Below are 57,519 nucleotides of genomic sequence, written 5' to 3'. Positions count from 1 at the left end.
AACGGTGTCTTGAACCATGTGATCATACTCTTGTTTATTTAATACCCCCAGCATCTTCAACCCTTCATAGATGCCAGCCGCTTGCTGATATGCCTGCTTATCCCCTAAAACCAAAAGAACCGCTGATGAGCTGAACACTTTATATTGTCCGTTTGCGGCCTGCTTCAGCTTTTCTTTTACCTCCGGGTCAAGAACCGTCACATATTTTGTATGCTGCAAATTAAAAGCTGATGGAGCCAACGCAACCAATTCAAACATTTCGTTGAGCTCATCTCTTGTGATTGGATGTTCTGGAAGAAAGTTGCTTGCAGATCTTCTTTCATTCACCAGCTGTACAAATTCAGCCATTTCTCTCGCACTCCCCTTTATCTCGAATTCGAGATATTATGGTATAAAAAATCAAATAGCATATGATCAAAAAACGAAACGATCGGCAGGTTCTTATCCTGCACTCTAATTAAATTACCTTGAATTAAAATATCTTGAATTCAAGATAATAATAAATTATAAATATTCAAATGTCAACAGTTCATTTTTAAATTCAGCGCAATTTTGTTTATGTACTATTTAGCCCTGCTCCAACTTTTTTTCTGTCACCTTATTTATTAGTAAACAGGAAACAACCTTGCTATAGACCCACTCGAAACTGAATTGATATGATAAGCAAAGTGATTACACAAGAAAGGATACGGAGAGCGAATCAAAAGCGCTCCTATTTTTTTGTGCAGTTTTATAGGAGGAAAAAATGACAAGTGAAAGAGAACAAATAAGCAAAAAAGTTGCTTTGATTGCATTGATAGCCAATCTGATCTTAATGGCAGGAAAGATCTTTTTTGGACTGATAGGCGATAGTGAAGCAGTTTTTGCCGACGGTATACATTCTGCAGCGGATGTCGTGGCTTCAATTGCTGTCCTGGCCGTCATCGGTATTTCTAATAAGCCGCCCGATCAAGACCATCCTTTCGGGCATGGCAAAGCTGAGGTCATCAGCGAAGCGATTGTAGGAATCATATTAGTGCTCGTTTCCGTGTATATTCTGATAGAAGCGATTTCGTCCTTTGTTGAAGGTCCAAGCATCCCGCAATACAGCGCATTGTTTGCGGCTCTGATATCCTACGTGGCTAAGCAGATCTTATATCGTTATTCGATCAAACAAGGGGAAAAATGGAACAGTAAAGCGATTATAGCGATTGCATACGATCATAAAGGCGATATCGTTGCCTCTCTTGCCGCTTTTATCGGCGTCCTATTGGCGATTATCGGGAACACACGCGGATGGTCCTATCTGTTGTACGCCGATGCGATTGCCAGTGTCATCGTGGCGTACCTCATTTTTAAGATTTCAATGGAATTAATCAGGCCGTCTGTTGATGTTCTCATGGAAAAAAGTGTCGATCCCGAACTGATAGAGGAATATAAAGCGGTTATTTTGCATTGTCCTCAAGTCAAACGGCTCGATAAAATCCGAGCGAGAGAACACGGCCACTATAAATTGCTTGATGTCCGGTTATCTTTGGATCATGATTTGACGATTAAGCAGGGACACGATATAGCCCGGGAAATCCGAAATGAAATCAAAAGACACTTTTCAGATGTTGAAGAAGTGCTCATCCATGTGAATCCTTATTTTGAAGAATGAAAAAGCAGCTTGTAGAGAAAACGATGTTTTTCTACAAGCTTTTTTGTTTTGTGCTGTTTCTTTACATATTCGTTTGATTTCACTGATCCATATGCTTTCTGATAAAATGCAGCAGCGTGTTTCCTTGAGCGGTCAATATGACGCCCTTCGCGCCGCACTTCGGACAGGGCACACCTTCTTTCTCCTCGCCGGTTCCTTCACAATGCGGACACGTGAGCTCAAGATCGTCGGTTGCGATCACCATGAATATCCCTCCTTTTTTGATTGTCTGTCCGTCTCCAGTCACTTTCCATGGCCATCACCTCCTTAACAACGCAAAAAAACCCCGTCCATCAAAGGACGAGGTTTTCGCGGTGCCACCTTTATTAACGGCTGTAAAGCCTTCTCTCAAAAAGTACAGAAACTCAGGGTTTCAATACTCCTTTCTTGATAACGGGGAAAGAATCCCGGCACCGCCTACTGTCATTTCAGCGCAGCAATTCAGAAGCCCATTCGGCACCGGACGGGGATCGGTTCACAGCGGCCACCGACTCTCTGAACCCCGCGCGCTGATGCGTACTTACTCTTCCTCAGCATTGTTCATCCGTTCTATGATTTTAAAATGTATCATACGCTGTCATCCGGCGGAAGTCAATAACCTTTCGGAACGGACAGGCCGAGCATATCCCGCGCCATCTGCATATGCTCCTCTTGCCCCGTCTGAAGCGCGAACTTCGCCGTTTCCACAGGGTAAGCGGCCTGCCATTCTGTCACATGCTCCTGCATTTTCGGCCAGACGCGCCCGCCCTCAGCTTCGTAGCTCTTCATCAGCCGTTTTGTTTCTTTTTCTCCTAATATCACTTGATAAAGGACAAAATCTTTGGCCGGATCGGCAACCTTTGCCTCCGTCCAATCGAGGAGACCCGTCACACGCTGATTTTCGCCGATCAAAATATGCGGAGGATGCAAGTCGCCATGGATCAGCGCGGAAAAATCAGGCCAGTACGAGCTGTCATTTATCCACGTTTGCCATCTTTTCCAAAGCTGTTCTGAAACCCCGATTTCTTTTTTTATATGATCCATTGATTCCGCCGCCCTTTGCCTGACGTCATCCGGTTTTATGATTTCAATTCCGGATCTGGAGGCCGCATCCGGGTCTGCCCCGTGCAGCCCGGCTAATGCTGCGGCAAGCGAGCCGACAAAACCGTCTGAAGGCGGCTCGTGTTCCATATTCCAGACATACTGTTTCTTATCCAGATCAATAGCGGCAGCGGGTATTCCGTCCAGTTTCGGATAAGCGATCAGTTCCGGTGTATGAATCCGCCAATCGGGGACTGATACCGCGGCATGGCTGCGGAGAAACGCGAGAACATCGCTTTCTGCAGCCGCTCTTTCGATAACATCGGGACGGCGCGGCTTTCGGAGCACCCATGTCACGCCGCTGTCATCTTCAGCAAATACGACTTGGAAGTCCATACCCGTTTCATTTATGTCCGCCCCTTCATATTTTAACCGTAAGCCATTTTCCTTTGCGATGTTCAGAACGGATTCTATTTCCCTTTGTTTTGTCATTTCGTTTCCCCATTTCCCTTATTGACTGACACAGAGCTTCGCCTTTAGGCGGAGGAGAAAGAGATGTGTGAAGAGAGGGCGGCATAATCGCCGCCCCCTCACTATTACTGTCAGGTTCCTTATTCAGGCAGACAATCCCGGTTTCCTCCGCGCTCAAGGCAGAGACTTTGACACTATTTCATTAGTGCGAAAACCGGAATTTGATCAGCCATCAGGATCCCTCCGTTCCTTCTTAGTTAACATTATTTTACACAAAAACCTTATATACGTAAACCCTATTAATCAGCTTACCGGCTGCCTCCGCTGACAAATTTTGATCCTTCGCGTAAATCTTTCGCCTCCAAGAAAAAGACGTGAATGAATTTTTTCATATTCACTTTAACCGGAGAAAGCGGCACGGTTTCCTTGGCCTGCATTTCTTTCATTCTCTTGCTGACAGCGGGGAAATCAAAGAATTTCGAGGCGTAATATTCAAATTTCGGGTTTGAAAAATCAGTTGTGCCCAATGAAGCGAAATGGTTTAACGAATGAATGACGGCCCTTCTGATCCGCTGTTCCGAGGCTTTGATTTCTCTGTTAACCTCGGCTTGTGCCGCCGCAGGCCCCAGCTTCCGAATGGCGGCGTTTGTAAACATCTGCTTTAAAGACGGGATGTTTCTTTCCGCCTGTTCATCCTCAAATAAATAGTGAAGGACGGCCATGAGGTCATGCGCCCCGCTTTCTCCCACGATGCCTAATTCCGATAAAAGAAATTTTCCTGTTTCTTTGATTGATTTCTCGCGCATCCCCCCCGGCCCGCTTTTTTTCGGCTCATTCCGCTGAATAAGACGGCTTAATGAATGTTGGATGTCGCCGATCGACGTTTCCAGTTCAATCCGCTCTTTTACTTTTCGCAAAACGGTGACGATCTCGATTTTGTTGATCGGTTTATGGATAAAGTATTCGATGCCGAGAGAATAAGCTTCTCCCACCATTTCCTTTGCCTCTACCTGCGATATCATCACCGCTTTTCCGTTGTACGCCCCCTGAAGATGCCGTATCGTCTCAATCCCGTCCCGGCCCGGCATCAGCAGATCAATTAATAAAATATCGACTTGTTTGAAATGGAGATAATGCCCTTCAATCTGGCTTCCGTCCTCTGCCTCACCGACAACTTCGCCTAAGTCCTCATCCTCGATCATCTGTTTTAAAATGGAACGGATCGCCCGGTCATCATCAGCTATAAAAAAACGCATATTATGAGTTCATCCTTTCTGCAATCAAATGCTTCACCGGCAGCTTAATCGTAAATATGACGCCTTTTGGCTTGTTATGAAAGGAAATGTCTCCGTCAAGTTCGGTTACGATTTCCTTCACGTATGAAAGCCCGATGCCCGTTGAAGGTGTGCCGAATTCATCGTATTTGGACGTAAATCCGGGATCATAGATTACCTCTCCGATTTTTTCCGGGATGCCGGGACCGTCATCTTCCGCCTCAAATTCGGCCATCTCCCCCTCAGCCCTGCGCAGCGCGAGGCGGATCTCACCCCTGTCACCCATGGCTTCGACGGCATTGGCGGTCAGGTTATTTAAGATCGACAGGACGGTAAAGACGTGATAATCGGGGTGTTCTCCTTCAATCACGCTTTTGAATTGAATGTCTTTGCCTAAAGATTCGGCGTATTTTTCATTGATGCGGATAACGAGGCCGACCAGATCGGCGGCATTCATGTAATCCCGGAATCTCTCATTTGAAATCAGCTTCGACAGGCCGGCGAATATTCGCTGATTGTCTTTTTTCACTTCATGAATTTCTCCCGCAAGGCGCAGCATTCGGCTCCCGAGCTCCCGGTCGTTCCCGCTCATTTCCCGATACAGCTGATAGGATTCTTTCGTCACATGCTCCGTCGTTTTTAACGTTTTTTTCAAATGAATCGTTTCTTCATATAAGTTAGATACAATCATCAGCATGTGCTCATGCTGCTTTCTCGTTTGTTTTTCCCTGACCTGAGATTCGTGCAGCTTCATCACGTTGAAAAAACTCAGCACAATAAATGTGTGAGAAACAGCGATAACCGCGATATCCGCCAGCTTGTCCGGCATCATAATCTGCTTGCCGCCGGAAAACTGAACCGTCATTTCAACGGCATCGGACGCCATTTCAATGAGAAAACCGAGAAACCCGATCATGAGCGGCCGATCCCAAAAAAGCCTGACCTTCAGCACATAAAACAAACAGGCATATGTAAAGTAAAAAAAGAAACTGGGATATTGGCTGAAAAAAGCTGCCGTAAATCCGGCATGCTCTCCTCCCCAGCAAGCCAGGCCGATTCGGAATGCCACAACGGCTGCACCTGTCAACAGCCCCGACAATACCGCCGGCACATGCCGCAGCAGCAGCAGAAAAAAGAAAAAAGCCGGGGCGCCGAAGCTGATCCGGTACACCTCATTCAGGGGGTAAAATTTCAGTTCTCCCGCCAGCGGCACGGTGATCAGCATAAGGGCGAAAAGATAGCCGTCTTTTTTCAGTAAATAGTCGAGCCTGATCATAATCACTTCCTTCTTCTGTCTATTTTGAACAAGACCGATACAGTCCGCAAATTTCTTTAGACCCGAATGGCGGGACGCTCCGCCTGATTTATAAATCTATCGGCTTATTTTAAGAATGATTTTGTCGTATTTTGTATGATTCTGTAGATGTCATTATACATTAACATGGAACACGCTATTTTTGAAAACGTTTTCCAAGACCGGGTTCCGCTTCGGACAGGCTTGCAATAGAGGAGGAATGTTATGAAAGATATGGTCAGAGAGCGCCTTGAAAAAGAGGAACTGGCTTCACTTTTACAAGATTGGGTCGAGCATTACCGACCGTTTTCCGTCAATGGAAAAAGCGCAAATTATATACCCGCCCTCGGAGAAATCAACGACTCTCAGCTGGGCATTTGCATATTAGAGCCGGATGGCTCAATGATTCATGCCGGTGAATGGAATGTCCCGTTCACATTGCAGAGCATCTCAAAAGTCATCAGCTTTATTGCCGCCTGCATGAACAGAGGCATTTCTTACGTGCTGGATCGTGTGGACGTGGAACCGACGGGTGATGCGTTTAATTCTATCATCCGGCTTGAAATCCATAAACCCGGGAAGCCCTTCAACCCGATGATCAATGCCGGCGCCATTACCGTCGCCTCGCTGCTTCCGGGTGAAACGGCGCATAATAAATTAGAATATCTCTTTTCCGTTTTTGAAAAATTAATAGGGAAACGGCCTCACATTCACGAGGAGGTCTTCCGTTCTGAATGGCAGACCGCGCATCGGAACCGAGCGCTCGCCTACTATTTAAAAGAAACAAACTTTCTCGAGGCGGATGTGGAAGAAACGCTTGAAGTGTATTTAAAGCAGTGCGCCATGGAGAGTACAACCGAGGACATCGCTTTAATCGGATTGATACTTGCCCATGACGGCTACCATCCGATCCGACGGGAACAGGTCATTCCGAAAGATGTCGCGAAACTCGCCAAAGCCCTGATGCTGACGTGCGGGATGTACAATGCGTCAGGCAAATATGCGGCTTTCGTCGGCGTCCCGGCCAAAAGCGGGGTATCCGGCGGCATCATGGCATTGGTTCCCCCAAGCGCCAGAAGAGAGCAGCCTTTTCATAACGGCTGCGGCATCGGCATTTACGGTCCGGCCATTGATGAATACGGCAACAGCCTGACCGGCGGCATGCTGCTGAAACATATCGCACAGGAGTGGGAGCTCAGTATTTTTTAATCAAACGAACCAAGAGGTGATTGGATGCAGGAATTCCTTGAAAATGTAATCGGCTCGGCAAATGATTTTTTATGGTCAAAACTGTTAATCGTACTGCTTCTTTCTCTGGGACTGTTTTTTACGTTCAGATCAAAGGGTCTGCAAGTCCGCATGCTGAAGGAAATGATCCGGGTTTTGAAGGAAGGCGCGGCCGCCCGGACAAAAAACAGCATTTCCCCGTTTCAGGCATTTTGCATCAGTATGGCGGCGCGTGTCGGAACAGGGAATATTACCGGAATCGCCATTGCGATCGCACTCGGCGGTCCGGGCGCTATTTTCTGGATGTGGATTATCGCAGTCATCGGTTCGGCTTCAAGCTTTGTTGAAAGCACGCTGGCCCAAATTTATAAAGTAAAAGATCAAAACGGATTCCGCGGCGGACCTGCCTATTACATGGAAAAAGGCCTGAAGAAACGCTGGATGGGCGCGCTGTTCGCCGTATTAATCACACTGTCATTCGGGGTTGTTTTTAATTCCGTTCAATCCAATACGATCAGCGTCGCCTTTCAAAACGCATTCGGCACCAGCCGGCTTACATTGGGCATTATTTTAATCTTGGTTTTCGGCGGCGTAATCTTCGGCGGCGTCAAACGAATTGCGAAAATGGCGGAATACATCGTAGTCGTCTTGGCCGTTTTATATATCGGTGTCGCTTTCTTTGTCATTCTGACGAACATCACCCAATTGCCCGGCGTTCTGTCGCTAATCGTAAAAAATGCGTTCGGCATTGATCAGGCAGCGGGCGGCGCTTTAGGTGCGGCCTTGATGCAAGGTGTAAGACGCGGGATTTTCTCAAATGAAGCGGGTATGGGAAGCGCTCCGAACGCGGCGGCGACAGCTACGACGAGCCACCCGGTGAAACAGGGGCTCATTCAGGCATTCGGCGTCCTGACGGATACGCTCGTCATTTGTACAAGCACGGCGCTTATCATTTTATTTTCAGACGCTTATCACCAGCCGGGACTGAGCGGCATCGCGCTTTCTCAGGCTGCCTTGAGCGATCATGTCGGCGCGTGGGCGTCAGGTTTCCTTGCCGTCTTAATGCTTTTGTTCGGCTTCAGCGCTCTGATGGGCAACTATTATTACGGAGAAACCAATATCGGATTTTTAAGCCAGAACAAAAAATGGCTGTTCATTTACCGCATCTGCGTGCTCGGAATGGTACTGTTCGGCTGTATTTCCAAAGTCCAGCTTGTGTGGGATATGGCTGACTTGTTCATGGGCTTAATGGTGGTCGTGAACTTAATCGCGATTTTCCTTCTGTCGAAAAAAGCGTTTGCCGCTTTGAGCGATTATGCCCGGCAAAAGAAAGCCGGAAAGGACCCCGTCTTTTACAGAGATGTGCTCCCTGATGATGACGGGATCGACTGCTGGGAGTATTCAGACATCGCGAAAAGCGCGAAAGGCAAACACATTTCCTAAACAAAAGGTGTTCGGGCAGCGTCCTGAACACCTTTTTTCCGCCGGTTCATTGACAAAGAGAATAGCGTCCATTACCCTTTTTATATATTTTCAGTAAAGTCAGAAAGGAAGGCCTATGAATCCCATTACACAAATATTGAATGAATACCCGGTTATGATCATAGACGGCGCGATGGCAACCGAGCTTGAGCGGATGGGCTGTGATTTACATGACGATCTGTGGTCGGCCAAAATTCTTTTGGAGAGACCCGAACTGATCAAACAGGTGCATGCAGAATATTTTGCCGCCGGCGCTGATTGCGCGATCACCGCCAGTTATCAATCGACAATTGAAGGATTTGCAGCGCGCGGCATCCCGGAAACCGATGCGATACGTCTCATTCAGACATCTGTTGAACTTGCCGCACAAGCACGCGATGAATTTTGGGCGCATGAAGAAAACCGTTTACACCGGCCCAAACCTTTGGTCGCCGCTTCTATCGGACCTTACGGCGCGAGCCTCGCTGACGGCTCTGAATATCGCGGGCATTACGGACTGACGGAAGATGAGCTGATCAGCTTTCACCGCCCCCGGATGAAAGCCCTCATAGAATCCGGTGCCGATCTTTTGGCCTGTGAGACCATTCCGTGCCTGTCAGAAGCAAAAGCGATCACAAGGCTGCTGGAGGAATTCCCCGGCACTTGTGCATGGATCAGCTTCAGCGCTAAAGACGGACGGCATATCAGCGAAGGCACTCCTATTTCCGAATGCGCGTCCCTGCTTGACTCCTGCAGCCAAATCGCAGCGATCGGCATCAACTGCACACCGATCGAACATATTCCGCCGCTGATAGAAGAAATCAAACGGGCAGCATCCAAACCGATTATCGCCTATCCGAACTCCGGTGAACAATATGACCCGGTGACAAAAACCTGGAAAGGCGCAGCGTGCGAAAACCATTTCGGAAAAAGTGCGCAAAGCTGGTACGAAAACGGCGTGAGCCTGATCGGAGGCTGCTGCCGGACGAAACCTGAGGACATCCAAGCCATTGCCGATTGGGCCAAGACCTTAAAAACAACTTGACTAATCGGAATAGTTTGTATATTCTATTCAAAAAGCCGGTTCGCCGGAATCTCGTGCCGTTCGCCGGCATGAGATTTTTTATTAGAACGGCCCTCGCAGAAAGTTGGAAAAAAATGAACAACAAGAACGAGACGAATTTTCAGAGAAGTATGAAAAGCAGACACCTCTTTATGCTATCACTCGGAGGTGTGATCGGAACGGGGCTGTTTTTAAGCTCTGGGTATACCATTCATCAGGCGGGTCCGGCGGGCACCATTTCCGCTTACCTTTTGGGCGCGGGCATCGTCTATCTTGTCATGCTTTGCCTCGGTGAACTGTCAGTGGCCATGCCGGTGACGGGCGCATTCCACACTTATGCGAAGACCTATATCGGGCCCGCGACGGGCTTTACGGTCGCATGGCTGTACTGGCTGACGTGGGCGGTGGCGCTGGGCTCTGAATTCACGGCGGCCGGGCTCTTCATGCAGCGCTGGTTCCCGCATACTTCAGTTTGGATGTGGAGTGCGGTATTCGCTCTTTTCATCTTTTTATTAAACGCCTTCTCCGTGAAATTTTTTGCTGAATCGGAGTTTTGGTTCTCAAGCATTAAAGTCTTAGCCATCTTACTGTTTATTTTATTGGGCGGAGCGGCGATGTTCGGCCTCGTCCCGATGAAAAGCGGTGAGGCCGCACCTATGCTGTCGAACTTTACGGATGGCGGCAGCTTTTTTCCAAATGGCTTTTTCCCGATACTGATGACGATGCTTTCAGTAAACTTCGCCTTTTCAGGGACGGAATTGATCGGAATCGCCGCCGGGGAAAGCGCCGATCCGGAAAAAACCGTTCCGCGCGCCATTAAGACCACAGTCTGGCGGCTGGCGCTTTTCTTTATCGGAACGATTTTTGTGCTGTCAGGGATGATCTCCATCAAGGAAGCCGGTGTGATTGAAAGCCCGTTTGTCACGGTATTTGACAGAGTCGGCGTGCCTTATGCGGCCGATCTGATGAATTTCGTCATTTTAACGGCGCTTCTGTCCGCGGCCAATTCAGGGCTGTACGCGTCATCACGTATGCTGTGGTCCCTGTCTAAAGAAGGGGAGCTTCATCCCGCCTTTGCCAGGCTGACCTCTAAAGGCATTCCTTTTAATGCTCTGATCTTCAGTATGATCGGCGGCATTCTGTCATTGTTGTCAAGCGTATTTGCAGCGGATACAGTCTATCTTGTTCTCGTCTCCGTCTCAGGATTTGCGGTAGTGGCTGTGTGGATGAGCATCGCCGCATCGCAATTTTTGTTCAGAAGACGGTTTCTGAAAGAAGGGCACCAGCTTTCAGACTTGAAATACAGGACGCCGGGATATCCGGCCGTACCGATAGCGGCCTTTCTCCTATGCCTCGCCTCCTGTATCGGCATCGCTTTTGATCCGAACCAGGCCATCGCCCTTTATTGCGGAATTGCATTTATGGCCGTTTGCTACACCGCTTATTACTTGAAAAACCGGAAAAGCAGATCCCGCGTGCAAGCCGTAAAATCCCAATAACCAAAAAAAGAACCCTGCGGCGCAAGGGTTCTTTTTTCATTTATACTTCAACCACCCATCTGAACGAATCCCGCACCTTCCCGACTTGGATGCCGGCAATCGTTTCATAGAGCTTTTCTGACACTTCACCGATCAAACCGTTATTCAGCTCAATCGTTTCGCCGTGAATGTGCAGCGCGCCGACCGGCGAGATGACGGCCGCGGTTCCCGTACCGAATACCTCCGACACCTCGCCTCTCATTGCAGCCTCATAGATGTCATCAATGGCGACCTGTTCTTCCCTGACACGGATGCCCCAGCTTTTTAACAGCTCTATCACAGATGCGCGTGTGATGCCCCCGAGAATGCTTCCGTTTAACGCCGGCGTTACGGCCTCTCCGTTTATGATGAAAAAGATATTCATACTGCCTACCTCTTCGGCATATTTCTTTTCCACTCCGTCGAGCCAAAGCACCTGATCGTACCCCAGTTCTTCGGCTTTCCGCTGAGCCTGTAAGCTGGCCGCATAATTTCCGGACGTTTTGACGTCGCCCACTCCGCCGGTGACGGCACGCACATACTCATCCTCCACATAAATGCGGATCGGTTTCAGCTGATCGCCGTAATACGAACCGACCGGCGTCAGAACAACCATGAACTTGTAACGCTTTGAAGGCCGGACGCCTAAAGAAGGCTCAGTCGCAATCACAAACGGACGGATATATAAAGAGGTTCCTTTTTCTATCGGTATCCATTCCTGCTCCAGCTCCACCAATTGTATCAATGCTTCCAGCGCCAGCTTCTCGTCAAGAGGCGGCATGCTCATCCGCCGTAACGATTTATTCAGCCGTTTTATATTTTGGTCAGGACGGAACATCAACACCCGTCCGTCTTCTGACCTGTAAGCCTTCAGCCCTTCAAATACGGCCTGCCCGTAATGGAAAACCGATGCGGAAGGATCCAGATGGACCGGTTCATAAGGTGTGATTCTCGGATCATGCCACCCTCTCTCCTCTTCGTAATCCATGACAAACATGTAATCTGTGAAGTACTTGCCAAATCCCAATGAAGCGGAATCCGGTTTTTCTTTTCTAGCTGTGACCTTACGTCTTTCAATCAGTTGATTCAACAAAAGCACACCTTTCTTCTAATTGTTTAAATTTTCAGTCTTTTCTGGGCTGCATGTTTTTTCTGTCCCGAATCTTGTATGCACAGATATATGAGAATGCAGTTGACCATATCATATCAAATATACCACTTATAAGAGGATAATTATCAAAATTTTTAATATTTTCAGCAGAAATCTTTCTTTATTTTTATGCTCCTTCTTTTTTTCCAATGCGGACTTTCTGTCATATTCAATGATTGCGCTTACATAATGTAAAGCAATCCTTCCTTTCGCACAGTCAATAATGTGACAAATTTATGGCGGACAGGAAGGTGGTTGCCGCCTGCTTCACGAATTACGTAAGAAATGCGCAAGTAAAAGGGGGATTCGCTTGAAAAAATTTATCGCATTCCAGATTTTGATCGCTTTAGCCATCGGAGCATTGATCGGCCATTTCTTCCCGGATTTCGGGATGGCGCTGCGGCCCGTCGGAGACGGATTTATCCGCCTGATTAAAATGATTGTCGTGCCGATCGTGTTTTCAACCATTGTTATCGGAGCCGCCGGCAGCGGCAGTATGAAAAAAATGGGCAGTCTCGGCATCAAAACGATTATTTGGTTTGAAGTGATTACGACGCTTGTTCTGGCGCTCGGTCTGTTATTGGCAAACGTGCTGAAGCCGGGAGTCGGACTTAACCTCTCTCATCTTGCTAAAAAAGACATTCACGAGCTTTCCGGCTATACGGAAAAAGTAGTCGACCTGAAACAAATGCTTCTTGATATTATCCCCGTTAACATCATTGACGTTATGGCGAAAAATGATCTTCTCGCCGTCATTTTTTTCGCGATCCTATTCGGTGTTGCCGCAGCCGGCATCGGCAAAGCCTCCGCACCTGTCATGAGTTTCTTTGAATCCACGGCAAATATTATGTTCAAGCTGACGCAGATGGTGATGGTCACCGCTCCGATCGGCGTTCTCGCCCTGATGGCAGCCTCAGTCGGACAATTCGGAATCGCGCTTTTGCTCCCGATGCTGAAGCTGATCGGCACTGTGTTTCTCGGGCTGTTCCTGATACTCTTCGTTCTGTTTCCGATCGTGGGGCTTATCTTTAAAATCAAGTACTTTGAAGTGCTGAAAATGATTTGGGATCTGTTTTTGATCGCTTTCTCCACGACAAGCACAGAAACCATTCTGCCTCAGCTGATGGATCGGATGGAGAAATACGGCTGTCCGAAGCGGGTCGTCTCCTTTGTGGTTCCGTCAGGTTTATCGCTGAACTGTGACGGCTCCAGCCTCTATTTATCGGTGTCCTGTATTTTCCTGGCGCAGGCGTTTCATGTGGAGATGCCGCTTTCTCAGCAGCTTCTGATGATGCTTGTGCTCGTCATGACAAGCAAAGGCATTGCCGCCGTCCCGTCAGGCTCACTCGTCGTGCTTCTGGCGACAGCGAATGCGGTCGGTCTCCCCGCGGAAGGCGTCGCCATCATTGCCGGTGTCGACCGCGTCATGGACATGGCGCGAACCGGTGTCAACGTGCCCGGCCATGCGGTCGCCTGCATCGTCGTATCCAAATGGGAAAAAGCTTTCACATATAAAGGACCCGTCACGGCAGACCAGACCGCACGGACAGAAAGTATGTAAACACAAAAAAGACCACCTCATTGGTGGTCTTTTCTATTAATCAATCGCCGCATGATCCTCTTTTTCAATCAAAGCAAGGCGTTCATTGATTTCTTCCTGAGTCATTTCGTGCTCTTTCACATACATGTTGCGTTCGTTCGTACGGCATTCGTGACTGCAGCTGCGCATGTATTTGTATTCATTCTCAGGTGTGCAGATCATTTTTTTATTACATGCCGGATTTGCGCAGTTCACATAACGCTCGCACGGCTCGCCCGTGAAATAATCTTTTCCGATGATAACGTGCTCTACGCGGTTGACCGGTACGCTGATTCTTTCGTCAAACACATAGCACTGTCCGTCCCACAGCTGCCCTTGCACTTCAGGATCTTTACCGTAAGTGACGATACCGCCGTCAAGCTGGGACACGTCTTCAAAGCCCTGCTTCAGCAGCCAGCCGGAAAATTTCTCACAGCGTACGCCGCCTGTGCAGTACGTGAGGATTTTTTTGCCTTCAAGCATGTCTTTGTGTTCTTCAATCCAGTCCGGCAGTTCACGGAACGCCTCAATATCAGGTCTGACCGCTCCGCGGAAATGACCGAGATCATACTCATAGTCGTTTCTGGCGTCGATCACGATCGTGTCAGGATCCTGCATTTGCTCATAAAAGTCTTTCGGTTTCAAATGCTTGCCCGTCGTGACATTCGGATCAACATCATCTTCGAGACGAAGCGTCACCAGCTCTTTTTTATGGCGCACAAACATTTTGCGGAATGCATGGCCGTCAGCCTCGTCAATTTTGATCGGCATGTCGGCAAAACGCGGATCAGCTTTCAGCGCATTCATGTATTGATCCGTCTGTTCAACCGTTCCGGACACCGTGCCGTTAATGCCTTCCTCAGAAATCAAAATACGGCCTAACAGACCGAGCTCCTTACAAAACTTCAAATGCTGAGCCGTGAACTCTTCAGGCTCATCAATCTTTACATATTTATAATAAAGTAAAACTCTATATTGTTTTTCCATGATTTATACACCCTGTTCAATTATATTAATGATCACGCACACTATACTATATCATACAGGAAAACGGGCGAAAGATGAACAATTCCGTCCGTACTCTTTCTTCCAGTCACGCTTCGCCTTTTAAAACCTGCTGAAAATAAAACCGATACGTATTGCGCAAAAAGGTCTCAAGCGAAAGGCCGGCCGCGGTCTGATACTTGCCGATAATAAACGGAAAACGGTCACGGCCTTTTGCCCGCAGAAGATCCGCGCTGTCTTCAGCCAGTTCTGAGATGAGCGCCTCAACAACAGGCCGGCATGCTTCCCGCACCGCTTCAAGAATTTGCTGATCGCCTGTATGCCGGTACTGTTCGATCAGCTTTCCCAAATCCTTTTCTTCCATAAAGTTCACTTCCTTACACCATATAAAAAAGAGGAGCAGCTTTTATAAAGCGGACGCCTCCTCCTGTGACTCCGCATAACCGATGATCTGACCGACCTGTAATTCACGGCCTTCAGTCAGGTTATCCGAAGGGGTAAACATACCTTTCTCGAATACTAAAATAACGGTCGATCCAAATGAAAAATAGCCCAGCTCTTCCCCCGTCTCAAGCCGGTTTCCGGTGTTTGTCTGAACGATCGAGTTAATATTCATCGCACCTACCGGAATCATGAGCATCTGCTGATCAGCACGGGTCAGCTCGTACACATAACGGTAATTTTTTGAGAGCACATCTTTCCCGTACTTTAACCCCATCGTATTAACGGGATAGGAGCGTTTCCCCAGCTCGGCCAGCTTTTGATACGTGCAGCTGACGGGAGAATGGAAGCGGTGGTAATGTCTCGGGCTCAGGTAAAGCACGGCAAAACACCCGCCGTTATACTTGTGATCGGCGCTTTTAAACCCCGTCAGTTCAGCGAACGAATAATCCTTCCCTTTTACCATGAAAGTTTGATTGGGATTAATCATGCCCACCGTCTGAACGACGCCGTCCACCGGGCTGACGATGGCGTTCTTCTCTTTTGCCACGGGGCGGAGATTCAAATTAATATCACGAATGAAAAATGACGCCAGTGAATCAAAGTCAGAAGCCGTGCGTTCCGTTTCATTCCAGTTAATGCGATAGTGTTTGGAAAACAGCGGAATCATCGGCTTGCTCAGTTTCGATTCACAGAAGTTTTTAATGAGATAAGACGTCAATCGATTATTAGTCAGTTCAATCAATGAACGGTAAAGAACTTTAGCGGCAGTATTAAACATTGATTACTCCTATGAATTTTCCTATAGTAATAAAAATAAAACACCATAAAAACGCTCCGATGGCGGCGAAGCATAAGTAGGTTTTGAATTCCATTCTGCCGATTCCGGAAAAGTAGCAGGTCACGTGTCTGATGCCGGGGATAAAATAACCTAAAATAATGGTGTACGGCCCGTACTTCTTCATCCACCTGTCTACTTTCGCCATCCTCTTTTCCTTCAGGCCGACCCATTTCCCGAACTTATTAATAAACGGCCGGCCGGCTTTTCTGCCGATGAAGTAGCTGATAATCATCCCAAGGAGCGCTCCGATAAAGCTGATCAGAATGGAGAGCCCGTAATTCAGCACGTTTATATGAGCGAAGTAGCCCACAAGCGTCATCATGACTTCATCCGGAATAGGCAATCCGATAATACCGAGTGTCAGCATGAGAAAAATCGCGATATATCCGTAATCGGATATTAATTGCTGAACTAATTCCATCTTCTGCTCTCCAGGTTTTCAGGCGCCTGTTTTTTAAAGTGCGGAAATTTAATGTTGCTGACCATTAAATAACCGAGCGCGATCGTTCCCGCCCCCAGAAGAAAAGCGTTATTGATAAAGCTCAAAATGACAAGACACATACCCGCAAACGGAATCGGCATCCCGATAAACGTCGGCAGCTTGCTTTGTTCAATATTAAATCTGGAAAGACGGATCATCCCGCAGATGCTGTAGGAAAGCGCGATTAAAATTCCGATGAACGGAAGCGTATATAGTGAAACACTGTAAGCGAGCATGGACGGCGCTACGCCGAACGTCACGAGATCAGCAAAAGAGTCAAGCTCTCTTCCCATCTCCGATACCGCGTTCAGCTTACGGGCGGCCAAACCGTCAAAAAAATCAAGAAACATCCCGGTGAAAATAAAGATCACCGCAGAGTGTATATTATGATACAAAAGGGAATGAATCGATAAGAGCCCGCAAATGAAATTTCCAATTGTAATCATACTAGGTATATAATTCACAGTTTACACAAACCTCCAATTAAAACCATATCAAATCGGACTGCGTATGCATAAAGAATACATTTTAAGGAAACATAAAATGAAATTCTTTCGATGCTATCATTCAAATTCTTTTATTATACAGCATTTGGTGTTATTTGAACAATCTAATCTGGTGATTTTTGTTTTTTCGCCGTTCATATTAAGGTAAGCAATCATGGTTTCCTCTATTCCGGATTACCCTGCTTAAATATTCCATGCTGCGATCCGGATTGTCCGTTCTTGATGAATGAAAAGCCGTATGATGTATTGTTATTTCCTTCTCCGTCAAATGAGAACATTACATATAACGATTGCGGACATAAAAAGTTTCAAGAATTAAAAAGCCGGCACAAAACGGCCTCATACATTATCTCACAACCCCGTTTTCCAGTATATAGTCTGTCCAAACAAAAAAGGCGCCTTACCATTACGGTAAAACGCCTTTTAAGATCATTTTATGTAATTGATAAATGACTGAGTGCTTCGGCCGCTCTTTCTCTGGCCTCTTCAACGGTCTCGGCTGCAGAAAGCGCAACCGCCATACGGCGTCCGACTTTCGTGACGGGTTTACCGAATACGCGGACCTGAGTGCTTTTTACCGCCAAAGCTTTCTCCAAACCTTCAACCGCATAATCAGCAAGCTCTTTTGGCGCCTTCAGCGGACGGCTTGCCCCCGGCGACAGCTGAGTGATTTCCGGAATCGGGAATCCCAATATCGCGCGGACATGCAGCGCAAACTCTGACAAATTTTGCGTCACAAGCGTAACGAGCCCCGTATCATGCGGACGGGGAGACACCTCGCTGAAATATACTTTATCTTCAGTAAGGAAAAGCTCCACCCCGAACAAACCGTATCCGCCGAGCTCATCCGTTATGCTTTTCGCAATGTGTTTCGCCTCTTCAATCTGCTGTTCCGTCATATGATGAGGCTGCCATGATTCAATATAGTCACCGTCTTTTTGTTCATGTCCGATCGGCGCGCAAAAGGACGTACCGTTCGCCGCGCGCACTGTCAAAAGAGTGATTTCTGACTCAAATGGAATGAATTCCTCAACGATGACCCGGCCGTTTTTCACCCGGCCGCCTTCCATTGCCATGTCCCAGCAGCTTTTCAGCCCGGAAGCCGAGCGGCACACGCTTTGCCCTTTTCCGGAAGAGCTCATCAGCGGCTTTACCACGCACGGAAAGCCGATTGTTTCTGCCGCTTCTTTAAATTCTTCATATGTATTCGCGAATTCATAGCCGGCAGTCGGAAGATGAAGCGTCTCTGCCGCAAGCCGTCTGATGCCTTCACGGTCCATCGTCAGCTTTGCCGCACGCGCATTCGGAATGACGTGAAACCCTTCTTCCTCAAGCTTCAGCAGCTCATCCGTCGCAATGGCTTCCACTTCCGGCACGATCAGGTCCGGTTTTTCTTTCTCAATGACTTCTCTGACCTGCGCTTTATCAAGCATATCAATCACATAGCTTTTGTGCGCGGCCTGCATGGCGGGAGCATGCTCATAGCTGTCAACGGCTACAGTGACAACCCCGAGCCGCTGCGCTTCAATGACGACTTCTTTCCCCAGCTCGCCTGATCCTAATAACAACATCTTCTTCGCCTGATACATGTCCTTTGGCCCCTCCCTTTCTATACCCCACTCATTATAACGGAAATATTCAAAAAATAAAGACAAGACAGATTACAAGCTCTATCCTGTCTTTTGTGCTGATTCGAGCGATTCAATCGCCGCTGACACGTCCTTCTCGCAATATTGCCCCATTAAGCATAACGATTCTTCCGCCCGGCAGGCGTGAGAAGCGATGCGGCGCTTTGCTTCCTCATGGTTGTCAAGGATGCCGAGATCACAGAGACTGACGGGGAAACCGAGCCGGCGGTAAAACGGAAGCAGCTCTTCAATCTCATGTCTCCGATTCTCAAGCGCGAGCTGCACCAATATGCCGTAAGCAACCTTCTGGCCGTGCAGCACCTGATGTGTCTCCTGAAGAAAACTGAGGCCGTTGTGGACCGCATGCGCCCCTGCCATCCTGCACAAACGGCCGCCATACCCGCCGACCGTTCCCGCAAGCATAATGATCGTTTCCGCCGTATGGATGAACGGCACGGACAGCTCGCCTTTCTCCATGCTTACGACGGCGGCTTCACTGTAACGCAATAACAGATGACGGATATATTCCGCCTGTCTCAGCCCCGCCTGCGCCATCAGCGGCGGCGCCTCCTCCGTATTTCTGATGACCGCCTCGGCCTCATACCATTTCGCCAGCGTATCACCGATCCCGCTTTTCATATATTCAATGGGAGAGGAAAGCAAAAACAGCGGATCAACAAGCGTCAAATAGCTTGAACGCTTGTGATAATCAACTCTGATAAAATTGCCGCTCTCATCATATATGACACTCAACGGCGTACTTGCCGCACACGTCCCCGCAATGGAAGGAACCATCACAGCCTCAATATCAAGCCGGTCTGCCGCCGCTTTTGCCAAATCCAAAATCGTGCCGCCTCCGATACCGATGATCACATCCGCGTCTTCCGCCTGCTCACAGACCTTACGCACCGCCTCAGGTGAACAGTATCCTTTGTGCTGAATCACATCCCAGGAAGAACCGCCGCCGTAATCGGAGAACGCCTGATAAGATTTGATTCCGGTCACAATAACGGGTTTTCTGAATGTCTCCAGCAGCCCCGGAAGTTCTTTTGCGATTCCTTCCTTGCATATGTACTGATTCGGGCCGCTTCGCACGATATCTTCAGGCTTCATTCGAATCTCTCCTTTGGCTGGAATTTATATATATTTTCTCACTTGTCAGAAAATACATCAACCGGAGGTGCGTCAGCGCTTCGCTTCTTCCGCCTCCAAAAACAGCTCATCAAGCCGCTCCAAAGCCTCTGCCTTTTCAAAACTGCTGAACCACAGATCATCATAAGAATCAAGGATGCGGTAATGGTGGGAAATCAAATGCTGCTGCAAGCGGAACTCGCCTTTTTTCTCGATGGCTTTCCACCACACCTTGCCGCCCATCGTCTTCCCCTTCGGCCTGTCAATTGTGCGGTGAGCAACCGTTTCAATGACCTCCAGCGGATCATCTCCTAATACAGATTGCAGTGTTTCACTTGATCTGAAAAGCGCGCAAACCGCCACAACGTGCGGCCATTCCGCAAGCGCCCGTCCTTTCTCAATCTGCACCAGCGACTTTTTAGAAAGGCCGATCACATCCGCCATTTTCTCCTGTGTGTAGCCTCTCTCCGACCGGATTTTCTTCAGCTGGACTGAGACAAGCTCAGTCATATAATCTTGATCCATCTCAACCTCCATATTTATCAATATAGCCATTTTACACCGCGGCACGCCTTTTTTATATCAGAACATTTTCAAACGAATCAAAAGGACCCGGGATTGGCTTTTCATTGAAGCGATGTACCTTTCCGCATAATCCAGAATGATGCGGTGAATACAAACGTACGCCCGAAGAGACAGATGCGGTCTCCCTGGCGGTTGAGCTCCGGAGAAAATAAAAAGCTGCCGCAGCTGCGGCAGCTAAAACATTATAAGCTGAAAATCAAAATTATGAAGCGAATACAATCCAACTCGCACTATAATTGACACGTTTTTTCGAACCTTGATTGACCATTTTAAATCTGTATGAATCTCCTTTTTTTAACGAAGGTGTTTCAAAATAAGTCGTTCCATTTTTCTTTGCATTGGCGGTTTTGATTGTTTTCCAGGCACCTTTGCCGTTGACTTGCTTTTGGACGTATATTTTATACGTGCCCTTCCCTTTACTGTTGGATTTAAAAGTCACGGCTCTCAAGCTGTACTTTTTTGTCGTCTTAGTGAATTTAGGGTGATACGTATTGATCACATAGTTAGTGAAATACCCGCTTTTATAAGTATGAAGCCAGTCTTTAGCCTCTGCTTTTTGCGGAGAAGAAAAACCCATAAAACCAATTCCGCTGATTAAAAGAGTAAAAATAATGATGAGCGACTTAAAAATCTTTTTGCTTTTCATCGAGAAAACCCTTCCTTCCTGTAACTATTTACCCTATTTATGTTAATGACAATATAGCTAATCATAAATCCGTCCAACTAACCATTTTGACTGCAGGAAGAGGTATGAACAGCCCTAAAAATGACTATATGACTACTACTTATGATTCTTGTTATTTTTGATTAAGTGATAATGTTACTTTAAACCGCTATCCATTTTGCTGTTTTTATATCAATTGTCATAGAGAGATCTTTTCCTATCAATGCCTCTCTTTCGGCGTTTGTGCTGCGATTGTATGATGGGGCTGTCCCTGCTTGAACAAACTCATAAACCCATGACAAACTGTCATACGTTTGCCACCTATGAATGAACGCACACTACACATAATGGAGGGATTGCAATGGACGAAATGGTCCTGGAAACACAACAATGGCTGAATGAGACGTACAAAGGCAGACACGGGTACAACAAGGTGCCGGAAAACGGAAAAACAGGCTGGGATACCATTTACGGTCTGACACGGGCGCTTCAAATTGAGCTTGGTATTTCAGAACCAGCCGATAACTTCGGACCGACGACACAAAGATTGTTTAAACCGCTGAAAAAGCAGGCTCCCGATTCTAAGCCGACAAACATGAATTACATTCTGCAAGGGGCGCTGTGGTGTAAAGGATTTAACCCGGGCGGATTTTCTGGCGTTTTCTATGAAAATACCGAAAGCGCTGTAAAAGAGTTTCAAAAAGCGGCCGGGCTCACTAAGCAAGACGGCATCGTCACGGCACTCATTATGAAGGCCTTGCTGGATATGAGCGCTTTTCGGTTAGTAGCGGGAGGCGACAAAAGAATCCGCCAAATCCAGCAGAACCTGAACCGGGATTACAATGACTACATCGGCTTGATGCCTTGTGACGGCTTATATGCCCGCGATACAAACAAGGCTCTCATTTATGCTCTGCAAAAAGAAGAAGGCATGAGCACAAGCGTCGCCAATGGATTTTTCGGGAACGGAACGACCAGCTTATGTCCTACCTTGACTCCCGGCGATTCACGGACAGGCTTTGTTTTGATTGTGCAATACGCGCTTTACTGTAATGGGAAATCATTTGACCCCGGTGAATTCGACGGAAAATACGGCGTCGGAGTTGTATCGGCAGTGAAAGCTTTCCAAGAATTTATGTGTCTGCCGCAGACAGGTTATGCGGACATGCCGACGATTAAAGCTTTATTATCAAGCTCAGGCGACACAACACGGGCTGCTTCAGCTTGTGACACCGCTGCCATTTTGACGGCAGATACGGCTAAAACTTTGCGTGAGAATGGCTATAAGATCGTGGGAAGATATCTGACCGGGAATGTGCGGACGAGCAGCGGACTGACATCGAAAGCGTTAACGTCAAAAGAACTTTCCGCGATTTTCAATGCCGGCTTAAGTGTGTTTCCGATTTATCAGGACGGCGGCTATGAATCTTCTTATTTTGTAAAAGACCAAGGAACGAGAGATGCGTACAGCGCTGCATCAGCCGCCCGAAGATTAGGTTTTCCGTCAGGAACGACCATTTACTTTGCCGTCGATTTCGATGCGTATGATTATGAAGTTACGGATAAAATCATCCCTTACTTCCAAGAAATCAAGTCAGCTTTTATGAAAATGCAGGCGTTCTCAACTGCGCCGAAATATGAAATCGGGGTATACGGGCCGAGAAACATTTGTATCCGGACGTCAGAAGCAGGTCTGACCAAATATAGCTTTACGGCTAACATGTCGACCGGATTCAGCGGCAACCTCGGATACCCGATGCCGAAAAACTGGGCTTTTGATCAATTTTATGAAGGAACGATCGGAAGCGGAGCGGGAAAAGTCGCCATTGACAAAGACGGTTACTCCGGAAAAGACTCGGGTGCAAGCAGCGTTCATCCGCCTTCTGATCCTGTGTATGATGCAAGAATGCGTACACTGACGGACATTTTAACAACCATTCCTGCTTTAGAAAATATATCGAATCTTGCGAATGCCATGTTTGAATTCGACAAGACAGAAACCATTTATACATCACCTGAAATGGATATTCTTTTATCCACTTCACTTTTGGCAACAGTGCCAAGCGAAGGTTCTCCTAACACAGTTACCATTACAAACGGCAAACCGGGAGCTTATATTACCGGTCTGATGGGAGATTCACAAGTCTCTTTTACAGCATCACAAATTGATTCCTATCAAAACCTGCTTAACAGTCTGAGCTTGTCAGTCCGCAACGGTTATTTAGAAGTGTATGTCAATCCGTCTGCGGGATCGCTGAATATTCAATTTAAAATTTATACACCTGATATTCCGGTCGGTGACAGTGCTACAACTGGACTAACAACTACCATTACATTTAAAATAAAACAAAAGAGCTTCAGGCTGCCGGATTCCGAAGAGGTGTACTCTCCGGATTGGGATTCTGTCGTGAATACCATGGCTATTGCAGGCGCAGGAATTATTGTTATTGTAGGGATCGGTGCTTTAGTCGTTTTAGCACCTGAATTAGGAGGAGCTGCAGCCTTGTTCAGCACAGTTTTATCACTATTTCTATAATTGAACAGGCAGCTCCTTGCTCCAGGAATGCTCAATGAGTATTCTTGGAGTTATTTTTAAAGGAGGATTCGCATGAAGATTGATATGGAGACATACAAGGACACCGTTCAAAAAATAGAAAATGATTTGATTCCGCGAAGTCAAAATGACAAAGAACTGCTTACATATCTAATGAAACAAGATTCGCTCACACTGAATCAAATGAAAATGTGTTTCACTGAACCGCCCCTCACATTCCGACATACTGTCAAAATCGTATGTACAGTCACTTTCATCACATTATATATCTTTTTTTTCAGCACTCATTTTAATGAATTGATTGAAATGGTTCTGCAGATGTTTTTTGGCCTGGCCGGCCTTGTTTGGATTTTTGCTGTATTTCCGTTTTCAAGGAAAATCCAAGTGTCTGACCGTTTCAGACAAAAATCTGAAAACACCCGTATCACCGGAATGATAGACTTTGTCCTCGAACAACGATACAAAGACATGATCAGTTAAAAACCCCTCTGCTTAAGGGGTTTTTTTATGATGCAATCCCTTCACCCCCCTTATCAAAAAAGGCTCTTCCCCTTTGGAAATAACCGGAACACCCAATTTCGTTTTCAATATAATGAGGTAGTGGATCTGCAAAGAAAGAAGGGCGACATGATGGGTATCATTAATGGCAAAATGTTCATTGACCGATTAAATCAGCTTGGAAATGAGATTTGGCTTGATGGTGAAAAGATCGAGGGACAGATTTCTGAACATCCCGCATTTAAGGGCCTTCTGGAAACGAAGCGCTCTCTTTATGATTTGCAAACGAAACCGGACATGATAGATCAAATGACTTACAGTCTTCCCGGTAAAAAAGAACGGGCCGGGCTTTCATACCTGCAGCCGAAAACGAAAGAAGACGTAAAAAGAAGAAGAAACATGTTCGAACATTGGGCCAGGCACACGCACGGAATGATGGGACGAAGCCCGGATTATATGAATACCGTGCTGATGAGCTTCGCCTCCTCTGCCGCGCTTTTGAAAGACCGCGATCATTGTTTTCCGGAACATGTTCAAGCGCTGTACGAACGCGCTGCCGCACAGGATCTTTCTTTTACGCACACGTTTATCACCCCTCAGGTGAATCGTTCACAAATGGGCGTAAACGTATCGCCGACACCTGTCTCGGCAAAAGTCGTCGATAAAAATGAAAAAGGCCTCATCATACACGGCGCGCGGATTTTAGCCACACAAGGCGGCCTGACGGATGAAGTGCTCGTGGTTTCTCTGCCTAAGATGTATTTTGAATCGGATGAAGCGTTCGCTTTTTCAATCCCTTCCAATACAAAGGGAGTAAAATTCATCTGCAGGGAATCTTTCGTACTCGGAAAATCATCGTTTGATTATCCGCTCAGCTCAAGATATGAAGAAATGGATTCTATCGTTGTATTTGATCACGTTTTGGTCCCTTGGGAACGCGTATTTTTTTACAATAATTACGAGGCGGCTTTTGATTTTAATATGAAAAGCTCTTTTAACGCCTTCGCATTTCATCAAGTTATCACGAGACAAATTGTAAAGACGGAGTTTCTCCTTGGCCTCGCCCAAACGCTTGTCGATGCGATAGATGTAGGCGAATATCAGCATATTCAGGCTAAGATGGCTGAGATCATCACCGGTCTGGAAACGATGAAAGCCCTTTTGGAAAAGTCGGAGAATGATGCGGAAACAGACGAATGGGGTTATATGCGTCCGAGTGTCACTCCGCTTCGTGTGGTCAGCGCGATTTTCCCTGACATCTACCCGCGCTTCACGGAAATCATCCAGCTGATCGGGGCAAGCGGAATGGTGACTTTGCCGACTGAAAAAGCGTTCCGTTCCGACATCAGAGGAGACCTTGACCAATATTTGCAGGCGGCCGAATTGAACGCTGAAGACCGGGTAAAAGTGTTCCGCCTCGCATGGGATTTGACCATGAGCCCCTTTGGAACAAGGCAGACACAATATGAGCGGTACTTCTTCGGTGACCCCGTCCGCTTAGCCAGCCATCTGTACAGAAGCTATCCGAAAGAAGAACAGACCGCGGTCATCAAGGAATTCCTGCACATTCATAAATAAAACAAAGCAGAGATGTGTTCTCTGCTTTTGATAGCTGGATCGGCTGCCGCCGATCCTATTTTTTATTTTGGCTGATCACCACCATCGTAATATGCGATAACGCGAAAGAGACGAGCGTGTACACGACGGCCCACCCGATAAACGAGAAATTCAATATGGTAAAGGTGCATATAAGGCAAACGGCCAAAGCGGCAGCCGGCATAATGAACGCGTTTTTAAACAGGTACGTTCCGGCGACTGACAGGATGATGATACAAAGCGGCAGAACACCGAACGCAAAATCCAATTCATCAATCAACAGATGCACTCCCTTCGCTTTTCTTAGTTCGGCCTAACACATCTTATGCCTGAGTACAAAATCGAGTACCTCAAATCTTTCGCGCTCCGGCTGATATTCCCTCCGGTTATTTATTCAAAAAAATGAAAACTTTCCTTAAAGCGTTTACATTCACGTCAGACTGTGATAATTTAAGAAAGCGCTATCATATACAAGTTAATGATTTTTGGATGGAGATGAGGAGAACCAGGAAACCGCGCCCTTTCATAAGGGTGATTTCTGGTTCTTTTTGTCATTTTCAAGGAAAGGAGTCATACATACATCATGATAGACGTTCAGCAAAGGGGAGGATATGATGTTTCAATTGTTCAAGCCGGCTCCGCATATTGAGAGATTGGATGATTCAAAGACGGATGCGGCCTATAAACGGCTCAGGCTGCAGGTATTTTTGGGGATTTTCATCGGGTATGCCGGGTATTATTTACTTCGCAAAAACTTTGCCTTCGCTATTCCTTATTTTCAGGAACAAGGGTTTTCAAAAGGGGAACTTGGCTTGGTGCTTGCGGCCGTATCAATCGCTTACGGCTTCAGCAAATTTATTATGGGGATGGTGTCTGACCGCTGCAACCCGAGGTATTTCCTTGCGACAGGTCTGTTTTTGTCAGGTGTCGTCAACATTTTATTTGTTTCCATGCCATGGGTCACGTCAAGCGTGACGATTATGTTCATTTTTATGTTTATTAACGGATGGTTTCAAGGAATGGGCTGGCCGCCTTGCGGACGGACGATGGCTCATTGGTTTTCCATCAGTGAACGCGGCACGAAAATGTCGATATGGAATGTCGCCCATAACATAGGCGGAGGTATTCTCGCCCCGCTCGTGACTCTCGGCATCGCCATGTTTGTTACTTGGAAAAGCGTATTTTTCTTTCCGGCGATTATCGCCATCGTCATTTCATTTGTGATTGTTCTTCTCGTTCGGGACACGCCGCAATCCTGCGGGCTTCCGCCGATTGAAGAATACCGGAATGACTATCCGAAACATGCGTTCAAAGACCAGGAAAAAGAGATGACGACCAAAGAAATTCTTTTCAAATACGTGCTGAATAATAAATTTCTGTGGTATATCGCATTTGCCAATGTCTTTGTTTATTTCGTGCGGTACGGTGTCGTTGACTGGGCGCCGACTTATTTGACGGAAGCGAAAGGGTTCTCTCCTGAAGACTCCAGATGGTCTTATTTCCTTTATGAATATGCGGGAATTCCGGGAACGATTTTGTGCGGCTGGATCAGCGACCGATTTTTCAAAAGCCGCCGCGCACCGGCCGGCGTGCTGTTCATGGCCGGCGTATTTATCGCTGTATTGGTCTACTGGCTTAACCCTGCCGGTCATCCGCTCATCGATAATATCGCGCTGATCAGCATCGGATTCTTAATCTATGGGCCTGTCATGCTGATCGGACTTCAGGCCATTGACCTTGCGCCTAAAAAAGCGGCGGGAACGGCAGCCGGCTTAACCGGGTTTTTCGGCTACATCGGAGGCTCTGCTTTCGCCAACGCCATCATGGGTTATGTCGTAGACCGCTTTGACTGGAACGGCGGCTTTATCATGCTTATCTCCTCATGCGTGCTGTCCATCGTCTTCTTGGCTATGACGTGGAATACGGGCAAGCGGGCGGAGCATGTGTAAGAAAACAACATAAAAGATTAATATTTTTGCAGTACAGCATTTACAACGATTTTCTACGCTAGAGACAGATATTGATTTTTAAGGGGGAAGAAAACATGCGGAAACATAAGTTGTTTGCTTTGGTATTGCTTTCATTCGGTTTATTGTCATTCATCGTCACGCCTGTATCGGCGGCGGGAAAAGGAAACCTCTTGTCTCCTGACAGAATTTTAACCATTGCCCATCGCGGTGCTTCGGGGTATGTCCCGGAGCACACGATCCTTTCTTATGAAACTGCGCAAAAAATGAAGGCTGACTATATTGAGCTGGATTTACAAATGACAAAAGACGGCAAGCTGATCGTCATGCATGATGAAAAGCTGGACCGCACCACAAACGGACAAGGCTGGGTGAAGGATCATACATTAGCCGAGATTCAAAAGCTCGACGCCGGTTCTTGGTTCAATAAGGCCTATCCGGAAAAAGCAAAACCGCAATACGCCGGACTTCGCGTTCCCACACTTGATGACGTGTTAAAACGGTTCGGCAGACATGCAAACTATTATATTGAAACAAAGGCGCCCGAAACATATCCGGGTATGGAAGAAAAACTGATCGCTTCACTGAAAAAATATAAATTGGCAGGAAAGCATGCGAAACTTGGACAAGTGATCATTCAGTCTTTCAGCAGGGACAGCCTTCTGAAAATCAAACAGCTCGATCCGAAACTTCCCGCCGTCCAATTGCTTGAAGCGGAACAGATGACGTCAATGACTGACGCAGATTTAACGGACATCAAAACATATGCCGTCGGAATCGGACCGGATTACAAAGCGCTGAACGCTCAAAACGTCCGGAACATACGCAGCCACGGCCTACTGCTTCACCCTTACACCGTGAACAGCGAGACGGACATGCGCCGTCTGCTGAATTGGGGCGTAACCGGTGTGTTTACCAACTATGCGGATATATTCCAAAAGGTCAAAAAAGAATATAAATCATAAAGCCAGCATGGGTTCGGGGATGATGCCGAACCCATGTTTTTTTGCCCGATAATGCAAACGCCCTCATGGGTTATGTAGCGGGCGGAGCATATTAGTAAAGCTTAAATTCACCTTTATATTAATTAAAGGTATCACTGTAATGATGAATTACTTGTGATACCTTTTTAAACAAAGGAATATAATTATTTATTTCTATTATCTATTTTCTTTCTTATACTATTTGTAATATATGATAATATTAGTGATACTAAACCATAGACAACAACCCATCCCCAGAAAGATAGATTAAAAACAGTAAACATTAGTATGACAGAAACAACTATGCTGACAAGCGGCATTATATACACTTTTTTGAAAATATAAGTGAATATAATCGATAAGACAATAATAGAAAGTGGTAAAATACCAAAAGCAATATCTAGCTCATCCATTATTATTCTCCTTTGTGAATTTAATTTCCCCTTAAGTATACTCACTCAGCTGTCTAGCCATTTATATCTAATCACCCCATACTTCTTTGTTTTTCTTAATCATAAAAAAGTCATATTCAGAAACATGGGTATTGTTAATAATTTTTTCAAGTCCTCTGATAGGAGTAGATTTTAATTTTTTTCCGTTTTTATAAGAGTAAGAATTAATCACATATTTCCCGCCCTTGCTTATTTCTAACAAGAAAATTTCAGACTCATCAAAATAAGTGAATTTTGCTTGGTTTTCAAATTTTGTTGACCTATGTAATGGGAGTTTTTTCTTCGGCTTCATACTTTTCAGATCGAAAGTATAAAGTATTGAATTAGCTGCCAAATGATATAAAGTGTAATTTTTTACAAAAAAGTTATTAGTGGAAAGAGGAATAGCCAGCTGAGAAATTTCATCAGGGATATGATAACTGCCTAAAGGATATGCACCTTTAAACTTATTATGCTTTAAATCAATTTTTGCTACTTTGAATTGTACTTTGTTTGATTTATCCGTTTGGTTATATAGTATAAAAAAGGCTGAGCTTTTTTTAACTATTATCTGTGAATAAACACTCCAATTTTCTTCATTTAATATAGGAATTGTTGTTCCTTTCCCAACTGTAACTTTATCTTTATCTATTTTAATACCCTGAAAAGTCGGTGTTTTGATTGAAGAATCTTCATTTATCACGTAAATATATTCACCGTCATTACCGGTACTTGTATAGAAACCCGGAATAACCTTTTCATGAAATCCACTGCTGTTACCCCATCTGATTAAACTATTATAATGGTTTTCACCGACTCCTTGATTATTCAAAAAATAAAAGATATTTTCTTTTATTAAATGGCCTGATGATTGCCCATAACTTGTATGTACTTGATGCTGCATCGGGAATTTTTTAAAGTTATCGCCTATCATATAAACTTCTTTTTTGTCCTGTCTAACTATGTTTTTTTCATCTTGTGCAATGGTTCCAACTTCAATAGCATCTCCTTTTACAGCTGTTGCTTTTCCTTTTTCATCAATATATACAGTATAACTCCCATCTTTAGGGTAATCTATTGTAGCTGGAATAATATATAGCTGCAATTTTATCATTCAAGAAATTCTTTTCTTTTTCTGTTTCAGTTTGTTTAACATCAGAAACTGTATTAGTATATTTAAAAGTTCCGATACATATAAATATACCTATTAATACTATGACCGCAATTATTATTAACCACTTAATCTTGTTCAAATATAATCTCACTCCTTAAAATAATATGACTCCCTAAATAAACTTAGGGAGTGAAAATAATTCATCTAATTGTTTTAATAGTTTTTGTATAACCGGAATCTCTGATGTCTCTAGGGTAGACGCCCAGTCCTAATTTTCGCGTTTTCATACTTATTACCTCCTGCTATTTGTTTATCCTCCTATATTTTAATTTATTATACAATTATTGTAATCTCAACTTACGTACTGTATTTTTTCTGTGGTTAATTATTTGTTTTGTCTCTAAAACTTTGACTTTAGAGTACAGGAAAAAGGATGAAGCATGGAGAAGAAGAAACATAAAAGATTAATAGTTGCCCAACATATCTTTTGCATTCATTGTTTAGTATGGAAGGCAGTTATTGATAAGGCGGAGAAATCATGAAAAATAGAATACTGGCCTTGGTTTTCGTCGTTAGGCTTGCTCTCATTCATCGTCAGCCTGTATCGAGCCAGCATGGGTTCGGGGATGATGCCGAACCCATGTTTTTTGCCCGATAAAAAAACCTTGCGGGAAATGTACCGCAAGGTTTGTATCAATCATTATTCTTTTCCGGCGGCGGCTTCCGCCTGTCCGCCTTTTAATTGATCGTTGATTGCTTTGGCGTCTTTCAAATACTCAGTCTTGAATCCGCTCTTCAGCGCCCACGCATAGAAGGCAAGGGCAACGATTGCGATCAGCCCCATATCCCATCCGTACGGAATGATGTTCAGACCGCCGAATTTTTCACTTCCGAGCCATGAAATGACCATCATGCTGAGCAGATAGACAACCATCCAGACGCCGCCTTTAAAGTTTCTGCGGAATCCTTTCCACTTCACTTTCGCTTGGTAGTAGAAATAAATCGGAAGGCCGATCAAAATGATAAACAGCACCTGCCCTGTTAACGGCCAGCGCGCCCAATACAGCACGAGAGACGCGAACACGAAGCCGAGCGGTGCAACCACGCTGAGTCCTTTCAGACGGAGAGGCCTGTACAAATCCGCCGCCGTCCGCCGCAGCGTCATCACCGTCACTGGACCCGTGATATAAGAAATCAGCGTCGCAACGGAAATGATTTCAGCAAGCACGCCCCATCCTCTGAATAAAAACAGAAAGATAAACGATACGATCAGGTTGAAAATCATCGCTTGGCGCGGCACGCCGTACAGCGGATGAAGCTTTCCGAAAATGCTCGGCATATATTTATTTTTTTCCATGCCGTAAATCATGCGGGACGTCGTAGCAGTATAAGTGATACCCGTTCCCGACGGAGATACGAACGCATCCGCATAAAGAATAATGACAAGCCAATTGATATTCAATGCGATCGCCAAATCGGCAAATGGAGAGTTAAAGTTCAGGTGACTCCAGCCGTGAACGATCATGGAAGGTTCAACCGCACCGATAAATGCGATTTGCAATAGGACGTAAATGACGGTTGCGACCAGCAGCGAACCGACAACCGCAATCGGAATCGATTTGCCGGGATTTTTTGCTTCTCCGGCCATGTTAATCGGGCTTTGAAACCCGTTAAACGCAAATACGATACCTGATGTGGCCACCGCCGTCAGCACGCTCGCCCAGCCGTTCGGCGCAATGCTTGAACCGGATGTGAAGTTTCCGCCGTGAAAACCGGTAAACAGCAGCGCTCCGATTGTCAGCCCCGGAATAATAATTTTAAAGATGGTAATCAATGAATTCGCTTTTGAAAACAAGTTAACTGTCCAATAATTCAGTAAAAAGTAAATAATCAGCAATACGGATGCGAAGCCGAGCCCCTCTCCCGTAAGTGTGCCGTTGTGAACGAGATTGCTTGTCCACTTTGCCCAGTCCCACGGCCATGAGCTCATATATTGAACAGACGCAACCGCCTCCACCGGAATAACGGAAACAATCGCAATCCAGTTTGCCCATCCTGCGATAAATCCAATAAATGATCCATGAGAATATTGAGTATATTTTACCATTCCCCCGGCTTCCGGGAACATTGAACCCAATTCACTGTAAGAAAGTGCGATAAACAAAATTACGATCATACCGATAATCCAGGAAATAATTGCGGCAGGTCCCGCAATCTGAGCCGCCCGCCACGCCCCGAATAACCAACCGGAGCCAATCATCGACCCAAGTCCGACCATCATGAGTGCAAACGTTCCCATTCTGCGATGTAATTGATTCATAAAGTTAACACCTTTCAATTAAAATATGACTCCAGCGCTATCATATATTTATAATATTATTCTGAAAATAGTTTTGTCAATCTTTATCGCATTAAAGCGGCAAGCCAAAATTAACCTTCCGATGTTTAAACAGCCGTTAAGCGGGAATAACTACTGCAAGCCAGAAATAGAAAGGAGTTTTTATCGTGAAACAAAAACTGCTCATTTCAGGACTTGCCGTGTCGACTGTCGGAGTGACTTCCTACCTGCTCAAAGATAAATCAAACCGCCAAAAGGTGATGAACTTTATCCGCAATATGAAAACATCGCTCTCCGGGAAGCAGGATATTGAATCATTCCCCGTCAACAAAGCAGGCAATCCGCATCCCGAAGATATTGAAGACAACAAAATGGTATCGGAAGGCTCCATGTACCCGGTTCAATATTATGATGACAAGAAGAAATAATCTGTTCCCGGGCTGCCCGGCCGTATCAAACGGCGGCAGCTTTTTTATGCAGACGGCGTTTTATAGATCCGCCAATATTGGCGCGATCCTTTCTCCCGCACAGTAATGCCCAGTTTGGATATTTCCGCTTTCAGCTCTTTCGCATCTGCCTTTTCCTCCTCTTTCAGCGCCTTTTCTCTCGCTTTTAAAAGAGCATTTGCCCCAGGCTCCAAATCCGGCGTGTCCGGCACCCACCGTTTGTATTCTTCTTTAAAAGGATCTTCCGTCCCCAGCCAGACATACCCATGCGCGCGAAACGCATCAGCCGCTTTTTCAACCGCCGGCTCAAGCTTCTCCCGAAAAAGCTCCTGTCCTTCAGTGCCTAATAAGACAAGATACTTCCCATCCGTAAACACACCGGAAATGCTGTCTTTCGAAAACACGCTTTCTTCATTATATATGGTTAAGGACACCTCGCTGTCCGTCACGACTGCGACAAGACTTTCTTTAAAAGCTGCCTGCGTCAGCCACACTCCCCCAATTAAGCCGATAACGGCAGTTGCAGCCGCAGCCTTCCATCCGTGAAAGGAAGCGATTATTTCCAGCGGCCCGTGAAAAGGCAGCCAATCCAATGTTACGGCCCACTTCGCAATGACCGGCAGAAACCATCCGATGACCAGCCCTAATAATGGCGGCACCAGAAAAACCAAAGCTTTTTCAACCGATGACAACTCAAGAACCGTCTGTTTTTTTATTTCGTTCATGATTCTCCTCCGTCTGTGTTTTTCACAACTATCCATTATACAAAGGGTTGGATGATTCTGTAAACTGTTTCCGAAACAATAAAAAAGCCTCCCGGCCGCCGGGAGGCTTTTTAAAACAGGAGCTCATATACTTCATTCAATTCCATCGTGCGCTTCTCATCCTGCTCGTTCTCAGCATATTTGATTTCCTTTTCAAGCACCTGATTCAGCGCATCCATTTCCAGATCATTTAGATCTTTCACGAACTCGCCTTCATTTGCATAATGCTTCACCTGAAGCTTTTTATAAATCCCCCGGCACACATCATGCTCCAAGTGGTTCGAAAGCGACTCGCGCAAATATCCAAGTGTCCTGTCCATCATGTAAGCCCTCCCTTTTCTTTAGGAATAGCTTCCCGGAAAGAGAGAAAAACTATACATGAAAGCACCGGGCGGCTGTTTTAACTCTGTACCTGAATGGAGAAAAATCCGCTGCTTAACGGCGTGTACGGCCCGTTCAGCCCCGTTGCGGAGAAAGAGAACGTTCCTGAACTGACATAAGAAAGAGGAACGCTGTAATATTTAATATAGCCTGTAACGATATTGCCGTTTTTCGTATATTCATCTTCCAGCGCTTTTGACGTAAGATTTGTAATATTCGTTCCGTTGTTAAACGCCTGGATCGAGTTATTGTTCGGATACCCTTGGAAATATACGGCTAAATAACCCGTTGTCCCCTTCATCGGTTTTGATGCGCTGATTTGGTTCGGCCCGATATTTTCCCATTGGTAATTCTGACCGTCAGACGTCACACCGATAATACGGATTTGTGTTAAAGCAGGAGCGGGCGCCGCAGACGCTGACGGAGCCCACAACCCGCTCACAAGCAACAAAGCAGCGGCGGCCGCGGCAAATAGCATAACGAGTCTCTTTTTCATGTTTCTTCCTCCTCTTAATCTTTTCGTAGAATCCTATACTATTTTACATGATTCCCAAGGAAAAAGATTACATTTTATAAAAGAGTCCGGAATATTTTGTGAACTAGATATGAAACGCTCTGGAAACGCCATTGATTATGAGAAAGATGCCGCAGATTCTTAACACGACTCTTGAACTTCTGTCATCTTTACCGAAAAAGGTTTTTCCGAGCCAGCCGATCCATACGTTCATTGCGGCTCCAGCGAGCACTTCTATGATTCCGATGATTTCTGCCATATACAAAGCAGCCATCCTCCTAACTGTGTTTTTTCATATTACGGTTTATCAAATAGAGTGATAAAACCAATGACGCTGCACCGGCGGCAAGAAACAGGCTCAGCGGCACTATCTGCATGCTGCCTCCGCCATTGTTTTGAAACGCGCCGATCGCCCATTTTTCAGGGGTAAACAATGACAGCATCCGCATGTACTCCGGAGCCGTGTCTAATGTGAAGAACGCCCCTCCCAATAAACCCGTGACAGCTATAAAAACGGAAGCAAGCGACGTGAATTGCTTTTGGCTCTTCATGAACGGTATCACGGCCATCGTTACAGCAGTCAGCGCAAACGAGCAGGCCGCAAGCACCGCTCCCGCAGCAAAAACATGATCAGCAAAACGGATGTGCAGCATGAATGTTCCGGCAGCGAGAATCACGATAATATGGAGAAGTCCGAAAAGATACGCCGCCGCAAACTTAGAAATTGCATATGCCGTATAGGAAACGGGCGTGCTCAGCAATCTGTCATATGTATGATTTTCTTGTTCATCTATAAATGATCGCAGGCTTTGGACTGCAACGAACCAGATAAACATCACTAAAAATCCGATGAGTCTGTCGGCCGCCTGCCCGCCTGCATAAACGTGATGGCGGTCAACGGTGACGGCGGAATGACCCTGAATATCCTTCAAGAGATCAGCTGCCGCCTGCTTCCCATCGGTGTGCAGCGTGCGGGATATCACTTTTGCATCGCGGACTATTTTTTTCAGCGCGCCCGCCTGCTGTGCAATCAGCTGCTCTGTCAAAACAGCATCACCCTTTTCTTCATTCTGAATAAATGAAACGTTCAATTCATCTCCGGAAAATAATGTCTCTTCAAAATGAGAGCCGATCAGCAATCCAAAGGATATATCCTGATGATTAACCTTTGTTTTTAATACGTCCTCCGTGACCTTCGTGACTTTTATATGGCCGGCTGTCTGAATCATTTTCATAAATTGCGCTGAATAGGCGCTCTGATCCTCATCAGCTACATATACTTCCTTCTGCTGACTGCCTTCCGCAGAAAAGGAAAAGAAATATGTGAGAAGGAGCGGAGCGGAAATCGTCGCAAAGATGGCAGCCCGATTTTGCAGCATCAGTTTCAGCTGATGTCTGATCATGAATAACAGCTGCATCATGAAACCGCCTCCTTCCGTTTAAACACCCAGACGGTCAAACATAAAAACACGGCGCCGATGGCGGCAAGCTCTGCCAAATCCGCCGCAATACCGCTCAGACCGGCATACTGCGTGACACTGACATAGCTGTTGATCGCTTTGCCGTTCGGTATCAGCTCCTGCACGATTTTCAAACTGTCAGGCAAGCCGCCTTTTGCGATAAAGCTTCCGCCTAAAAAACTGAAGCCATACAGAATAGGAGCCGCCATGCTTGAGACGGTCTCGTGGTTTTTTGCAGTAACCCCCCAAAGGAGCACAATACTGCCGATCGCAAATGAATAAACGATCGTCACCAGCAATACTTCAAACAAATTGCCCCATTTTACCTGATACAAGATGCTGCTTGCGATGATGACGGCAGCCATTTGCATCAGGATGGCAAACATGATTCCCAAAAGCTTACCCGCCACGTATTGGATACGTAAAACAGGCATTGATTTGATTCTGAATAACGTGTGCTGCTGTCTCTCTTCCACTATCCCGTGAATGAGCGCAAACGCGGTCATAATGGAGAACATGACGACCATTGCGATTGAATAATACTGCATCGCATCAATCGGAGCCGCGTGATTGCCTGCGGACTGTTTCGGAATGGTGACAGCCTGTCCACGTTCACCCGAAAGGCCGCTGATGATTTTGCTGACATCTCCCTTTGACAGATGTCCCGACTGCTTCAGCACCGCTTTTTCTTCGCTGAATTCCGCTTTTACTCTGGTGACAAACGAATCGGCCATCATTTCCACAATGTCTCCGTTTACAGAGCCTTGTTGGTCCGAGATGACTTTGATACTTGTTTTTTCATTGTGTTCCGCCGCTTTTGCAAAGCCTTTCGGCACGTATACAAAAACGGAGACTTTGCCGCTTTCGACAAGCTGTTTCCCTTCTTGATAACTGCCTATATCTTTTACACGGATGAGATCATTTTGGTTCAGCACGTCATTCTTTAATTGGTCACCCAAAGAACTCTCCGCGTGATCCGCATTATAAAACGCGGTCTGAAATGGCTTCACTTTTGAATCGCCGTGAAAAACCGTTCCTAAAATGAAAATCATCAGCGCCGGAAACAGAAGCAGTTTTATATAGAAAGACTTTGCGCCGGCCAATAACCGAAAATCTAATAAGATCAGCCTGAATAATATTTTCATGACGCCCCCTATGAATCCCGCAGCGTTTTGCCGGTGAGCCGGAGGAAAATGCTTTCCAGATTGGCTTCCTCGAAATGAATGCCCTTAATGGTGATACCGGTTTTCCTGATATCATCCGCAATATCAAGGATATTGCGATCTGCCGCAGAGACGAGCATCGTAATGGTCTGCCGGCTGACAGCAGCCTCGGCAACACCGGGAATGCGGCGGATTTTTTTAACGGCATCATCATTCAGCCCCTCTGCATTCACGGTCAGGGTATCAGAGGCTTTGGCTGACTGCTTCAATTCGTCTTTCGTCCCGCAGGCAATGATTGAGCCGTGATCCATGATCGCCGCTTTTTCACAGAGGTATTCGGCCTCTTCCATGTAATGGCTCGTGTAGATGACGGTCATCCCTTTTTCTTGATTTAACGTCTTCACGGTTTCAAGAATGTGGTGTCTGGATTGCGGATCAATTCCGACGGTCGGTTCATCTAAAATGAATAGTTTCGGTTCATTCATTAGCGCGGCACCGATATTCACCCGTCTTTTCATGCCGCCCGAAAACTCAGATATCCTTTGATTTCGCTGTTCCTGTAATTCGATGATGTCCAGCACTTCATCAACCCGTTTACAAAGTTCCTTACCGGAAAGTCCGTACAGACTTCCGAAAAAAGCCAAATTATCCTTTGCGCTTAACGCTTGATATAAAGCGATTTCCTGCGGGACGACTCCCATCACTTTTTTTATGGCCGCAGGCTGCTCCTGCAATGAGGCTCCGTCAATACAGATTGTTCCGCCCGTCGGCGGGAGCACGGTGCTGATCATCGACACCGTTGTTGATTTACCGGCGCCGTTTGGCCCCAGCAGACCGAATATCTCTCCTTTTTCGATGCGCAGTGATATATGATTGACAGCGGTAAAATCGCCGTACTTTTTTGTCAAATCCGTTAATTCGAGCATTCGTGCAGCACTCCTTGTGTCATGTCTGCACTTATTCTACTCTTGGCGATCCTTGTTTTCTATTCACTTTCGTACTCGATATGGGTATTACTTTCGTCATATGTTTAGTGATAAAAAGGGAGAGAGGAGGGTGAAACGGGGTTATAGCAATTTTTGCAAATATAAGGTAAGCTCGGTTCTGTTTGACACTTCAAGTTTATCGAGGATTCTGGATACATAGTTTTTCACAGTGCCTTCAGTCAGAAATAAGTCTGCGGCAATGCGTTTATTGCTTTTGCCTTCCATAATGTGTTTCGCCACATCAAGCTCTCTCGGCGTGAGAATCTCCTTCAGCTTTGACCGCGGCTCTTCCTGCACCGCAGGGATCTCCATATTGTTCAGCGCTTTTACGACGGAAACCGTGATTTTGGGATTCAGCATCATCTTCCCTTCATAAACGGCTTGAAGGGAGGCGGTAATTTCATCTGAATCAGCATCCTTCAAGAGATAGCCGTCGGCTCCGCTTTTCAGCCCGGCAAAAATATAGTGATCATCTTCAAACGTTGTCAGAATGATGACTTTTACGGAAGGATATCGCGCTTTTACCGCTTTTGTCGTTTCGATTCCGTCCATACCGGGCATTCTGATATCCATCAAAATCACATCGGTTTCGGTTTGAGAAAGCAGCCGGAGAACCTCTTCGCCGCAAGAAGCCTCTCCCGATATTTGAATTCCTTCGTGAAGACTCAGAATCATTTTCAGCCCCTCTCTCACAATGGACTGGTCGTCTGCAATCATGACATTCACTTGATTATTCCTCCTTGCATGGAATCCTTATTTTCACGTCAAAACCCGTTTCCTTCCCGGAAGAGAAAACAGCCTCTCCGCCAAGTGCGGCCGCTCTTTTCTCAATTCCTTTCAGACCATTTGATTTTATGATCGTTCCGCAGGCTGAGCCGTTATTATGAATGTGCGCCAATATCATATTTCGGTTTTTTTGAATCCGGACAGAAACATATGAAGCATGTCCATGCTTTATCGCATTCGTAATCGTTTCCTGAACGGATTGATAAAGACAATGCTTCACATCCGGCTGTTCCGTTTCTATGGCCGCGTCCGTCTCCAGCTCGAAGCGAATGCCTCCCGCCTCTTGAAAATGACTGAAAATGTCACGGAGCTCTTGCTCAAACGCCCGCCCGGACAAAGATCCCTGCAGCAGCGTAACCGCCTGGCGAAGCTTTAAAATGGATTCTTTCGTAAGATCATGCGCTTTATGAATGATCTGCTTCACTTTGTCCGGCTGATGCCCGGCTGTCTTCCCGGCAAACTCTAAATTCATTTTCAGAGCAGCCAGATAATGACCGAGCGAATCATGCAGCTCCTGCGCAATTCTTGTTCTTTCTTTCGTAACGGCCAGTTCCTCAATCCGGTCTGAATATTCCTTCAGTGTGTCATTAGCGGTTTTCAGCTCTCGGTTCAGCAATTCTACCTTCGACTTCTCCTGCAGGTTTTTCCGATATAAATAAATCACCGCAAACATGATGAAGTATGGCGGCACGATATCACTGACACCCGCTCCTCCGGCGTATAAAGCTGCGGCAAATGCGGCGGCATTCACCGTTAACAAAACAGCCGGAATCTGCTGATCAGTAATAAGCACCTCCGCCAATAAAAGCACCATTACGGCCTGTGTCCCCACACTATAGACATTGTACAAAAGAACTCCCGCGATAACGTTGCTCAGGAGAAAAGAGCCTTGATATACAGCAGGCCTTCTCTTCATATATAGCGGCCGCAGGCAGTCATTAGCCGTCAGCATCATCACGAGCACAGACAAAAAAACCTTCAGCTCCCCCCGGCCGGGAGGAAGCTGAAGAATCGCATGAAAGATTGATAGTAATGCAAAACCCCTGATCAGTAACTTCGTATGTGCAATCTTCATCGTATTCTCCTTACAGATGAGCGGCGGCTTTTCGCTCCACGTTCAGCACATCATACAGCTCATCAAGCGAATGAATTTCATATGTCGGGATGATCCCGGACTCATTTGCTTTCTTTCCGGGATTAAACCAGCACGTATCCATTCCCGCCATCTGACCGCCTTTTATGTCCGCGCTCAATGAATCGCCGATAATAAGCCCGTGCCCGGCAGAAAAACCGGGAATTCTCGCAAACACGTAATCAAAGTATTCCTTCATCGGCTTTTGAAAACCCGTGTCCTCAGATACAAACACATCTTTAAAAAACGGATACAGACCGGAGTCGCCCAGCCGCTTATATTGTGATCTTGAGACGCCGTTCGTCACGATGTATAAATCAAATAAAGGACTCAGCCGTTCAATCAGCTCATAAGCTCCGTCTATCATCTGGTGCCCTTCTTCTAAGTATTGGCGGTACGCCTGATTCATCAGCACGCCGTCGGCTTCGAGGCCGTATTCTTTAAATAAAAGGGCAAACCGTGTATTCACCACTTCATCGCGGGTCATTTCCCCCTCTTCAAACGCCTGCCACAGCCCTTGATTTAACGCTTTATAACGGGCTTCCACCTCTGCCGTCAGCTCCAGCTTTGAACCTTGGAACAATTTTTGAAGAGCATCGGTTTCTGAAGCGGTAAAATCCAGCAGCGTATTGTCTATATCAAATAATAACGTACGGTAATGACTCATCGATGTTTCCCCCGGTTCTGCTTTTTTTAACCAGTATACCACTCGCGGACAAGCCGAAAAAGACACCCCTGTAAGAGAGGTGTCTTTTTGAATTATACAGCGTCTTCTATTTTCGATTTTTCACCAGGCATGCGCTTGCCGATACCGAACGCATAATAGCTGACCGTCACAATCGCCAGGAAAATCACCCCGACAACCAAAGAAATCCGCGTATCTTTGTTAAACCACATGCCGATCAATACCATGAGTAAGAAAGCGATCGTCAAATAGTTTGTAAACGGCGCAAAAGGCATCTTAAACGGATGCTTATCAAGCTCAGCGCCCTTCGCTCTTCTGAAACCGAGATGGCTGATTAAAATGACGAACCACGGAATCATTCCCGGCAGCACACTCGCGCTGTACACATAAACAAAAATTTTCGGAGGCGCGATGTAGTTCAGCACGACACCGATCACAAGTCCGATTAATACCGCAAGCGTACCGAATATCGGCACACCGCTCGAAGAAACTTTCTTAAAGAATTTCGGCGCCTGTCCGTTCACGCCTAACGTATAAAGCATACGTCCCGCACTGAATATCCCGCTGTTGCATCCGGACATCGCAGCGGTAATCACAACAAAGTTAATCAAACCGGCCGCCGCCGTAATCCCGACTTTCGCAAATGTCGAAACAAACGGACTGCCGAGTGAGTGAAGCTCATTCCACGGATATACGGTAACGATTACGAAAATCGCACCGATGTAGAAAATTAAAATCCGCCAGATAATGCTCTGAATCGCGCTTCTCAGCGTTTTTTGCGGGTCCTTCGCTTCCCCTGCCGTAATTCCGATCAGCTCGACCCCTTGATAGGCCGCAACAACCAAAGACAAAGCAAAGAAAAATCCTGAAAAACCATTTGTAAAGAAACCGCCGTGCGACCATAAATTAGATAATCCGATCGCATGCCCTCCGTTACCGAAACCGAAGAAAATAATCCCGATTCCGGCCACAATCATCAGAATAATGGTGACGATTTTGATCATGGCAAACCAAAATTCAAACTCTCCGAAAGATTTTACTGAAATTAAATTCGCCGCACCGAGAATGGCCATGGCGATAATGCCGGGAATCCATGCCGGCAGATCAGGAAACCAATATTTCATATACGAACCGACGGCGATAATTTCAGACATCCCGACGATCACCCATTGAAACCAGTTGCTCCACGCCGTCATATAGCCGGCTAACGGATGTATATACTTATGGCCGAATGTCGCAAACGACCCTGTACTCGGCTCTACATAGAGCATTTCGCCCATCGCACGCATGATAAAAAAGATAAAGATACCCGAGATCGCATAAGCCAGCAGGACAGACGGCCCTGTCCATCCGATCGTGCTGGATGACCCCATGAATAAACCGACACCGATCGTGCCGCCCAGCGCAATCATCTGTATATGACGCGCGCCTAAGCCTCTCTTTAATTCTTTGTTTGCCACTTCGCTTCCTCCTCTTAACAGCTCTGATATATGTGAAATAATGAAGCAGAAGGTGCACCTGTTGAACCTAACTCAATCTTCATTTCCCGCAATATTAGAAATATTCTATCTTCCTATCGTTATATAATCTCCAATTTCCTTATTCCATCATAATAAATTTTCGTGGAAAATACAATTGTTTTTTTCAGGCAAACACCTTGCACTCTGAACCAATGGAGTAAAAATAAAGCGCTTTCATTTTCATTTAATTATGAATATTGAGATAATAAATGCCGCAGCCTCCGAGAAACACTATTTCCCAGGAGAAACGTTTTCCGCCCCCTATTCAATATTATTTTTGCTAAGCAGAATGGCGTAAAGCCTTACTCTCTTCCTTACTCTCTTCCATTCTCCCTTGTATACGCCATAATCCTGCTTAACCCGGCAAAAATCATGCATTAATCGATAAATGCCTCATTCAGCCGCAGCAAAAGCCGGCTGAACATTTCTTTTTCATCGCCGGACCAATCGTCAAGCATACGATGATACCGCTCAAGACGCATCTTTTTATCAGCTTTTAACCTCTGTTTGCCAAGCTTCGTAATCGCAAACAGACTGACCCGCCCGTCAGAAGGATCAGAAAAACGCTGGATCAGCTCTTTCGACTCCAAGGCCGCTGCCTGGCGTGACAATGTGGAAATATCCAGCTTAAATGATTCGGCCAATTCCTTCACACGCGCCGGCCCGAATTCATCCAGCTGCCGTAATAACAAATACGCAGCCCTTTCCAGATGTCCGATTTTACGGTCGGAGTTATCAAGATAAACAGCTCTCCTGATAAAAGTGGTGAGCTCATATTCAATTAATTCAATCGGATCTTGTTTTGACAAACGCCTCACTCCTTACATTGACAACAGCAACATTAGTTGTATAATACAAACATATGCACATTTACTCAGAAAACATATAGAAAGATTTTGCATACATATATTTGTATAGTACAAATATATGTGCCAAAAGTAAAGAAACTTATAGAAACATCAAGAAAGGGGGAAGCTGCTCTTCTCCAAAGAACAGCATTGTCGTGAAAGTCATACGCATCATCTTGCAAATCATTATTTTATTCGCATTTTCCTTTATCGGGGGAGCCGTTCAGCAGTTCTTTCACCTGCCCATTCCCGGAAGCATCATCGGTTTGATCCTGCTGATCATATGTTTATCGGTTAAGATCATTCCCGTCAAAATGATTGAAGACGGAGCCGGATTTTTGCTGTCTTTTCTTCCGCTCTTATTCATTCCGGCCATGACGGGCGTCATCAATTACCCGTCACTGTTTTCCGCCAGCGGGGCTGCTCTGTTTCTGATCATCGTGCTGAGCACCATCGTCACAATGATCGCCGCAGGATACGCGAGCCAGCTGTTAGAGCACAAAGCCAATCAGAGAAAGGAGAAAAAGAAGTGCAGCAAGCATGTATCGCAATCGTTATAATTTTGTTCACGGCCGCCGCCTATCTGGCTATGGTGAGATTATATGTGCGCTTTCCATATCCCTTTCTCATACCGGTTTTGACGACTACGATTTTCATTATCGCCGTGCTGCTTGTTTTTCATATTCCGTATAAAGACTATATGATCGGCGGACAATGGATCAATTCACTGCTCGGACCCGCCGTGGTGGCTTTGGCATACCCGCTTTATAAGCAGCGCCGGGTGTTAATCAAGTATATGTTTCCGATCATCGGCGGCGTGTTGGCCGGTTTATTCTCCGGAATGGTCAGCGGCCTGCTATTTGCAGAGCTGTTCGGCATCAGCCGGAGTTTGATTTTGTCAATTATCCCAAAATCAATTACGACTCCTGTCGCCATACAGATTGCGTCCGGTATCGGCGGTGTCCCTTCCATGACAGTCGTGTTCGTCATGATCGCAGGGTTTTCCGGCGTTATCTTAGGACCGCTGCTTCTCAAGTGGATCCGCATCCGCAGCTCACTCGGGAAAGGAATTGCATTCGGGAGCGCTTCCCATGCGCTCGGCACCTCAAAAGCAATGGAGTACGGAGAATTAACGGTCTCCATGAGTTCTGTTTCCATGACGCTCTGCGCCGTGTTAGGGTCGGTCTTCGGCCCCGTTGTAGCATGGATGTTTCAAATTTAAAGCCGGCGGTTCTCCGTCAGCTTTTTTCATGTGCGGATCATCTCATTTCCTTCCATTATTATGTTTCATTTGTAAGAATAATGGTAAAGTAGAAAACAAGGAGGGATTTAATGATGACTGGAGCAATTCCGCAAAAGAAACTGCTGGATGGGACAAGCATTCCCGCGATCGGCTTCGGTACATACGCTCTTAATGGAAACAATGGCGTTCATGCCATTACCAGCGCCATTGATATCGGCTACCGTCTGATTGATACCGCTTATAACTATGAAAATGAAGGGACGGTCGGAGAAGCCATCCGCAGAAGCTCTGTTCCGAGAGAACAGCTATACGTGACGTCCAAGCTGCCCGGGCGCTACCATGACTATGACAAAGCTGTACAAACCATCCAAGAATCTTTATACCGCGCCGGTCTGGACTACTATGACCTGTATCTCGTCCATTGGCCGAATCCGAAACAAGACCGCTACACGGAAGCATGGCAGGCACTGATTGATGCGAAAAAATGGGGCCTGATCCGCTCCATCGGCGTCTGTAATTTCCTGCCTGAGCATATCGAACGGCTCGAACGTGAAACCGGCGTAAAGCCAGGCATCAACCAAATTGAACTGCATCCCGCTTTTAATCAGCAGCAGCAGCGCCAATGGCACGAAGAACAGGGCATCGTGACAGAATCATGGAGCCCGTTATCCCGCGCCGGCGAAGTATTAAACGATCAAAAACTCGGACAGATTGCGGACAAATACGGCAAAACCATTTCTCAAGTCATTTTGCGCTGGCATATCCAGCTGGGCGCCATCCCGATTCCAAAATCAGCATCGCCCGAGCGCCAGCTTGAAAACATCTCTGTTTTTGATTTCTCCCTTGATGAAAACGACATGAACATCATCGACTCGCTTACCCGCCCCGACGGACGCATAAACGGCCAAGACCCGGCGGAGTATGAGGAGTTTTAAGAAAACACATAAAGAAAAGCTGACGGCATCATTCGTCAGCTTTTTTCTCATTTTATATACGCACACCCAGCTCCCGTTTCCATTCAGAAAGCCAATCTGTATCCCCAGATCCGTATTGCCTGCTTTGACCGGCATCACGCAGAGATCCGTTTTTATACTCAATGGACAGCACCAAATCAGGAATGGCGTCATAACCCGTTCTCGCAAGCTTCGTGAGCGCCTGTCCGTAATGGGCGGCCGCTTCTGCCGCCGTATGTTTCAGCAAAGGATCGTGCTGCAGCGCTTCCTTATAGACGTCTAAAAGGTCACGGCCGTCTTCTGTGACGTACTTTCCGTCCACGATCTGCAAGTCTTTCAGATGATAGCCGGTCACCTCATACATTTCCCGAACGACTTGATATTTCTCATATGTTTCCGGCGTAAACTGCGAGGAGTCATCACTCCGGCTGCGAATGATGTGCGCAAACAGCTCTTTGCTGTTTTCCCCGGAGTTTAAGACGGCTTCAATCTGCTGAGTGAGCTCTTTATCGTCAATCCCGCTCACTTTTAACAGATAATCAATCGGTGATATCGTAAATGTAAGATTCGCACCCTCCGGAATCTGAATATGATTCCGATGAAAAAGCACACCGATTTGCTGATTGACCTGCCCTCTCTGAAACATCTTTTCATTTTCTCCTTGAATCTCTCCGTTGAGCGTTTCACCCCGAAACGCCGCATCACGGAAATCATAGCTCTGGGCTTTCCCCTTAAACAGCCATTCCGTTTCATTATGATAAGCAGCCTGACGCTCCGATTCTGATAAATCACTTCTGAAATAAGGTGAATCGGCACGCTGGTATTTGTCCTTAATATAATGCAAAGGATCTGGTTTTCGTTTATTGATTTCATTGATACGGCTGTATTTCTCATCAAGAATCTTGCTCGCAATATCACTCTCAGACTCATACCGATTATTAGCGTCTATTACCGTCTCATTCCCATTATCCGTAATCGTTTTCTGATTTGCGGATTGATATAAACGGGACAGACTGCTCCCTTTCTCAGTGACACCGCTCCTTGAATAATTCACCTGGCTGAGATCGCGGGTGCCGCTTGCCTGAATCAATAAGCTGTCCGGCCCTTTTGCCGCATCTTTCACATTTGTTTTGGAAGAATACCGCTGAAGCGCTTGCTGAGCCATTATTTGATTTTTTATATAACGAGCGTTTAGGCGCATGTTTTTAACCTCCGCTTGAGATAATGTTCTAGTGTTTGTATCGGCTGTTTTCCAGTTGATTTTAACCTAAAATAACAAATGTTTACATTATGGGGGTTTTTTATGTATGATGTAGTCAAAAAGGGGGATTTTTCCATGAAAAAGTATATATCTATACTATTTGTCAGTGCAATCGTATTATCAGGCGTATTGTTTGCACCTTCAGCCTCTGCCTCTGCGTCTCAAAAGAACTCATCACAAATAAGCGCTATTACAGGAAATCACTCATTTGAAACTGCCAATCCGGTAGGCTACTGGAAATATAAAAATATTGATACAGCCATATTGCCGGAAGGGGAAAAAGAATCGTACTTCACTTTCACGGCAAATAAGGGAGAAAGACTCTATGTCAGGAGCTCAACAAGAAGTGAATACAAGGGAATGAGCATTGAAATTTATAATAAAAATAAAGTGCTGGTCAGTAAAGGCACAGAAGTGATAAACCCTGATACGCCGCTTCCTTTTATCTATGCCATTACAGATGCGAAAGAGAATAACGAGATGTTCTACGTGAAAATGTCCCGCGGCTCATACACTGATGATATATACTTTACACTCTCCATTTACGATCGAATCAAAGCTGGAAGCGAGACCTTCGCATTCAGCGGCGCAGCTGAAAATAAAGGAAATACAAGCCTCAGTCCGAACGGATCAGATTCAACCGTTCTCAGGCTCGACTTAACCAAACAGACAAGCATTCCAAAAGACGCCATAGTGAAAAGAATCGGCACCGCCGCGACTCAAATACCAAGTCAAGGAAACACAAGACACTGCATAATGTCAGAAGAAAATAAAGTGTGGCACCGCGCACTCGCAAACAGCTCCACTCAAGGAAATTACGATATCACACTGGAAGATAACCTCTCAGTCTCAAGCATCTGGAATTTTAAATACAACACACTCGCAACAGCAAAATCGGCTATGAAAAATGTGAAATTGAAGATGATTATGAGTACGATATGACAACGCAGTTTTAATTAGAAGAACTGCCGCCCATTGTGCGGGCGGCTGTCTCCTTGGAGTTAAAGTGAATTTATGAGCCCGTGCCATGCCTTATCCTGTTGTCACAGCATAAAACATTAAACACGCTGCTAAAATTCTTTTTTATGATATATAGCTGCGGCGATGAAAAATGAAATGATATATAAGATAACGCCGATCATGAGATATATAATCGGGACATATAAAGAAGGATTTATGTGCAAAAATGACAGCGGTACTTGTTCTGCTACATACCCAACGACACTTTGCAATCCAAAGGTAGCAAAAAGTCCCCCCATTGCCCCTCCAATCACGATAGCATCGGATTTTTCCGGGCCTATCATGTAGAGAAGAGGATAAACGATTGCACCGGCAAAGAGAACGATGAACGTTCCAAAAGAGACAATATTAAATATGCCGTCAATTGGTTCATCAGAACCCAGGCTGTATACAACGAAAATACCATAAGATATTACAGCTCCGATCACAACAACCAAAAGATAAAAGAAATAGTGACTTTGAACAATATTTGTTCTGCTGACGGGTAAAGTCAGGACATACCTGTCATAGCCAGACTTGCTCTCATACTTTATAACCTCAAGTGCGGGCATAACGACAAACAAAATAATCAGCATAGCAACAAAACGATGCATTGAAGCATCCCCAAAATAAAAAATGACTGCTGATACCAATATGGCCAACCCCGTGTATGCAAAGAAACTTCGATAAACCAAGTAATAGTTAGTCAGTAACAGACCTCTCAATGTTTTCACTCCTCGTTAAAAAGACGCTGATTTCTTCTATGGAAATGGTGTTGGCCGTTACGCCATTCGGCAATTTCTGTTGATCCGATACAAGCACACTCCAATAAGATCCATGATTCCTTTTTGCTAGAACGATATCTTCGTCAATCTCAGCCAATTGACCTTCATCAACGTCTATAACGGTATAGCTTTCAAGAACCTTATCTTTCTCTTCATTTAATAAAATTTTGCCATCTTTCATCATAATGATATGGCTGGCTATCTTCTCGACATCAGTCATAATGTGCGATGAAAGTAAAATACCGCCGTTGCTTTTACTCACAAAGCTTTTTAATTCATTTAACAGATCATCTCTTGAAGAAGGATCAAGCCCTCCCGTTGCTTCATCCAGAAGTAATAATTTTGCATTATGCGACAAAGCAACAGCTACGGATAACTTCATTGACATGCCGCGCGAGAATGTATTCACTTTTTTGTCCATAGGTAAAGAGAAAGAATGAACCAACCGGTAAAAATGATCTTGGTCCCAAGCGTCGAATAGTTTCTTAAATACATGATTCAGCTGCTTTATCGTAAGGTGCGCGGGCAGATTCATCGCATCAAATACGACCCCAATATCTTCTTTGAACTTTATATGTTTATCCAGATTCTCTTTACCAAAGATTTTCACTTTACCTCTATCCTGATAGATTAATCCTAATATCGTTTTAAATGTTGTTGACTTGCCTGCGCCGTTATCACCGATAAAACCGACAATTGATCCGGCAGGCACATTGAATGTAACATCCTTTAAAACAGCTTTATGACCAAAAGATTTGCTGATGTTTCTGATTTCTAAAAGATTTGACATCATTCCACTCCTATCATTGTTGTCAGGACTTTTTTAAGAATTGAACCGGAGTATTGCAAAATGTTGTTATTTTCATATCTAGTCTAGGTATTCATAATGGATCAGGAGCCGACAAATACAAAAGGGATTTTAAAGTCTTTTTTAATCATAATTTGGAAGTGTAATCGATTGATTACATTTATATAATGGATATTCATGATGAAAATTACTGGAGGTGATTACTTTTCGATGAGACATACACAAAAATGATTTACTAATGATTACATTTATGGATGTTAACCGGAATGCATCTCGTATTATAAAGCAGGTGTTATTCCTTTTCAATATATAAAAGGGGATTTCTTTACAATCGCAAAGAGTATGTATTTCTCATTTCCGCATTAAAAAACCCCTCTGGCTAATAACCAAAGGGGTTAAATATATTATTCCACCGTAACACTCTTCGCAAGGTTGCGCGGTTTATCAACGTCACAGCCGCGGTGCAGCGCAGCGTAGTAAGCGATCAGCTGCAATGGCACAACAGATACCAGCGGAGCAAGCGCAGGGTTGACTTCCGGCAGGATGAATCTGTCGTCTGCGTCTTCTAAGCCTTTCAGCGAGATGATGCAAGTGTTGGCGCCGCGGGCTGCGACTTCCTTCACGTTTCCGCGGATGCTCAGGTTGACGTGTTCTTGTGTCGCAAGCGCAAAGACCGGTGTTCCTTCTTCAATCAGAGCGATTGTTCCATGCTTCAGCTCGCCGCCGGCGAAGCCTTCCGCCTGGATGTAAGAAATCTCTTTCAGCTTCAGGGCGCCTTCGACACACACGAAGTAGTCAAGGCCGCGGCCGATGAAGAAAGCGTTTCTTGAAACAGTCAGGTACTCACGCGCGATCATTTCCATTTCGTCCTTCTGGTCGCAGAGGGCTTCCATGGCGTTTGCCGCAATACCTAATTCTTTGACCAAATCAAAACCGATATCAACGCCGTTGCGTTCTGCTGCAACGGACGCAAGGATCGCGAGGACGGCAATCTGAGCCGTATACGCTTTTGTTGATGCCACGGCGATCTCAGGGCCTGCGTGCAGAAGCAATGTGTAATCCGCTTCACGGGAAAGCGTTGATCCCGGAACGTTTGTAATCGTCAGCGCTTTGTGACCCAGCGCTTTGACTTGAACAAGCACGGCGCGGCTGTCCGCTGTTTCTCCGCTTTGAGAAAGGAAGATAAAGAGCGGCTTCTTAGACAGAAGCGGCATGTTGTAAGAGAATTCACTCGCTACATGCACTTCAACCGGTACGTTTGCCCACATTTCAATATATTGTTTCCCGACAAGACCGGCGTGATAGCTCGTTCCGCAAGCCACGATATAAATGCGGTCCGCTTCCGCCACGGCGTCAGCGACATCGCCCGCCACGGCCAGTCTGCCGTTTTCGTCCTGATACGTTTGGATGATTTTGCGCATAACAAGCGGCTGCTCATCCGTTTCTTTTAACATGTAGTGAGGGTATGTGCCTTTTTCGATATCACTGGCGTCAAGCTCAGCGATATAAGACGCACGTGTCATGACTTCACCGTCAAGATTTTTAATCACGGCTTCGTCTTTTGTCACGATCACCATTTCTTTGTCCAAAAGCTCAACGTATTCATTCGTTACTTGAAGCATAGCCATCGCGTCAGATGCCACGACGTTAAACGTATCTCCAAGGCCGATTAACAGAGGGCTTTTGTTTTTTGCAACGTAAATGGTGTCTGTGTTTTCACCGTCAAATAATGCAATTGCGTAAGAGCCTTTTAACAGAGTCAGTGTTTTGCGGAACGCTTCTTCTGTGCTGAGTCCTCCCGCCACAAATTGCTCGATCATTTGAACGACTACTTCAGTGTCCGTGTCGCTTTTCAGTTCAACGTTTTCAAGATACTCGCGCTTCAGCTGAACATAGTTCTCGATCACACCGTTATGAACAAGTGTAAAGCGGCCGAGTGCGCTTTGATGCGGGTGAGCGTTCAGGAAGCTTGGTTCGCCGTGAGTCGCCCAGCGTGTATGGCCGATTCCCGCTTGAGATTCAACCGTGTGATCCACCACTTCACGAAGGTCGGCGATGCGGCCTTTTTCTTTGTACACATGCACGCCCTGCTCATTCGCCACAGCGATACCGGCAGAGTCATAGCCGCGGTACTCAAGCTTCTCTAATCCTTTTAACAAAATCTCTTTCGCATCAAGCTGACCGATGTAACCTACAATTCCACACATATTTTCTTCCTCCTAAAGGTGTAAAAGGAGACGAAGAAAGTCAAATTACAAGGGGACTTTCAATCGTCCCCTCCCACATGTTTTTTTGGAAGATCATGTGATTTCCCTTTGTTCGGAGAGTCGCCCCTCCGGTTTGAAGAAATCCTTACGGCTGTGATCTAAATGAATCAGCCGGGAGGCATCCGCCGAAAATTCGATAACCTCCATCCTCGTCAACTAAGCCGTTTTTCGGGCGCTTAGTTCGGGCGCTGTAATTATAAAAGATGCAAACAATCCCGCCTTTCCTGCAAGTGAAAAACAAAGGCTGAACAAGCTTGATTTTACAGCATGTGCCAAGGACGGTCAATTATTTTTTGCCGCCCCGGCATCATGTTACTATCATTTTATGCTGATCGCACTTGTCTTGTTCGCTCTCTGCTTATAAACTTCGCTACTCCGCTCCCATTTCTGTCCGCACGACATCCACGATTTTTGTGACATATTCGTCACAAAGCTCTTTTGTTCTCGCTTCCGCCATCACGCGTACGAGCGGTTCGGTGCCTGACGGGCGCACTAAAATCCGGCCGTCTCCGTTCATTTCTTTTTCCACTTCAGAAATCACGGCCTTCACCTTAGCGTTTTCTTCTACCTTATATTTATCCGTCACTTTCACGTTCACTAAGAGCTGCGGGAATTTTTTCATTTCATCCGCAAGTTCTGAAAGGGTTTTGCCGGACGCCTTCAGCGTATTCACAAGCATGATCGCGGACAAAAGACCGTCGCCGGTAGTGTTGTAATCAAGGAAAATAAGGTGCCCTGACTGCTCTCCGCCGACATTATAGCCGTCTTTTTTCATCGCTTCTACGACATAGCGGTCGCCGACTGCCGTTTGAACGCTTTTGATTTCTTCTTTTTCAAGCGCTTTGTAGAAACCGAGGTTGCTCATCACGGTCGATACGACGGTATCATCCTTCAGACGGCCTTCTGATTTCAAATACTTCGCGCATATGTACATGATCTGATCGCCGTCGACGATGTTTCCTTTTTCATCAACGGCAATGAGGCGGTCGCCGTCTCCGTCAAACGCAAGGCCGATATCGGCGTTTTTTTCTTTGACGAAAGCACTCAGCGCTTCCGGGTGTGTAGAACCGACGCCATCATTAATGTTTAATCCGTTCGGAGACGTCCCCATTGTAGATACGTCAGCATCGAGATCGGCAAAAAGGTGCGTCGCAATGGAAGATGTCGCACCATGGGCGCAGTCAAGCGCTACATGAATGCCCGTAAAATCTTCGTCCGCCGTCTGCTTTAAAAATTGCAGATACTTTTGAACGCCTTCAAAATAATCGTTCACAAGCCCGAGGTCCGCGCCTGTCGGTCTCGGCAGCTTATCTTCCGGTTCCTCCATGAGACGTTCAATCTCGGCCTCCTGCTCATCAGAAAGCTTAAAGCCGTCCCCTCCGAAAAATTTAATTCCGTTATCCTGTACGGGGTTGTGAGAAGCGGAGATCATGACGCCCGCCTCAGCATCCATGGCTTTCGTTAAATAGGATACCCCCGGCGTAGAAATAACGCCGAGGCGCATCACTTCAGCTCCGATCGATAAAAGTCCGGCGACAAGGGCTCCCTCCAGCATATGTCCGGAGATACGTGTATCACGGCCGATCAGCACTTTCGGGCGCTGCTTATCTTTGGTCAGGACATAACCGCCAAAACGCCCCACTTTAAAGGCCAGCTCTGGCGTAAGCTCGCTGTTGGCAACACCTCTTACACCATCTGTTCCAAAATACTTGCCCATTTTGTATCGCTCCTTTTTCATTCTGTTGAAGAAGAATCAGCGCTTGATCCGTCTTCATCCTGGTCTTGATTTTGATCCTGGTTTTGACTTTTATTCTGATCGCTGTCAGTGTCGTCTTCCCGGTTCTTGCTCTTGTCTTTGTCTGCGTCTCCGCTTGTGCCGTTCTTATTGCCGGAATCAGCGGAGCCGCCGTCATTTTTATTTGAACTTGTGTTTTTCTTAGAAGTCAGCTTGATCTTAACCGTGTCTTTTGACAGGGACCATGTGACGTTTTGCGGGCCGTTTACTTCAAGCTTTACAGAGTGCTCTCCGTCATCCAAGTCCGAGACATTGGCATACAATTCAATGTCCGACTTTTTCAGCGCCTTAATGTTGGCGGGAGAGCCTTTGGCCGTAATATTTATCGCCTGCGATTCAGGGTCGAGAAACTCAATCTGCTGTGAGCCTCCCAGTCCGACCGTCTTGATTGCGACATTGTCAAAATCCTTTTTGTCTTCACTGTCCACTTTAACATGAAGCGTGATTTTTTCCGGTGATACCTTAGTGACGCCCTTAGGAAGCGGGATATCGGCATTGATATCGGTATCTTTATCAATTTTGCCTAAATCAAGAGATACGCCGTCAATAAATTCCAGTGAATCCAGCACATCCTGCGGGCCGTAAACCGTCACCTCACTCGGATTCGAGTCAATACTCGCAACACTCACCCCGTCCGGAAGACTTCCCTTCCTTTCGATTTTGAAAGGAAGCTTTTTGCTCGGACTGGCTACGGGAACCGTCACTTTAATGACTGACGGTTCAACATCAACAGGAAGTGCGTTGCCGTCTTTGTCATAGACGGTCACCTTCACTTCCTTTTCAATGGTCTCATTTGCATTTTCAAGGTTCACGGATGCTTTGACAAGTGAAATGTTATCAATCACATTTTTCGAACCTGTAATCTGCACGTTTTTCGGGCTGATAATCGGCTGCTGAGGGGTATATCCCTTTTTCATTTTGCTTTTATTGTAGTATTCAACTTCCACGGGAAAACTCTCAGCCGTTTTTTCCTGAATCGTAACCGTCGTGACTGACGGGTTAATGGAGATCGTCAGTCCGTCCGATACGTTTTTCGCCTTCAATTCGACCTTATGAGTCCCGGTCTTCAGCTTATTCATATCGGCGTATATCTCAAAATTCTTCGTCTGTCTCGCCTTTTTCACCGCGCTTGTCGAGCCTTTAATCGTGACATTTACCGTCTGGGGCACGCCGGTGACGACATAGTTCGCTTCATCGTAGTATGCTTTTACAGGAATATCAGTAAGCGTAGCCTCGTCAGTCGTTGATGTCGGAAAAAAGGATTCCCCCGGCTTTTTCGGAGTCGGCGCCTGGTTGTTGTTAACCGCAACGTAAAGCAGCAGCGCCAAGAGCAATGCAATGATCTTTACAGCCCAGCGGTTGTTTAAGAATTTATCCATTTTTCTTGCCCCTCCAGTACCAGCGGTTAGAAGAAGTGTCTCTGGCGTTCTTCTTAAACTCGGCTTCAAGCATTTCTTTCAGTGCTTCTTCCGTCAATTCTCTGTGAAGGTCTCCGTTTTTGGCCACACTGATGGCGCCCGTCTCTTCAGATACAATAATGGTTAAGCTGTCCGTCACTTCACTGATGCCGACAGCCGCTCTGTGACGCGTCCCCAGCTCCTTTGAAATAAACGGGCTTTCAGAAAGCGGCAGATAACAGGCAGCCGCAGCAATCTCGTTATTTTTCATAATGACCGCTCCATCATGCAGCGGTGTATTGGGGATGAAGATATTAATCAAAAGCTCCGAGCTGACCTGCGCATTAAGCGGGATGCCCGTCTCAATATAATCGCCCATTCCCGTATCGCGCTCAATGGCGATGAGTGCGCCGATGCGGCGTTTCGCCATGTAGCTGATCGATTTTGTAATCGCTTCAATTGTCTTATGCTGCGCTTCCTCCACAGGGGTTCCGCTCCTGGAAAAGAACCGGCCCCGTCCGAGCTGTTCAAGCGCCCGTCTCAGCTCAGGCTGGAATATAATGATGATCGCTAAAAATCCCCATGTTATCGCTTGGTCCATCAGCCACTGAAGCGTGCTGAGTCCCAAATATGAACTGGCCATCCGGACCAATACGATGACGACGATTCCTTTTAAAAGCTGAACCGCCTTCGTCCCGCGTATGACCATGATTAATTTATATATCACATACCAAACAAGGAGAATATCAACGGCATTGCCGAGGTATTGCAAAAATGGGATGTCCTCAAAAGCCATTTCCTCGTCCTCCAAGAATTCAGTCATTTCGTTTTTTCCGTTATGAATTGTGCTGCATGAGCAATATGTACATCATATAGCGTGCTCATTATACCACATTTTGATTTCTCAAGTGAAATGAGCCGGCGCGGCGTTGCACAAAAAAAGAGTAAAGCGATTATACGCTTTACTCATCTTCATTCGGGTCCAAAGCGCTTACGACGCCCTGTCCCGCCGATTTCAGTTCGTACCAGACCCAGTCAAACAATTGGTTAATCTCTTCAATCTGCCCGGTGACTTGTCCGGCTGAGGCCATGTATTTTTCTCCGTTGACGACGGTCACATTGCCGTCGACTTTTCCTTCAATGAACAGCTTGCCGTTTTTTACTGTGACATCGCCCTTTACGGTCTCGCCTTCAGGGACGGTGACCGTGTGATTCTGCACGACAAGGTTCGGCTGTTTGGACACACTGAAATTGTGGTCATTATGCCAGCTGTTGAAAAAACCGCCGCCCATTAAAATCACAAAAACCGCTGCGGCTGCAATCATCGGATGAGTTTTGATCCATCGTTTTACAGAAGCGCGTTTTTTCTCTTTTGGAAGATTCGCCATAACTTTGGCAGTAAAATCAGCAGGGGCCGTGACATGCGATGTGCTTCGGACGAGTGCTACGGATTTCTCCATTTCATGAAAATGCCGTTTGCAATTCCCGCATGACTGCAAATGTTGTTTTAATACGTTTTCATCTTCAGGAAGGATATCTCCATCAAGATGCTTATGCATAAGCTGCACAATCTGTTCAGGACAGCTCATTTCATCACCCCACTTAAAGATCCCTCAATTGTTTTCTAAGAGCCTCTCTGCCTCTGTGTATCCTTGTCTTGACGGTGCCGACAGGGATATTCAGAATCTCCCCGATTTCAATTAAAGAGAGTTCGTCAATATACTTTAATACAATAACCGTTCTGTACTTGTCAGGCAGCTTTAAAATCTTTTTCTGAATTGTGTCCGACAGCTCCAATGACAATACGGCGTCTTCAGGGAGAACCCCGTCCGCGGCGATCTGCGAATACATCGTCAGCCCTTCTGCTCCCGCTACTTCTGCGTCCAGATAGTAATCAGGCTTTTTCTTGCGGATGCGGTCAATGGTCAGGTTGGTCGCAATTCTGTAAAGCCACGTTGAAAACTTTCTGTTGATATCGAAACTGTCGATATTGACATACGCTCTGATAAAAGCTTCCTGCGCAATATCTTCCGCTTCGTGAACATTGCCGAGCATGCGGTAGCAAAGCTGGTAAATCTTATCTTTATAAAGGTCAACGATTTCTGCAAACGCATTTTGATCGCCTTTTTTGACTTGCTTGATTCTTTTTTTAATCAGGTTTTCCATGTTTTATCTTACCTCTGCCCTTCACCGGTCTGTATCTATACGTTGATTGTTTTAAAAGGTTTCATTTTTTTATTACATTTATTTTACCAAATTTCAGGCAGGGTGTAGATGGAAAATACAGAATATACTGCCTTAACAGCAGCTTAAAAATAGTATATCTGATGAACAATCAAAAATCGAAACAAAATGCCGATAAAAAAAGACACCTTTATGCAAAAGGTGTCTGAGACTGGGCTAGCTGGATTCGAACCAACGCATGACGGAGTCAAAGTCCGTTGCCTTACCGCTTGGCTATAGCCCAAAAATGGTGGAGGGGGGCAGATTCGAACTGCCGAACCCTGAGGGAGCGGATTTACAGTCCGCCGCGTTTAGCCACTTCGCTACCCCTCCGTATTTTTTTGGAAAACAGTGCCGGCCAGAGGACTTGAACCCCCAACCTACTGATTACAAGTCAGTTGCTCTACCAATTGAGCTAGGCCGGCAAATATGGTGGAGGATGACGGGCTCGAACCGCCGACCCTCTGCTTGTAAGGCAGATGCTCTCCCAGCTGAGCTAATCCTCCATATATTACACTTACGTGTAATGGCTTGGCGGCGTCCTACTCTCACAGGGGGAAACCCCCGACTACCATCGGCGCTGAAGAGCTTAACTTCCGTGTTCGG

Annotated in this window: 55 protein-coding genes, 4 tRNA genes, 1 rRNA gene, 1 pseudogene and 1 other annotated feature (1 of these 62 only partly in view); of the genes and pseudogenes, 16 read left to right on the top strand and 45 right to left on the bottom strand. The window is 46.1% G+C overall.

The window, feature by feature from the left end; all coding sequences use genetic code 11:
* On the bottom strand, positions 1–348 hold the 5' portion of the coding sequence (locus tag ACWJJ4_RS17920) for a nitroreductase family protein (protein ID WP_070081316.1). Its footprint begins 273 nt before the window's first position; only the first 348 of its 621 coding nucleotides appear in the window; it begins with the start codon at positions 346–348; the stop codon falls past the left edge of the window.
* A 397-nt stretch (positions 349–745) separates the two neighbouring features.
* Here ACWJJ4_RS17920 and ACWJJ4_RS17915 point away from each other — a divergent pair, with 397 nt between their 5' ends.
* Complete coding sequence (locus ACWJJ4_RS17915) at positions 746–1,639, top strand: cation diffusion facilitator family transporter (protein ID WP_058906537.1); 894 nt, start codon at positions 746–748, stop codon at positions 1,637–1,639.
* Positions 1,640–1,718: 79 nt separating this feature from the next.
* Here the strand turns inward: ACWJJ4_RS17915 and ACWJJ4_RS17910 are convergent, their stop codons facing one another.
* From ACWJJ4_RS17910 to ACWJJ4_RS17895, 4 genes are all read right to left on the bottom strand, one after another.
* Entirely contained in the window at positions 1,719–1,883 is a 165-nt protein-coding gene (locus ACWJJ4_RS17910) for a tryptophan RNA-binding attenuation protein (protein ID WP_071392177.1), read from the bottom strand.
* 88 nt (positions 1,884–1,971) lie between these two features.
* Positions 1,972–2,221, bottom strand: a binding site (T-box leader).
* 48 nt (positions 2,222–2,269) lie between these two features.
* Complete coding sequence (locus ACWJJ4_RS17905) at positions 2,270–3,190, bottom strand: macrolide 2'-phosphotransferase (protein ID WP_454021847.1); 921 nt, start codon at positions 3,188–3,190, stop codon at positions 2,270–2,272.
* 287 nt (positions 3,191–3,477) lie between these two features.
* Positions 3,478–4,425 carry a DNA-binding domain-containing protein gene (locus ACWJJ4_RS17900; protein WP_454021846.1) on the bottom strand — a complete coding sequence of 316 codons (948 nt, stop codon included), beginning with the start codon at positions 4,423–4,425 and terminating at the stop codon, positions 3,478–3,480.
* Between the two features lies 1 nt (position 4,426).
* The gene (locus ACWJJ4_RS17895; RefSeq protein WP_017419334.1) at positions 4,427–5,719 is read right to left on the bottom strand and encodes a sensor histidine kinase; all 1,293 of its coding nucleotides are present in this window, start codon (positions 5,717–5,719) and stop codon (positions 4,427–4,429) included.
* Between the two features lie 243 nt (positions 5,720–5,962).
* Between ACWJJ4_RS17895 and ACWJJ4_RS17890 the strand changes: the two genes are divergently transcribed.
* The 4 genes from ACWJJ4_RS17890 (at position 5,963) to ACWJJ4_RS17875 (ending at position 10,987) form a co-directional block, all read left to right on the top strand.
* A complete protein-coding gene (locus tag ACWJJ4_RS17890) occupies positions 5,963–6,946 on the top strand; it encodes a glutaminase (protein WP_077721742.1) in 984 nt (327 codons plus the stop codon).
* Positions 6,947–6,970: 24 nt separating this feature from the next.
* Positions 6,971–8,407: an alanine/glycine:cation symporter family protein gene (locus ACWJJ4_RS17885; RefSeq protein WP_174737859.1), complete on the top strand. Its 1,437-nt coding sequence runs from the start codon at positions 6,971–6,973 to the stop codon at positions 8,405–8,407.
* Positions 8,408–8,522: 115 nt separating this feature from the next.
* Positions 8,523–9,470 (top strand): homocysteine S-methyltransferase, encoded by a 948-nt coding sequence (mmuM, locus tag ACWJJ4_RS17880; protein WP_146276041.1) that lies wholly within the window; start codon positions 8,523–8,525, stop codon positions 9,468–9,470.
* Between the two features lie 113 nt (positions 9,471–9,583).
* Positions 9,584–10,987 carry an amino acid permease gene (locus tag ACWJJ4_RS17875; RefSeq protein ID WP_454021845.1) on the top strand — a complete coding sequence of 468 codons (1,404 nt, stop codon included), beginning with the start codon at positions 9,584–9,586 and terminating at the stop codon, positions 10,985–10,987.
* Positions 10,988–11,027: 40 nt separating this feature from the next.
* On the opposite strand, the gene ACWJJ4_RS17870 is transcribed toward ACWJJ4_RS17875, so the two are convergent.
* On the bottom strand, positions 11,028–12,095 hold the full coding sequence (locus tag ACWJJ4_RS17870; protein WP_025853807.1) for a branched-chain amino acid aminotransferase: 1,068 nt from the start codon (positions 12,093–12,095) through the stop codon (positions 11,028–11,030).
* 370 nt (positions 12,096–12,465) lie between these two features.
* Between ACWJJ4_RS17870 and gltP the strand changes: the two genes are divergently transcribed.
* Positions 12,466–13,716 (top strand): glutamate-aspartate/proton symporter GltP, encoded by a 1,251-nt coding sequence (gene gltP / locus ACWJJ4_RS17865; RefSeq protein WP_014304261.1) that lies wholly within the window; start codon positions 12,466–12,468, stop codon positions 13,714–13,716.
* Between the two features lie 36 nt (positions 13,717–13,752).
* On the opposite strand, the gene trhO is transcribed toward gltP, so the two are convergent.
* The 9 genes from trhO to ACWJJ4_RS17820 form a co-directional block, all read right to left on the bottom strand.
* The gene (trhO, locus tag ACWJJ4_RS17860; RefSeq protein WP_025853808.1) at positions 13,753–14,721 is read right to left on the bottom strand and encodes an oxygen-dependent tRNA uridine(34) hydroxylase TrhO; all 969 of its coding nucleotides are present in this window, start codon (positions 14,719–14,721) and stop codon (positions 13,753–13,755) included.
* Between the two features lie 106 nt (positions 14,722–14,827).
* The gene (locus ACWJJ4_RS17855; RefSeq protein WP_071181507.1) at positions 14,828–15,103 is read right to left on the bottom strand and encodes a hypothetical protein; all 276 of its coding nucleotides are present in this window, start codon (positions 15,101–15,103) and stop codon (positions 14,828–14,830) included.
* A 42-nt stretch (positions 15,104–15,145) separates the two neighbouring features.
* The gene (locus ACWJJ4_RS17850) at positions 15,146–15,961 is read right to left on the bottom strand and encodes a phosphatidylserine decarboxylase (RefSeq protein ID WP_017419326.1); all 816 of its coding nucleotides are present in this window, start codon (positions 15,959–15,961) and stop codon (positions 15,146–15,148) included.
* Positions 15,954–16,442: a DedA family protein gene (locus ACWJJ4_RS17845; protein WP_025650172.1), complete on the bottom strand. Its 489-nt coding sequence runs from the start codon at positions 16,440–16,442 to the stop codon at positions 15,954–15,956. The genes ACWJJ4_RS17850 and ACWJJ4_RS17845 overlap by 8 nt, the downstream gene beginning before the upstream one ends.
* The gene (gene pssA, locus ACWJJ4_RS17840; protein WP_003156712.1) at positions 16,433–16,966 is read right to left on the bottom strand and encodes a CDP-diacylglycerol--serine O-phosphatidyltransferase; all 534 of its coding nucleotides are present in this window, start codon (positions 16,964–16,966) and stop codon (positions 16,433–16,435) included. The genes ACWJJ4_RS17845 and pssA overlap by 10 nt, the downstream gene beginning before the upstream one ends.
* 476 nt (positions 16,967–17,442) lie before the next feature.
* Positions 17,443–18,597 (bottom strand): phosphoribosylglycinamide formyltransferase 2, encoded by a 1,155-nt coding sequence (gene purT / locus ACWJJ4_RS17835; RefSeq protein WP_070081308.1) that lies wholly within the window; start codon positions 18,595–18,597, stop codon positions 17,443–17,445.
* A gap of 81 nt (positions 18,598–18,678) precedes the next feature.
* Positions 18,679–19,749 (bottom strand): iron-containing alcohol dehydrogenase family protein, encoded by a 1,071-nt coding sequence (locus ACWJJ4_RS17830; RefSeq protein WP_094247279.1) that lies wholly within the window; start codon positions 19,747–19,749, stop codon positions 18,679–18,681.
* Between the two features lie 72 nt (positions 19,750–19,821).
* Entirely contained in the window at positions 19,822–20,292 is a 471-nt protein-coding gene (locus tag ACWJJ4_RS17825) for a helix-turn-helix transcriptional regulator (RefSeq protein ID WP_003156718.1), read from the bottom strand.
* A gap of 262 nt (positions 20,293–20,554) precedes the next feature.
* Positions 20,555–20,998: a hypothetical protein gene (locus tag ACWJJ4_RS17820; RefSeq protein WP_017419322.1), complete on the bottom strand. Its 444-nt coding sequence runs from the start codon at positions 20,996–20,998 to the stop codon at positions 20,555–20,557.
* Between the two features lie 379 nt (positions 20,999–21,377).
* On the opposite strand from ACWJJ4_RS17820, the gene ACWJJ4_RS17815 reads away from it, so the two are divergent.
* From ACWJJ4_RS17815 to hpaB, 3 genes are all read left to right on the top strand, one after another.
* Positions 21,378–23,552, top strand: coding sequence for a glycoside hydrolase domain-containing protein (locus tag ACWJJ4_RS17815; protein WP_077721738.1), 2,175 nt, complete (start codon positions 21,378–21,380; stop codon positions 23,550–23,552).
* Between the two features lie 72 nt (positions 23,553–23,624).
* Complete coding sequence (locus ACWJJ4_RS17810; RefSeq protein WP_454021844.1) at positions 23,625–24,050, top strand: hypothetical protein; 426 nt, start codon at positions 23,625–23,627, stop codon at positions 24,048–24,050.
* Positions 24,051–24,200: 150 nt separating this feature from the next.
* Positions 24,201–25,646: a 4-hydroxyphenylacetate 3-monooxygenase, oxygenase component gene (gene hpaB / locus ACWJJ4_RS17805; RefSeq protein ID WP_102421794.1), complete on the top strand. Its 1,446-nt coding sequence runs from the start codon at positions 24,201–24,203 to the stop codon at positions 25,644–25,646.
* 55 nt (positions 25,647–25,701) lie between these two features.
* On the opposite strand, the gene ACWJJ4_RS17800 is transcribed toward hpaB, so the two are convergent.
* The gene (locus tag ACWJJ4_RS17800) at positions 25,702–25,944 is read right to left on the bottom strand and encodes a DUF2651 family protein (RefSeq protein WP_003156724.1); all 243 of its coding nucleotides are present in this window, start codon (positions 25,942–25,944) and stop codon (positions 25,702–25,704) included.
* 334 nt (positions 25,945–26,278) lie between these two features.
* On the opposite strand from ACWJJ4_RS17800, the gene glpT reads away from it, so the two are divergent.
* Positions 26,279–27,613, top strand: coding sequence for a glycerol-3-phosphate transporter (gene glpT / locus ACWJJ4_RS17795; RefSeq protein WP_003156725.1), 1,335 nt, complete (start codon positions 26,279–26,281; stop codon positions 27,611–27,613).
* A 95-nt stretch (positions 27,614–27,708) separates the two neighbouring features.
* Positions 27,709–28,596 carry a glycerophosphodiester phosphodiesterase gene (locus ACWJJ4_RS17790; protein ID WP_063174902.1) on the top strand — a complete coding sequence of 296 codons (888 nt, stop codon included), beginning with the start codon at positions 27,709–27,711 and terminating at the stop codon, positions 28,594–28,596.
* Between the two features lie 182 nt (positions 28,597–28,778).
* Here the strand turns inward: ACWJJ4_RS17790 and ACWJJ4_RS17785 are convergent, their stop codons facing one another.
* From ACWJJ4_RS17785 to ACWJJ4_RS17775, 3 genes are all read right to left on the bottom strand, one after another.
* Positions 28,779–29,027, bottom strand: coding sequence for a DUF2651 family protein (locus ACWJJ4_RS17785; RefSeq protein WP_063174901.1), 249 nt, complete (start codon positions 29,025–29,027; stop codon positions 28,779–28,781).
* Positions 29,028–29,094: 67 nt separating this feature from the next.
* A complete protein-coding gene (locus ACWJJ4_RS17780; RefSeq protein ID WP_454021843.1) occupies positions 29,095–30,159 on the bottom strand; it encodes a hypothetical protein in 1,065 nt (354 codons plus the stop codon).
* 700 nt (positions 30,160–30,859) lie between these two features.
* Positions 30,860–32,479: an APC family permease gene (locus ACWJJ4_RS17775; RefSeq protein ID WP_063174899.1), complete on the bottom strand. Its 1,620-nt coding sequence runs from the start codon at positions 32,477–32,479 to the stop codon at positions 30,860–30,862.
* A gap of 185 nt (positions 32,480–32,664) precedes the next feature.
* Here ACWJJ4_RS17775 and ACWJJ4_RS17770 point away from each other — a divergent pair, with 185 nt between their 5' ends.
* Positions 32,665–32,925, top strand: coding sequence for a hypothetical protein (locus tag ACWJJ4_RS17770; RefSeq protein ID WP_003156732.1), 261 nt, complete (start codon positions 32,665–32,667; stop codon positions 32,923–32,925).
* A 44-nt stretch (positions 32,926–32,969) separates the two neighbouring features.
* Here the strand turns inward: ACWJJ4_RS17770 and ACWJJ4_RS17765 are convergent, their stop codons facing one another.
* The 12 genes from ACWJJ4_RS17765 to ACWJJ4_RS17710 form a co-directional block, all read right to left on the bottom strand.
* On the bottom strand, positions 32,970–33,668 hold the full coding sequence (locus ACWJJ4_RS17765; RefSeq protein ID WP_063174898.1) for a YqeB family protein: 699 nt from the start codon (positions 33,666–33,668) through the stop codon (positions 32,970–32,972).
* Positions 33,669–33,778: 110 nt separating this feature from the next.
* A complete protein-coding gene (locus ACWJJ4_RS17760) occupies positions 33,779–34,027 on the bottom strand; it encodes a sigma-G-dependent sporulation-specific acid-soluble spore protein CsgA (RefSeq protein ID WP_007408989.1) in 249 nt (82 codons plus the stop codon).
* 80 nt (positions 34,028–34,107) lie between these two features.
* The gene (locus tag ACWJJ4_RS17755; protein WP_015239070.1) at positions 34,108–34,584 is read right to left on the bottom strand and encodes a DUF4879 domain-containing protein; all 477 of its coding nucleotides are present in this window, start codon (positions 34,582–34,584) and stop codon (positions 34,108–34,110) included.
* Between the two features lie 103 nt (positions 34,585–34,687).
* Entirely contained in the window at positions 34,688–34,867 is a 180-nt protein-coding gene (locus ACWJJ4_RS17750) for a hypothetical protein (protein WP_003156739.1), read from the bottom strand.
* A 13-nt stretch (positions 34,868–34,880) separates the two neighbouring features.
* Positions 34,881–36,023: an ABC transporter permease gene (locus ACWJJ4_RS17745; RefSeq protein WP_146283862.1), complete on the bottom strand. Its 1,143-nt coding sequence runs from the start codon at positions 36,021–36,023 to the stop codon at positions 34,881–34,883.
* Entirely contained in the window at positions 36,020–37,207 is a 1,188-nt protein-coding gene (locus tag ACWJJ4_RS17740) for an ABC transporter permease (RefSeq protein WP_146283863.1), read from the bottom strand. Before ACWJJ4_RS17740 ends, ACWJJ4_RS17745 begins: the two co-directional genes overlap by 4 nt.
* Positions 37,208–37,215: 8 nt before the next feature.
* Complete coding sequence (locus ACWJJ4_RS17735) at positions 37,216–38,151, bottom strand: ABC transporter ATP-binding protein (protein WP_102421939.1); 936 nt, start codon at positions 38,149–38,151, stop codon at positions 37,216–37,218.
* A gap of 141 nt (positions 38,152–38,292) precedes the next feature.
* Entirely contained in the window at positions 38,293–38,937 is a 645-nt protein-coding gene (locus ACWJJ4_RS17730) for a response regulator (protein ID WP_070081300.1), read from the bottom strand.
* Positions 38,938–38,941: 4 nt separating this feature from the next.
* Positions 38,942–40,072, bottom strand: a complete 1,131-nt coding sequence (locus ACWJJ4_RS17725; RefSeq protein WP_368779325.1) for a sensor histidine kinase — start codon at positions 40,070–40,072, stop codon at positions 38,942–38,944.
* Between the two features lie 10 nt (positions 40,073–40,082).
* On the bottom strand, positions 40,083–40,796 hold the full coding sequence (locus ACWJJ4_RS17720; RefSeq protein WP_032872660.1) for a YjjG family noncanonical pyrimidine nucleotidase: 714 nt from the start codon (positions 40,794–40,796) through the stop codon (positions 40,083–40,085).
* A gap of 92 nt (positions 40,797–40,888) precedes the next feature.
* On the bottom strand, positions 40,889–42,274 hold the full coding sequence (locus ACWJJ4_RS17715) for an amino acid permease (protein ID WP_003156747.1): 1,386 nt from the start codon (positions 42,272–42,274) through the stop codon (positions 40,889–40,891).
* Positions 42,275–42,711: 437 nt separating this feature from the next.
* On the bottom strand, positions 42,712–43,143 hold the full coding sequence (locus tag ACWJJ4_RS17710) for a MarR family winged helix-turn-helix transcriptional regulator (protein ID WP_070081297.1): 432 nt from the start codon (positions 43,141–43,143) through the stop codon (positions 42,712–42,714).
* A gap of 194 nt (positions 43,144–43,337) precedes the next feature.
* Between ACWJJ4_RS17710 and ACWJJ4_RS17705 the strand changes: the two genes are divergently transcribed.
* The 3 genes from ACWJJ4_RS17705 (at position 43,338) to ACWJJ4_RS17695 (ending at position 45,360) form a co-directional block, all read left to right on the top strand.
* The gene (locus ACWJJ4_RS17705) at positions 43,338–43,742 is read left to right on the top strand and encodes a CidA/LrgA family holin-like protein (RefSeq protein WP_003156751.1); all 405 of its coding nucleotides are present in this window, start codon (positions 43,338–43,340) and stop codon (positions 43,740–43,742) included.
* A complete protein-coding gene (locus ACWJJ4_RS17700; RefSeq protein WP_063636933.1) occupies positions 43,712–44,404 on the top strand; it encodes an LrgB family protein in 693 nt (230 codons plus the stop codon). The genes ACWJJ4_RS17705 and ACWJJ4_RS17700 overlap by 31 nt, the downstream gene beginning before the upstream one ends.
* A gap of 110 nt (positions 44,405–44,514) precedes the next feature.
* Positions 44,515–45,360 carry an aldo/keto reductase gene (locus tag ACWJJ4_RS17695; protein ID WP_014416784.1) on the top strand — a complete coding sequence of 282 codons (846 nt, stop codon included), beginning with the start codon at positions 44,515–44,517 and terminating at the stop codon, positions 45,358–45,360.
* A 52-nt stretch (positions 45,361–45,412) separates the two neighbouring features.
* Here the strand turns inward: ACWJJ4_RS17695 and ACWJJ4_RS17690 are convergent, their stop codons facing one another.
* A complete protein-coding gene (locus ACWJJ4_RS17690; RefSeq protein WP_146276025.1) occupies positions 45,413–46,579 on the bottom strand; it encodes a DUF4885 family protein in 1,167 nt (388 codons plus the stop codon).
* A gap of 135 nt (positions 46,580–46,714) precedes the next feature.
* Here ACWJJ4_RS17690 and ACWJJ4_RS17685 point away from each other — a divergent pair.
* Positions 46,715–47,595, top strand: a pseudogene (locus tag ACWJJ4_RS17685) (hypothetical protein).
* Between the two features lie 114 nt (positions 47,596–47,709).
* Here ACWJJ4_RS17685 and ACWJJ4_RS17680 read toward each other — a convergent pair.
* From ACWJJ4_RS17680 to rrf, 13 genes are all read right to left on the bottom strand, one after another.
* On the bottom strand, positions 47,710–48,363 hold the full coding sequence (locus tag ACWJJ4_RS17680) for an ABC-2 transporter permease (protein WP_102421943.1): 654 nt from the start codon (positions 48,361–48,363) through the stop codon (positions 47,710–47,712).
* Positions 48,341–49,213 carry an ABC transporter ATP-binding protein gene (locus ACWJJ4_RS17675; protein ID WP_070081292.1) on the bottom strand — a complete coding sequence of 291 codons (873 nt, stop codon included), beginning with the start codon at positions 49,211–49,213 and terminating at the stop codon, positions 48,341–48,343. The genes ACWJJ4_RS17680 and ACWJJ4_RS17675 overlap by 23 nt, the downstream gene beginning before the upstream one ends.
* Before the next feature lie 422 nt (positions 49,214–49,635).
* A complete protein-coding gene (glmS, locus tag ACWJJ4_RS17670) occupies positions 49,636–51,438 on the bottom strand; it encodes a glutamine--fructose-6-phosphate transaminase (isomerizing) (protein ID WP_003156758.1) in 1,803 nt (600 codons plus the stop codon).
* A 430-nt stretch (positions 51,439–51,868) separates the two neighbouring features.
* On the bottom strand, positions 51,869–53,215 hold the full coding sequence (gene glmM, locus ACWJJ4_RS17665; protein WP_003156759.1) for a phosphoglucosamine mutase: 1,347 nt from the start codon (positions 53,213–53,215) through the stop codon (positions 51,869–51,871).
* Positions 53,216–53,232: 17 nt separating this feature from the next.
* Complete coding sequence (locus tag ACWJJ4_RS17660; protein WP_003156761.1) at positions 53,233–54,672, bottom strand: CdaR family protein; 1,440 nt, start codon at positions 54,670–54,672, stop codon at positions 53,233–53,235.
* Positions 54,665–55,486, bottom strand: coding sequence for a diadenylate cyclase CdaA (gene cdaA, locus ACWJJ4_RS17655; RefSeq protein ID WP_003156763.1), 822 nt, complete (start codon positions 55,484–55,486; stop codon positions 54,665–54,667). The genes ACWJJ4_RS17660 and cdaA overlap by 8 nt, the downstream gene beginning before the upstream one ends.
* 166 nt (positions 55,487–55,652) lie before the next feature.
* Complete coding sequence (gene rsiW / locus ACWJJ4_RS17650) at positions 55,653–56,279, bottom strand: anti-sigma-W factor RsiW (protein WP_003156765.1); 627 nt, start codon at positions 56,277–56,279, stop codon at positions 55,653–55,655.
* A gap of 13 nt (positions 56,280–56,292) precedes the next feature.
* Positions 56,293–56,856 carry an RNA polymerase sigma factor SigW gene (sigW, locus tag ACWJJ4_RS17645; RefSeq protein ID WP_003156766.1) on the bottom strand — a complete coding sequence of 188 codons (564 nt, stop codon included), beginning with the start codon at positions 56,854–56,856 and terminating at the stop codon, positions 56,293–56,295.
* A gap of 229 nt (positions 56,857–57,085) precedes the next feature.
* Positions 57,086–57,157 (bottom strand) — tRNA-Gln (locus ACWJJ4_RS17640).
* Positions 57,158–57,161: 4 nt separating this feature from the next.
* A tRNA-Tyr gene (locus ACWJJ4_RS17635) sits at positions 57,162–57,246 on the bottom strand.
* Positions 57,247–57,265: 19 nt separating this feature from the next.
* Positions 57,266–57,338, bottom strand: a tRNA-Thr gene (locus ACWJJ4_RS17630).
* A gap of 5 nt (positions 57,339–57,343) precedes the next feature.
* Positions 57,344–57,419, bottom strand: a tRNA-Val gene (locus ACWJJ4_RS17625).
* 23 nt (positions 57,420–57,442) lie between these two features.
* Positions 57,443–57,519, bottom strand: a 5S ribosomal RNA gene (gene rrf / locus ACWJJ4_RS17620); the annotation flags it as partial.

This window comes from Bacillus sp. JK62 (assembly GCF_053663455.1).
This window is presented reverse-complemented; position numbering and strand designations above follow the sequence as displayed.

Bases quoted from the DNA above. Each gene is read 5' to 3' on its own strand.
- ACWJJ4_RS17915 (WP_058906537.1), top strand. From the start codon at position 746: ATGACAAGTGAAAGAGAACAAATAAGCAAAAAAGTTGCTTTGATTGCA.
- ACWJJ4_RS17910 (WP_071392177.1), bottom strand. From the start codon at position 1,883: ATGGTGATCGCAACCGACGATCTTGAGCTCACGTGTCCGCATTGTGAA.
- ACWJJ4_RS17905 (WP_454021847.1), bottom strand. From the start codon at position 3,190: ATGACAAAACAAAGGGAAATAGAATCCGTTCTGAACATCGCAAAGGAA.
- ACWJJ4_RS17900 (WP_454021846.1), bottom strand. From the start codon at position 4,425: ATGCGTTTTTTTATAGCTGATGATGACCGGGCGATCCGTTCCATTTTA.
- ACWJJ4_RS17895 (WP_017419334.1), bottom strand. From the start codon at position 5,719: ATGATCAGGCTCGACTATTTACTGAAAAAAGACGGCTATCTTTTCGCC.
- ACWJJ4_RS17890 (WP_077721742.1), top strand. From the start codon at position 5,963: ATGAAAGATATGGTCAGAGAGCGCCTTGAAAAAGAGGAACTGGCTTCA.
- ACWJJ4_RS17885 (WP_174737859.1), top strand. From the start codon at position 6,971: ATGCAGGAATTCCTTGAAAATGTAATCGGCTCGGCAAATGATTTTTTA.
- mmuM (WP_146276041.1), top strand. From the start codon at position 8,523: ATGAATCCCATTACACAAATATTGAATGAATACCCGGTTATGATCATA.
- ACWJJ4_RS17875 (WP_454021845.1), top strand. From the start codon at position 9,584: ATGAACAACAAGAACGAGACGAATTTTCAGAGAAGTATGAAAAGCAGA.
- trhO (WP_025853808.1), bottom strand. From the start codon at position 14,721: ATGGAAAAACAATATAGAGTTTTACTTTATTATAAATATGTAAAGATT.
- ACWJJ4_RS17855 (WP_071181507.1), bottom strand. From the start codon at position 15,103: ATGGAAGAAAAGGATTTGGGAAAGCTGATCGAACAGTACCGGCATACA.
- ACWJJ4_RS17850 (WP_017419326.1), bottom strand. From the start codon at position 15,961: ATGTTTAATACTGCCGCTAAAGTTCTTTACCGTTCATTGATTGAACTG.
- ACWJJ4_RS17845 (WP_025650172.1), bottom strand. From the start codon at position 16,442: ATGGAATTAGTTCAGCAATTAATATCCGATTACGGATATATCGCGATT.
- purT (WP_070081308.1), bottom strand. From the start codon at position 18,597: ATGTATCAGGCGAAGAAGATGTTGTTATTAGGATCAGGCGAGCTGGGG.
- ACWJJ4_RS17830 (WP_094247279.1), bottom strand. From the start codon at position 19,749: ATGAAGCCTGAAGATATCGTGCGAAGCGGCCCGAATCAGTACATATGC.
- ACWJJ4_RS17825 (WP_003156718.1), bottom strand. From the start codon at position 20,292: ATGGATCAAGATTATATGACTGAGCTTGTCTCAGTCCAGCTGAAGAAA.
- ACWJJ4_RS17820 (WP_017419322.1), bottom strand. From the start codon at position 20,998: ATGAAAAGCAAAAAGATTTTTAAGTCGCTCATCATTATTTTTACTCTT.
- ACWJJ4_RS17815 (WP_077721738.1), top strand. From the start codon at position 21,378: ATGGACGAAATGGTCCTGGAAACACAACAATGGCTGAATGAGACGTAC.
- ACWJJ4_RS17810 (WP_454021844.1), top strand. From the start codon at position 23,625: ATGAAGATTGATATGGAGACATACAAGGACACCGTTCAAAAAATAGAA.
- hpaB (WP_102421794.1), top strand. From the start codon at position 24,201: ATGGGTATCATTAATGGCAAAATGTTCATTGACCGATTAAATCAGCTT.
- glpT (WP_003156725.1), top strand. From the start codon at position 26,279: ATGTTTCAATTGTTCAAGCCGGCTCCGCATATTGAGAGATTGGATGAT.
- ACWJJ4_RS17790 (WP_063174902.1), top strand. From the start codon at position 27,709: ATGCGGAAACATAAGTTGTTTGCTTTGGTATTGCTTTCATTCGGTTTA.
- ACWJJ4_RS17785 (WP_063174901.1), bottom strand. From the start codon at position 29,027: ATGGATGAGCTAGATATTGCTTTTGGTATTTTACCACTTTCTATTATT.
- ACWJJ4_RS17780 (WP_454021843.1), bottom strand. From the start codon at position 30,159: ATGATAAAATTGCAGCTATATATTATTCCAGCTACAATAGATTACCCT.
- ACWJJ4_RS17775 (WP_063174899.1), bottom strand. From the start codon at position 32,479: ATGAATCAATTACATCGCAGAATGGGAACGTTTGCACTCATGATGGTC.
- ACWJJ4_RS17765 (WP_063174898.1), bottom strand. From the start codon at position 33,668: ATGAACGAAATAAAAAAACAGACGGTTCTTGAGTTGTCATCGGTTGAA.
- ACWJJ4_RS17760 (WP_007408989.1), bottom strand. From the start codon at position 34,027: ATGGACAGGACACTTGGATATTTGCGCGAGTCGCTTTCGAACCACTTG.
- ACWJJ4_RS17755 (WP_015239070.1), bottom strand. From the start codon at position 34,584: ATGAAAAAGAGACTCGTTATGCTATTTGCCGCGGCCGCCGCTGCTTTG.
- ACWJJ4_RS17745 (WP_146283862.1), bottom strand. From the start codon at position 36,023: ATGATGCAGCTGTTATTCATGATCAGACATCAGCTGAAACTGATGCTG.
- ACWJJ4_RS17740 (WP_146283863.1), bottom strand. From the start codon at position 37,207: ATGAAAATATTATTCAGGCTGATCTTATTAGATTTTCGGTTATTGGCC.
- ACWJJ4_RS17735 (WP_102421939.1), bottom strand. From the start codon at position 38,151: ATGCTCGAATTAACGGATTTGACAAAAAAGTACGGCGATTTTACCGCT.
- ACWJJ4_RS17725 (WP_368779325.1), bottom strand. From the start codon at position 40,072: ATGAAGATTGCACATACGAAGTTACTGATCAGGGGTTTTGCATTACTA.
- ACWJJ4_RS17720 (WP_032872660.1), bottom strand. From the start codon at position 40,796: ATGAGTCATTACCGTACGTTATTATTTGATATAGACAATACGCTGCTG.
- ACWJJ4_RS17695 (WP_014416784.1), top strand. From the start codon at position 44,515: ATGATGACTGGAGCAATTCCGCAAAAGAAACTGCTGGATGGGACAAGC.
- ACWJJ4_RS17690 (WP_146276025.1), bottom strand. From the start codon at position 46,579: ATGCGCCTAAACGCTCGTTATATAAAAAATCAAATAATGGCTCAGCAA.
- ACWJJ4_RS17675 (WP_070081292.1), bottom strand. From the start codon at position 49,213: ATGTCAAATCTTTTAGAAATCAGAAACATCAGCAAATCTTTTGGTCAT.
- glmS (WP_003156758.1), bottom strand. From the start codon at position 51,438: ATGTGTGGAATTGTAGGTTACATCGGTCAGCTTGATGCGAAAGAGATT.
- glmM (WP_003156759.1), bottom strand. From the start codon at position 53,215: ATGGGCAAGTATTTTGGAACAGATGGTGTAAGAGGTGTTGCCAACAGC.
- ACWJJ4_RS17660 (WP_003156761.1), bottom strand. From the start codon at position 54,672: ATGGATAAATTCTTAAACAACCGCTGGGCTGTAAAGATCATTGCATTG.
- cdaA (WP_003156763.1), bottom strand. From the start codon at position 55,486: ATGGCTTTTGAGGACATCCCATTTTTGCAATACCTCGGCAATGCCGTT.
- rsiW (WP_003156765.1), bottom strand. From the start codon at position 56,279: ATGAGCTGTCCTGAACAGATTGTGCAGCTTATGCATAAGCATCTTGAT.
- sigW (WP_003156766.1), bottom strand. From the start codon at position 56,856: ATGGAAAACCTGATTAAAAAAAGAATCAAGCAAGTCAAAAAAGGCGAT.